The 57,671-nt window shown below is 36.5% G+C and carries 52 protein-coding genes and 1 tRNA gene (2 of these 53 running past the window's edge); 33 read left to right on the plus strand and 20 right to left on the minus strand.

What is annotated here, in order from left to right:
• Positions 1 to 316: the start of a diacylglycerol/lipid kinase family protein gene (locus G9H60_RS00750; RefSeq protein WP_223142218.1), read on the minus strand. It extends 536 nt beyond the left edge of the window; the window shows 316 of its 852 coding nt (coding positions 1–316); it begins with the start codon at positions 314 to 316; the stop codon falls past the left edge of the window.
• A gap of 63 nt (positions 317 to 379) precedes the next feature.
• On the opposite strand from G9H60_RS00750, the gene G9H60_RS00755 reads away from it, so the two are divergent.
• On the plus strand, positions 380 to 784 hold the full coding sequence (locus G9H60_RS00755; protein ID WP_223142219.1) for a MaoC family dehydratase: 405 nt from the start codon (positions 380 to 382) through the stop codon (positions 782 to 784).
• Positions 785 to 840: 56 nt separating this feature from the next.
• On the opposite strand, the gene G9H60_RS00760 is transcribed toward G9H60_RS00755, so the two are convergent.
• Both G9H60_RS00760 and G9H60_RS00765 read right to left on the minus strand, forming a co-directional pair.
• Positions 841 to 1,020 (minus strand): histone H1, encoded by a 180-nt coding sequence (locus G9H60_RS00760; RefSeq protein WP_109322819.1) that lies wholly within the window; start codon positions 1,018 to 1,020, stop codon positions 841 to 843.
• A 156-nt stretch (positions 1,021 to 1,176) separates the two neighbouring features.
• Positions 1,177 to 2,430, minus strand: coding sequence for an aminotransferase class I/II-fold pyridoxal phosphate-dependent enzyme (locus G9H60_RS00765; RefSeq protein WP_223142220.1), 1,254 nt, complete (start codon positions 2,428 to 2,430; stop codon positions 1,177 to 1,179).
• A gap of 123 nt (positions 2,431 to 2,553) precedes the next feature.
• Here G9H60_RS00765 and ggt point away from each other — a divergent pair, with 123 nt between their 5' ends.
• Entirely contained in the window at positions 2,554 to 4,245 is a 1,692-nt protein-coding gene (gene ggt, locus G9H60_RS00770; protein ID WP_223142221.1) for a gamma-glutamyltransferase, read from the plus strand.
• On the opposite strand, the gene G9H60_RS00775 is transcribed toward ggt, so the two are convergent.
• Positions 4,242 to 4,940: a VIT1/CCC1 transporter family protein gene (locus G9H60_RS00775; protein WP_223142222.1), complete on the minus strand. Its 699-nt coding sequence runs from the start codon at positions 4,938 to 4,940 to the stop codon at positions 4,242 to 4,244. The genes ggt and G9H60_RS00775 overlap by 4 nt on opposite strands.
• Before the next feature lie 4 nt (positions 4,941 to 4,944).
• Positions 4,945 to 6,534: a peptide MFS transporter gene (locus G9H60_RS00780; RefSeq protein ID WP_223142223.1), complete on the minus strand. Its 1,590-nt coding sequence runs from the start codon at positions 6,532 to 6,534 to the stop codon at positions 4,945 to 4,947.
• 164 nt (positions 6,535 to 6,698) lie between these two features.
• Here G9H60_RS00780 and G9H60_RS00785 point away from each other — a divergent pair, with 164 nt between their 5' ends.
• From G9H60_RS00785 to lepB, 6 genes are read left to right on the plus strand one after another with little or no spacing between them, the layout of a single operon-like run.
• The gene (locus G9H60_RS00785; protein WP_223142224.1) at positions 6,699 to 7,478 is read left to right on the plus strand and encodes a ParA family protein; all 780 of its coding nucleotides are present in this window, start codon (positions 6,699 to 6,701) and stop codon (positions 7,476 to 7,478) included.
• Between the two features lie 13 nt (positions 7,479 to 7,491).
• Positions 7,492 to 8,412, plus strand: coding sequence for a ParB/RepB/Spo0J family partition protein (locus G9H60_RS00790; RefSeq protein WP_223142225.1), 921 nt, complete (start codon positions 7,492 to 7,494; stop codon positions 8,410 to 8,412).
• Between the two features lie 7 nt (positions 8,413 to 8,419).
• Positions 8,420 to 9,076 (plus strand): DUF5683 domain-containing protein, encoded by a 657-nt coding sequence (locus tag G9H60_RS00795; RefSeq protein ID WP_223142226.1) that lies wholly within the window; start codon positions 8,420 to 8,422, stop codon positions 9,074 to 9,076.
• A 4-nt stretch (positions 9,077 to 9,080) separates the two neighbouring features.
• Entirely contained in the window at positions 9,081 to 9,800 is a 720-nt protein-coding gene (dapB, locus tag G9H60_RS00800) for a 4-hydroxy-tetrahydrodipicolinate reductase (RefSeq protein ID WP_223142227.1), read from the plus strand.
• Between the two features lies 1 nt (position 9,801).
• Complete coding sequence (locus G9H60_RS00805; protein ID WP_223142228.1) at positions 9,802 to 10,584, plus strand: phytanoyl-CoA dioxygenase family protein; 783 nt, start codon at positions 9,802 to 9,804, stop codon at positions 10,582 to 10,584.
• Between the two features lies 1 nt (position 10,585).
• Positions 10,586 to 11,731, plus strand: a complete 1,146-nt coding sequence (gene lepB / locus G9H60_RS00810; RefSeq protein WP_223142229.1) for a signal peptidase I — start codon at positions 10,586 to 10,588, stop codon at positions 11,729 to 11,731.
• 55 nt (positions 11,732 to 11,786) lie between these two features.
• Here lepB and G9H60_RS00815 read toward each other — a convergent pair whose 3' ends face one another.
• Together G9H60_RS00815 and G9H60_RS00820 are read right to left on the minus strand one after the other, a co-directional pair.
• Positions 11,787 to 12,968, minus strand: a complete 1,182-nt coding sequence (locus G9H60_RS00815) for a class I SAM-dependent rRNA methyltransferase (protein WP_262899908.1) — start codon at positions 12,966 to 12,968, stop codon at positions 11,787 to 11,789.
• Positions 12,969 to 12,987: 19 nt separating this feature from the next.
• Positions 12,988 to 13,884 carry a zinc dependent phospholipase C family protein gene (locus tag G9H60_RS00820; RefSeq protein ID WP_223142230.1) on the minus strand — a complete coding sequence of 299 codons (897 nt, stop codon included), beginning with the start codon at positions 13,882 to 13,884 and terminating at the stop codon, positions 12,988 to 12,990.
• A gap of 54 nt (positions 13,885 to 13,938) precedes the next feature.
• On the opposite strand from G9H60_RS00820, the gene rpsT reads away from it, so the two are divergent.
• Positions 13,939 to 14,196, plus strand: coding sequence for a 30S ribosomal protein S20 (rpsT, locus tag G9H60_RS00825; protein ID WP_109322831.1), 258 nt, complete (start codon positions 13,939 to 13,941; stop codon positions 14,194 to 14,196).
• Between the two features lie 35 nt (positions 14,197 to 14,231).
• Complete coding sequence (gene radC, locus G9H60_RS00830; protein ID WP_262899909.1) at positions 14,232 to 14,981, plus strand: RadC family protein; 750 nt, start codon at positions 14,232 to 14,234, stop codon at positions 14,979 to 14,981.
• A gap of 147 nt (positions 14,982 to 15,128) precedes the next feature.
• Here radC and hisB read toward each other — a convergent pair whose 3' ends face one another.
• Positions 15,129 to 16,241 (minus strand): bifunctional histidinol-phosphatase/imidazoleglycerol-phosphate dehydratase HisB, encoded by a 1,113-nt coding sequence (gene hisB / locus G9H60_RS00835; RefSeq protein ID WP_223142231.1) that lies wholly within the window; start codon positions 16,239 to 16,241, stop codon positions 15,129 to 15,131.
• Between the two features lie 120 nt (positions 16,242 to 16,361).
• Between hisB and G9H60_RS00840 the strand changes: the two genes are divergently transcribed.
• Together G9H60_RS00840 and G9H60_RS00845 are read left to right on the plus strand one after the other, a co-directional pair.
• On the plus strand, positions 16,362 to 17,612 hold the full coding sequence (locus G9H60_RS00840) for an OmpA family protein (RefSeq protein WP_223142232.1): 1,251 nt from the start codon (positions 16,362 to 16,364) through the stop codon (positions 17,610 to 17,612).
• Positions 17,613 to 17,783: 171 nt separating this feature from the next.
• Entirely contained in the window at positions 17,784 to 19,580 is a 1,797-nt protein-coding gene (locus G9H60_RS00845; RefSeq protein WP_109325037.1) for a DEAD/DEAH box helicase, read from the plus strand.
• A gap of 50 nt (positions 19,581 to 19,630) precedes the next feature.
• On the opposite strand, the gene G9H60_RS00850 is transcribed toward G9H60_RS00845, so the two are convergent.
• Positions 19,631 to 20,077, minus strand: coding sequence for a hypothetical protein (locus tag G9H60_RS00850; protein WP_223142233.1), 447 nt, complete (start codon positions 20,075 to 20,077; stop codon positions 19,631 to 19,633).
• Positions 20,077 to 20,463 (minus strand): Co2+/Mg2+ efflux protein ApaG, encoded by a 387-nt coding sequence (gene apaG / locus G9H60_RS00855; RefSeq protein WP_223142234.1) that lies wholly within the window; start codon positions 20,461 to 20,463, stop codon positions 20,077 to 20,079. The genes G9H60_RS00850 and apaG overlap by 1 nt, the downstream gene beginning before the upstream one ends.
• A 4-nt stretch (positions 20,464 to 20,467) precedes the next feature.
• Here apaG and G9H60_RS00860 point away from each other — a divergent pair, with 4 nt between their 5' ends.
• Complete coding sequence (locus G9H60_RS00860) at positions 20,468 to 21,172, plus strand: uracil-DNA glycosylase (protein WP_223142235.1); 705 nt, start codon at positions 20,468 to 20,470, stop codon at positions 21,170 to 21,172.
• Here the strand turns inward: G9H60_RS00860 and G9H60_RS00865 are convergent.
• The gene (locus G9H60_RS00865) at positions 21,167 to 21,463 is read right to left on the minus strand and encodes a DUF4286 family protein (RefSeq protein WP_223142236.1); all 297 of its coding nucleotides are present in this window, start codon (positions 21,461 to 21,463) and stop codon (positions 21,167 to 21,169) included. The two genes, G9H60_RS00860 and G9H60_RS00865, sit on opposite strands and share 6 nt — an antisense overlap.
• Positions 21,460 to 24,420: an FAD-binding and (Fe-S)-binding domain-containing protein gene (locus G9H60_RS00870; protein ID WP_223142237.1), complete on the minus strand. Its 2,961-nt coding sequence runs from the start codon at positions 24,418 to 24,420 to the stop codon at positions 21,460 to 21,462. The genes G9H60_RS00865 and G9H60_RS00870 overlap by 4 nt, the downstream gene beginning before the upstream one ends.
• 145 nt (positions 24,421 to 24,565) lie before the next feature.
• Here G9H60_RS00870 and G9H60_RS00875 point away from each other — a divergent pair, with 145 nt between their 5' ends.
• Positions 24,566 to 25,810 (plus strand): ABC transporter permease, encoded by a 1,245-nt coding sequence (locus tag G9H60_RS00875; protein WP_223142238.1) that lies wholly within the window; start codon positions 24,566 to 24,568, stop codon positions 25,808 to 25,810.
• A gap of 48 nt (positions 25,811 to 25,858) precedes the next feature.
• Here the strand turns inward: G9H60_RS00875 and mdh are convergent, their stop codons facing one another.
• A complete protein-coding gene (gene mdh, locus G9H60_RS00880) occupies positions 25,859 to 26,794 on the minus strand; it encodes a malate dehydrogenase (protein WP_223142239.1) in 936 nt (311 codons plus the stop codon).
• A gap of 156 nt (positions 26,795 to 26,950) precedes the next feature.
• Here mdh and G9H60_RS00885 point away from each other — a divergent pair, with 156 nt between their 5' ends.
• The 11 genes from G9H60_RS00885 (at position 26,951) to G9H60_RS00935 (ending at position 41,906) form a co-directional block, all read left to right on the plus strand.
• Positions 26,951 to 27,370, plus strand: coding sequence for a YkvA family protein (locus G9H60_RS00885; RefSeq protein WP_223142240.1), 420 nt, complete (start codon positions 26,951 to 26,953; stop codon positions 27,368 to 27,370).
• A gap of 71 nt (positions 27,371 to 27,441) precedes the next feature.
• The gene (tatA, locus tag G9H60_RS00890; RefSeq protein WP_109322843.1) at positions 27,442 to 27,648 is read left to right on the plus strand and encodes a twin-arginine translocase TatA/TatE family subunit; all 207 of its coding nucleotides are present in this window, start codon (positions 27,442 to 27,444) and stop codon (positions 27,646 to 27,648) included.
• 78 nt (positions 27,649 to 27,726) lie between these two features.
• Positions 27,727 to 29,142, plus strand: coding sequence for an Asp-tRNA(Asn)/Glu-tRNA(Gln) amidotransferase subunit GatA (gatA, locus tag G9H60_RS00895; protein WP_223142241.1), 1,416 nt, complete (start codon positions 27,727 to 27,729; stop codon positions 29,140 to 29,142).
• Between the two features lie 4 nt (positions 29,143 to 29,146).
• Positions 29,147 to 30,577 carry a lytic transglycosylase domain-containing protein gene (locus tag G9H60_RS00900; protein ID WP_223142242.1) on the plus strand — a complete coding sequence of 477 codons (1,431 nt, stop codon included), beginning with the start codon at positions 29,147 to 29,149 and terminating at the stop codon, positions 30,575 to 30,577.
• Positions 30,578 to 30,579: 2 nt separating this feature from the next.
• A complete protein-coding gene (gene ruvA, locus G9H60_RS00905) occupies positions 30,580 to 31,167 on the plus strand; it encodes a Holliday junction branch migration protein RuvA (protein WP_223142243.1) in 588 nt (195 codons plus the stop codon).
• Between the two features lie 77 nt (positions 31,168 to 31,244).
• A complete protein-coding gene (gene sov, locus G9H60_RS00910) occupies positions 31,245 to 38,318 on the plus strand; it encodes a T9SS outer membrane translocon Sov/SprA (protein WP_223142244.1) in 7,074 nt (2,357 codons plus the stop codon).
• A gap of 74 nt (positions 38,319 to 38,392) precedes the next feature.
• Positions 38,393 to 38,773: a glycine cleavage system protein GcvH gene (gene gcvH / locus G9H60_RS00915; RefSeq protein WP_223142245.1), complete on the plus strand. Its 381-nt coding sequence runs from the start codon at positions 38,393 to 38,395 to the stop codon at positions 38,771 to 38,773.
• Positions 38,774 to 38,817: 44 nt separating this feature from the next.
• Positions 38,818 to 40,101: a dihydroorotase gene (locus tag G9H60_RS00920; RefSeq protein ID WP_223142246.1), complete on the plus strand. Its 1,284-nt coding sequence runs from the start codon at positions 38,818 to 38,820 to the stop codon at positions 40,099 to 40,101.
• A 1-nt stretch (position 40,102) separates the two neighbouring features.
• Positions 40,103 to 40,624, plus strand: coding sequence for a hypothetical protein (locus tag G9H60_RS00925; RefSeq protein WP_223142247.1), 522 nt, complete (start codon positions 40,103 to 40,105; stop codon positions 40,622 to 40,624).
• A 4-nt stretch (positions 40,625 to 40,628) separates the two neighbouring features.
• A complete protein-coding gene (locus G9H60_RS00930; protein ID WP_223142248.1) occupies positions 40,629 to 41,174 on the plus strand; it encodes a DUF4199 domain-containing protein in 546 nt (181 codons plus the stop codon).
• A gap of 6 nt (positions 41,175 to 41,180) precedes the next feature.
• A complete protein-coding gene (locus G9H60_RS00935) occupies positions 41,181 to 41,906 on the plus strand; it encodes an ABC transporter permease (protein ID WP_223142249.1) in 726 nt (241 codons plus the stop codon).
• On the opposite strand, the gene G9H60_RS00940 is transcribed toward G9H60_RS00935, so the two are convergent.
• The 6 genes from G9H60_RS00940 to G9H60_RS00965 are packed head-to-tail and all read right to left on the minus strand — an operon-like array spanning position 41,892 to position 47,742.
• Positions 41,892 to 42,509, minus strand: coding sequence for an ABC transporter ATP-binding protein (locus G9H60_RS00940; RefSeq protein WP_223142250.1), 618 nt, complete (start codon positions 42,507 to 42,509; stop codon positions 41,892 to 41,894). The two genes, G9H60_RS00935 and G9H60_RS00940, sit on opposite strands and share 15 nt — an antisense overlap.
• 11 nt (positions 42,510 to 42,520) lie before the next feature.
• Entirely contained in the window at positions 42,521 to 43,291 is a 771-nt protein-coding gene (gene lpxA, locus G9H60_RS00945; protein ID WP_223142251.1) for an acyl-ACP--UDP-N-acetylglucosamine O-acyltransferase, read from the minus strand.
• A gap of 8 nt (positions 43,292 to 43,299) precedes the next feature.
• On the minus strand, positions 43,300 to 44,694 hold the full coding sequence (locus G9H60_RS00950; protein WP_109322855.1) for a bifunctional UDP-3-O-[3-hydroxymyristoyl] N-acetylglucosamine deacetylase/3-hydroxyacyl-ACP dehydratase: 1,395 nt from the start codon (positions 44,692 to 44,694) through the stop codon (positions 43,300 to 43,302).
• Between the two features lie 17 nt (positions 44,695 to 44,711).
• Positions 44,712 to 45,734: a UDP-3-O-(3-hydroxymyristoyl)glucosamine N-acyltransferase gene (gene lpxD / locus G9H60_RS00955; RefSeq protein ID WP_223142252.1), complete on the minus strand. Its 1,023-nt coding sequence runs from the start codon at positions 45,732 to 45,734 to the stop codon at positions 44,712 to 44,714.
• 46 nt (positions 45,735 to 45,780) lie between these two features.
• Complete coding sequence (locus G9H60_RS00960) at positions 45,781 to 47,025, minus strand: HD domain-containing protein (protein ID WP_223142253.1); 1,245 nt, start codon at positions 47,023 to 47,025, stop codon at positions 45,781 to 45,783.
• A gap of 3 nt (positions 47,026 to 47,028) precedes the next feature.
• On the minus strand, positions 47,029 to 47,742 hold the full coding sequence (locus G9H60_RS00965) for a DUF1003 domain-containing protein (RefSeq protein WP_262899910.1): 714 nt from the start codon (positions 47,740 to 47,742) through the stop codon (positions 47,029 to 47,031).
• 116 nt (positions 47,743 to 47,858) lie between these two features.
• Here G9H60_RS00965 and G9H60_RS00970 point away from each other — a divergent pair.
• Together G9H60_RS00970 and G9H60_RS00975 are read left to right on the plus strand one after the other, a co-directional pair.
• Positions 47,859 to 47,932, plus strand: a tRNA-Ile gene (locus tag G9H60_RS00970).
• A 119-nt stretch (positions 47,933 to 48,051) separates the two neighbouring features.
• Positions 48,052 to 49,365 (plus strand): FAD-binding protein, encoded by a 1,314-nt coding sequence (locus G9H60_RS00975; protein WP_223142254.1) that lies wholly within the window; start codon positions 48,052 to 48,054, stop codon positions 49,363 to 49,365.
• 7 nt (positions 49,366 to 49,372) lie between these two features.
• On the opposite strand, the gene G9H60_RS00980 is transcribed toward G9H60_RS00975, so the two are convergent.
• Entirely contained in the window at positions 49,373 to 51,478 is a 2,106-nt protein-coding gene (locus tag G9H60_RS00980) for an outer membrane protein assembly factor BamB family protein (protein ID WP_223142255.1), read from the minus strand.
• 215 nt (positions 51,479 to 51,693) lie between these two features.
• Between G9H60_RS00980 and rhaT the strand changes: the two genes are divergently transcribed.
• From rhaT to leuB, 6 genes are all read left to right on the plus strand, one after another.
• Positions 51,694 to 52,743: an L-rhamnose/proton symporter RhaT gene (rhaT, locus tag G9H60_RS00985; RefSeq protein WP_223142256.1), complete on the plus strand. Its 1,050-nt coding sequence runs from the start codon at positions 51,694 to 51,696 to the stop codon at positions 52,741 to 52,743.
• A complete protein-coding gene (locus G9H60_RS00990; RefSeq protein ID WP_262899911.1) occupies positions 52,744 to 53,775 on the plus strand; it encodes a GntR family transcriptional regulator in 1,032 nt (343 codons plus the stop codon). It abuts the gene before it with no gap.
• A gap of 120 nt (positions 53,776 to 53,895) precedes the next feature.
• Positions 53,896 to 55,299 carry a 3-isopropylmalate dehydratase large subunit gene (leuC, locus tag G9H60_RS00995; protein WP_223142257.1) on the plus strand — a complete coding sequence of 468 codons (1,404 nt, stop codon included), beginning with the start codon at positions 53,896 to 53,898 and terminating at the stop codon, positions 55,297 to 55,299.
• A 20-nt stretch (positions 55,300 to 55,319) separates the two neighbouring features.
• Positions 55,320 to 55,910 carry a 3-isopropylmalate dehydratase small subunit gene (gene leuD, locus G9H60_RS01000; protein ID WP_223142258.1) on the plus strand — a complete coding sequence of 197 codons (591 nt, stop codon included), beginning with the start codon at positions 55,320 to 55,322 and terminating at the stop codon, positions 55,908 to 55,910.
• 25 nt (positions 55,911 to 55,935) lie between these two features.
• Complete coding sequence (locus G9H60_RS01005; RefSeq protein ID WP_223142440.1) at positions 55,936 to 57,429, plus strand: alpha-isopropylmalate synthase regulatory domain-containing protein; 1,494 nt, start codon at positions 55,936 to 55,938, stop codon at positions 57,427 to 57,429.
• An 18-nt stretch (positions 57,430 to 57,447) separates the two neighbouring features.
• Positions 57,448 to 57,671: the beginning of a 3-isopropylmalate dehydrogenase gene (gene leuB, locus G9H60_RS01010; protein WP_130925169.1), read on the plus strand. It continues 850 nt past the right edge of the window; only the first 224 of its 1,074 coding nucleotides appear in the window; it begins with the start codon at positions 57,448 to 57,450; the stop codon falls past the right edge of the window.

The following is a 57,671-nucleotide window of genomic DNA, read 5'->3' on the forward strand; positions in this document are numbered from 1 at the left end:
GCAATGCTTTAGAAAAGTTCAGATGTATACCTAAATGTCTCGCTAAGCCATTTCCTGACCCTATAGGAATTATACCAAGTGCTGTATTTGACCCTACTAATGCACTGGCTATTTCATGAATTGTGCCATCTCCACCAATTGCTATGACTTTTGTAGCGCTACGCTGCATGGCTTGACATGCTAATTCATGGGCATGTCCTGCATATTCAGTAAAATGTAACTCGCTATTTTCAATCTTTTCCAATTTTTGAAGCATTTGCTTTTTACTTGCATTACTTTTGCTTCCAGAGTTGGGATTGTAAATAAAGTGGATCATACCTTTTAATTTCAATTGCAAAGTTAGACTCTATTTTTTATTAACAATTAATATACCTACAATATGTATTCCATTGGAGATAGCTACGAAATTGAATTTAGCTTTAATCAGGAGCAAGTAAACGACTTCTGTAAAATATCAGGAGATTTTAATCCTTTGCATTGGGATGAGGAATTTGCTGCTCAAACAGTATTTAAAAAGCCCATCATTCATGGTGCATTGATAGCCAGTGTATTCTCGCGTGTCATGGGAATGGAATTTCCTGGTCAGGGAAGTGTTTATTTAAGTCAATTATCGGAGTTTAAACGTCCACTTTATGTTGGACAAGTATATCAAGCAAAATTTACTGTAACTCATATTGACTCTATTAAGCATACAGCAGAAATTCAAACTCAGGTATTTGACAAGGAGAGAGGCAAATTGATGGTTGATGGAATGGCCAAAGCTATGAATGCGGAAAAGTTCTAACATAAAAAAGCCCGATACTCAGTATCGGGCTTTTTATAATCAAGAAATTAAACTAATTATTTTCCTGAGTTCTTTTGATTCTGAACTTCAGTACGAATTTCTTGAGCTAAAGTTTTTAGTTGCTGTAAGCCACCTCTAACGCGTGTTCCTGCTGCTTGGTTTCCTTTATCGTAGAATTTTTCGAAATCTGATTCTAATGACAAAACGAGGTCTTTCACTTGTGCAAATCTGCTCATAATAATTTGATTTTGTAGGTTGTAAAAATAGATTGTCTTATTTCGCTGTTTGAAGCGCTTATAAGGCGAAATTTAACAAAAAACTTATTCCATACAAACTATTTCTATGAAAAAACCCAAAAAAAAGTTAAAAAAGTTAAAATTGGCCTTAAAAACTTATTTTGCGGCATTTAAAACCTTATAATAACCGTCTTTTAATCTTTTTTGAACTTCAGCGAAACATTCCGTAGTATATTCAATATCGGCTTGCGTATGTGAAGAGGTTGGAATAATTCTTAGCATAATTTGTCCCTTTGGAACTACTGGATACACCACAATACTGCAGAAAATACCCATATTTTCACGTAAATCTCTTACTAAAGAGGTAACTGCTGCTATATCATATTCACCATGCAAGAAAACGGGAGTAACGGGAGATTGAGTTTCTCCAATATCAAATCCCTTTTCTTTTAAACCTTTTTGTAAAGAGCGTACGTTTTCCCATAAACGTTCTCTTAATTCAGGATGTTTTTTAATTAATTCTAAGCGCTTCATTCCACCTATCACGAATGGCATAGGTAATGCTTTCGCATAAGTTTGTGAACGCATATTGTATTTTAAATACATGATGATGTCCTTAGGAGCAGCAACAAATGCTCCAATAGCCGCCATCGATTTTGCAAAAGTTGAAAAATATAAATCTATACCTTCTGTACAGTTTAAGAATTCACCCACACCTTTACCATTGGCACCCATCGTTCCAAATCCGTGAGCATCATCCACCAATAAACGGAAGTCGAAGTCTTTCTTCATCTCCACGATTTTATCCAATGAACCTACTTTACCTGACATACCAAAAACACCTTCTGTAATCACTAAAATACCTCCGCCAGTCTCTTGTGTTTTTTTAGTAGCTCGTTCTAAATTCTTACGCAATGAATCCATGTCATTGTGATTGAATTTATAATAGTCGCCCATTTTTGCTTTGTGTAAACGAATACCATCAATCAAACAAGCATGTGATTCGGCATCATAAACAATGATATCGCGGTGATCAACCATACATTCAATGATGGACATTACTCCTTGATAACCGTAATTCAAAAGGAAACAATCTTCTTTTCCAACGAATTCAGCTAGTTGTCTTTCAAATTCTTCGTGTTCATCTGTATTTCCAGACATCATTCGAGCTCCCATTGGGTAGGCTAAACCATATTTAGCTGCTGCATCAGCATCAGCTTTTCTTACTTCCGGATGGTTAGCTAGGCCTAAATAATTATTTAAAGACCAGTTGAGCATCTCTTTTCCCATGAATGTCATTCTTGGGCCAAGTTCTCCAGTTAACTTTGGAAATGAAAAATAATGGTGGGAGTAATGCGCATGAGCACCGATTGGCCCCATGTTTTTAACAACTTTCTCGAAAATATCCACTGTAAGTATCTGTTTTAATTAAAAAAACTTAAAATATTCACAAAGTTAAATTATATTTTTGTTATGACAACGCTCATGTAAGAGCTTTTAACGATTGAATGTTTTCAAATTAAATTCTTCATCATGCAACAGACTAAACTTTTTGTACTCATAGCCTTGATTTCGGCTTCTTCTACTTTTGCACAATCCAGTAAGCCGGTTATAGAGTCCTCCAAAGGAATGGTGGTATCAACGCATCCTGCTGCAAGTGAGATAGGTTTGGCTATATTAAAAAAAGGAGGCAATGCCATTGATGCAGCAGTTGCAGTCAATTTCGCTTTAGCCGTTTGTCACCCTGCTGCTGGAAATATCGGAGGTGGAGGTTTTCTAGTTTATCGCGATAATCAAGCTCAAACTTATGCTTTGGATTTTAGGGAAAAAGCACCTTTGAAAGCATTTAGAGATATGTATTTGGATGAAAATGGGGCTATTATTCCAGGTAAAAGTCTTGCTGGGATTTTTTCTGTTGGAGTACCAGGCGCTGTTGCGGGTATGGAAGCTATGCATCAGAAATTTGGAAAATTACCATGGAAAGAACTTGTGCAGCCATCGGTTGATTTAGCTCGGAATGGAGTTGTTCTGACAGAAAAGGAAGCACGCGGTTTAAATGGGCAAAAAGCTGATTTTCAGAAATTTAATTTTGGGAAGGATTATATGATTAAAGCTCAAGATTTAAAATGGGAGAAGGGCGATTTATTAGTTCAAGAAGACTTGGCCCAATCTTTGGAACGTATTGCTAAAAGAAAGTCAAAAGGTTTTTATCGAGGTAAGACGGCTCGGCTATTGGTAAGAGAAATGAAGCGACAAGGTGGAATTATGACAAAGAAGGATTTAAAGTCCTATCAAGCCGCTTGGAGAAATACGGTCAATTTTGACTATAAAGGAATGAAAATTATTAGTATGCCTCCTCCTTCTAGTGGTGGTATTGCACTGAATCAATTGATGAAAATGGTTGAACCTTTTCCTTTATCTACTTGGGGACCCAAATCAGATTCAACTGCACAAGTGATTATTGAAGCCGAAAGAAGGGTCTATGCCGATCGTTCAAAATGGTTAGGAGATCCAGATTTTGTGAAAGTTCCTCAAACTGAGTTAGTGAATCCATCTTACATTTTACAACGGATGAAGGATTTTAGTTTTGATAAAGCGACCTTAAGTTCTTCTATTTCTGCAGGTCAATTTCCTGGATATGAAAGTCCTGAAACGACCCATTATTCCATCGTAGATGAATATGGTAATGCTGTTTCAATTACGACTACCTTAAATAATAGTTACGGTAGCAAGGTTTTTGTTGGTGGAGCAGGATTTCTTCTAAACGATGAAATGGATGATTTTTCAGCTAAAGCTGGTTCACCCAATATGTTTGGTTTAATTGGTTCTAAAGCCAACGAGATACAACCTGGTAAGCGCATGCTTTCTAGTATGACTCCGACTATTGTAGAAGAAAAAGGCAAGTTAAAAATGGTGGTTGGAACTCCCGGTGGTTCAACCATCATTACTTCAGTTTTTCAAGTGATATTAAATACCTTGGAAATGGGAATGAATATGCAGCAGGCGGTAGAATATCCACGATTTCATCATCAATGGTTACCCGATCAAGTGTTATTTGAAAAGAATCGCTTCAGTCCAGAGCAATTAAATCGTTTGACTGAAAAGAAATATAAAATGATACCAATCAATGGAATAGGCTTAGTGGAAGGTATTTTAGTATTACCCAATGGAAAGCTGCAAGGTGGTGCAGATTCCAGAGGGGATGATACTGTTTCGGCCTATTAAAATAGTTTAGCTACCATAAATGCGGCACCAGCTGCGGCTGCCCCAATGGACATGACTTTTAAGGCTCCAATGAATGGTTGCTGACCTGTTATCTTACTTTTAAAATACCCAAAAATAAACAAGGCCAATAAGGTGATAATTGCTGAATAAATTAAGCCATCCTCGGGTTTGTCTAAGTAAAAATAGGGTAGTAATGGAATCAAGCCTCCCAGAGCATATGAAATTCCTATGGTCAAAGCCGAATTTCTGGCGCGGTTTGGATTGGGCTTTTCTAAGCCTAATTCAAAGCGCATCATAAAGTCTACCCATTTATCTTTGTCGCTTGCAATGCAATTAACCACCATTTCTTGAGCTTCAGGACTTAAACCATAATCCTCAAATACTTCTCTAATTTCTTCTTTTTCTCGATCGGGTACTCGTTCAACTTCATCGTATTCTCTAGCTAATTCGGCTTCATAGTGCTCTTTTTCTGTCATACCAGCCAAATAGCCGCCTAATCCCATGGCGATGGATCCAGCTACAATTTCGGCTACTCCTGCAGTAGTTACAATATCATTGCTAGAAACTGCACCTGAAAGTCCGGCTGCAAGAGCAAAAGGAACGGTTAAGCCGTCCGACATCCCAATGACCACATCAGTCAGGAAATCAGAACTTTTTAAATGTTTTTCGTGAAGGTGGTGATCAGGTCCATGCATAATTTTATCGGATGCCGTGCATCATTCGTTTTAAAGGTCCAATAGCCAAGGTATATAGAATAATAGCGGCAATTCCAGTTAATGTGACAAATAACATAAAGAACTCATATAAATTATGAATCTCAAATCCTAAGAAACTAGGAAAGTTGACTTGCCCTACCACTGCTTCAGCAGGAGGTAATAAGGCTCCTAAAGTTCCGGCTAATGCATATCCAGCAGCATTGGCTAAAAACCAAACTCCCATAAGGAGAGACGAAAAGCGTTTCGGGGCTAATTTTGAAACTAAAGACAACCCAATAGGAGATAAGCATAATTCCCCCATAGTATGAAATAAATACATCACTATTAACCAAATAACACCCAGTTTATTATTTCCCAAATCTTTGATTTGAGAAGCAATGATTAAGTATCCAATGGAAAGTAGTAATAATCCAATGGCCTGTTTCGCTGGCGAATTGGGCTCTAAGCCTCTTTTGTTGAGCCATATCCAAAGCCAAGAAAATGGGAACGCTAGCAAAATGATAAAAAATGAATTAGCATTTTGTACTGAGCTAGGAGGAAGCTCAATTCCTAAAAAATGCAAATCGGTTTGTTGGTCTGCTATAAATGTCAAGGAAGAACCTGCTTGTTCAAATGAGGCCCAAAAGAAAATGACAAAAAAGGAAATAATGTACATCACAAGAATTCTATTTCTTTCTACACTGGTGATGGTTTTATCTGTAATAATCAAAAAAGCCAAACTTAAGCCTGAAGAATATATGACAGGATATATCCAATCTTTGATGATATTAGGTTCTTCTGTGATGAATAAGAAATGGAAAGTAAATACCAAAATAAAGAATAATACAACGGCACTAAAAATGGATTTAGAGCTGAATTCTGCTTTTTCAGTTTCACCATCTACAGGAGTATTTTCCTTATTTGAAAATGGTTTTTCTCCGACGGGGAGGCCATCAGGGTCAACTATGAATTTGTTTTTAAGGAAGTAAAAAGAAACTGTTCCAATCAACATGGCTGTTCCAGCAGCAAAAAAGCCCCATTTAAAGGCATCTAATACACGAATGCCATCGACTTTAACATCACCTAAAAAAGGACAAATTAACATACCTAATAAAGCACCAGTGTTAATTCCCATGTAAAATATGGTGAATGCTGCATCCAGACGATTATCTCCCTTGCGGTATAGTTGTCCTACCATAGAAGAAATATTTGGTTTAAAGAAACCATTCCCTATGATCAAAAAGAATAATCCCCCCCACATTAAATTTTGTGCAAGACTGATATCCATTTCAAAACTACTTGCTGAAGAGAACATGAAGATTTGGCCGATAGCCATAATGAAACCTCCTATTAGTATGCAATTGCGATTACCTAGATAACGGTCAGATATATATCCCCCAGCCATCGTGGTCAAATAACTTAAACCTAAAAATCCACCGTAAAGGATGGATGCGTCGGTTTGTTTGAAAGCAAGGGCGTTAACTAAAAAGAGCGAGAGCAATGCTCTCATACCGTAGAAATTGAATCGTTCCCACATTTCAGTGGAATACAAAACATAAAGGCCTTTCGGATGACTGCTTGTGTTTTCGGACATAAAGGTTGATGAATACAAATACCAAGTTACAAGAATGTTACAAAAATTGATACACCAAGAATGATTTAATCTTAAAACTGAACTTAAAAAAATGAACTCAGATGTGAAACATATTTTGTAATATTGTCCTTCATTTGTCCGTATAATTCTTCAGATTTTTAACCATGGGTAAGATCATTGCTATCGCTAATCAAAAGGGTGGAGTTGGTAAAACGACCACAGCTATTAATTTAGCCGCCTCCCTAGCAGCTTTAGAATTTAAGACACTGATTATTGATGCTGACCCACAAGCCAATTCTACTTCTGGATTAGGTTTAAATCCTAAGGAAATCACCCAAAGTATTTATGAATGCATGGTGGGTTTGGCCAAAGTAAAAGAAAGCATCGTTTCCACAGAACTTGATTTTTTAGATATCATTCCTTCACACATTGATTTGGTAGGAGCGGAGATTGAAATGATCAATTTGAATAATCGTGAAGCGCGAATGCGAGAAGCATTAGCTGAAATCAAAGATTTATATGATTTCATCATCATGGATTGTTCTCCATCCTTAGGTTTAATAACCATTAACTGTCTTACAGCAGCTGATTCGGTGATTATACCCGTTCAATGTGAATATTATGCCTTAGAGGGCTTAGGTAAACTATTGAATACCATAAAGATTATCCAATCTCGTTTGAATCCAAATTTGATGATTGAGGGTATTTTATTGACTATGTATGATCTACGTTTACGTTTGTCTAATCAAGTAGTGAATGAAGTGAATAGTCACTTTAAAAACATGGTATTTGAAACGATTATCCCAAGAAATATCCGTTTGTCGGAATCTCCAAGTTTTGGAATACCTGCAATTTTACATGATGCAGAAAGTAAGGGGGCAATAAGTTACCTCAATTTAGCCAAAGAAATTATCACCAAAAACGGTTTATTACAGGCTGTTTAGCAGATTATACGATATGAGTGCAAAGCAAGAATCAAATTCAAAAAAAAGGATAGGTTTGGGTAGAGGTCTAGGCGCTTTGCTTGAAGATTCTGAGAAAGTATCCCAAAATCCTAAGCATTCTTCAGAGTTTGCGGGTAGTTTAGAAGGAGTAAATTTGATGGATGAAATTCCATTGGAATACATAGAAACGAATCCTTATCAACCAAGGGAACATTTTGAACAAGAAGCATTAGCTGATTTAGCTGAATCAATTCGTATTCAAGGTATTATTCAGCCCATCACCGTTCGAAAGATTGCTCCCAAAAAGTTTCAATTAATTTCTGGAGAGCGTCGTTTACAAGCTTCAAAATTGGCGGGATTAACGAGTATACCTGCTTATGTCAGAACAGCCGATGATCAGCAAATGATTGAAATGGCTTTGATTGAGAACATTCAAAGAGAAAACTTAAATGCCATTGAAATTGCTTTATCCTACAAGCGTTTGATGGATGAATGTCAATTAAAACAGGAGGATTTAGGTAATCGGGTAGGGAAGAGTCGTTCCAATGTGACCAATTACATGCGTTTATTGAAATTACCCATTATCATACAGGCTGCCATTCGTGATGCTAAAATTTCGATGGGACATGCCAGATGTTTGGTGTCTGTGGAGAATCCTGAATTACAACATGTTCTTTTTCAAAAAACCATATCCGAAGAGTGGTCAGTTCGTAAATTAGAAGATGCTGTAAGACAATCTGCTCATCCTAGTTTAGGAAAACCAGATGATTCCAAAACCCTTCCATTGGCAGAAATGCAACAAATTCAACAAACCTTTGCGAGTTTCTTTCAATCTCCCGTTTCATTCAAAATGAATGAAGATGGCAAAGGCGAATTGAAAGTTAGTTTTAAGTCGAAAGAAGAGCTATTAAAACTATTGAAAGCAGTACAATAGTCGACCCATGAGGCATGCCACTATCCCCGTTTTTCGGGTTTTAATTTGTTTTTTTCTTTTTTTCCTTTGCTCCTGGGCATGCAAGGCGAATTATGCAGCATTGGATACGGTAGTTAAAATTCAAGAAGCGAAGCCGGATAGTTTACTAAAGAAAAAAGCTCTTCCCTATAAAATTATTCCTCGCCAAGCCACCTTAAAGTCTTTGATGATTCCGGGTTGGGGTCAGTATTATAATCGTCAATATTGGAAATTACCTCTAGTTGCTGGAGCATTTATCACGCTGGGTATTATAGCCAATTACAATAATGTGCGTTATGAAAAATATCGTGCCTATTATTACATTGCTTCACCTCATCCTGATGATCCAACCTATGTGCCCCCAGCGACGGTTGCTGTACCTTATGAAGACGGTTTAGTACGAGATTTGGATGTCAATCAGCTGAAACGATTGAATGACGGATTCCGAAGAAATCGAGATTATACCTATATTGGGATGGTTTTGGCTTGGGCATTTAATGTAGTTGATGCCAATGTAAGCGCACATTTAAAGACTTTTGATGTATCTGATGATATAACCTTAAAAATAAAACCGACTTTTGAATACCAGTCTTTTTCAAATGGTTTAGTTTCTGGTGTATCTTTGTCGTTTAATTTTAAAAAGTAAAGGAATGAAAATAGTTTTGATTGGTTATGGTAAGATGGGTAAGGAAATTGAGCGTATTGCTTTAAGTAGAGGCCATCAAATTGTAGCTAAAATAGATATAGATAATCCTCATGATTTGCAGGGTTTAAGTAATCAAGATGTCGATGTGGCAATAGAATTTTCTAATCCAACATCGGCATATGCCAATATCTTAACTTGCTTAGAAAAGCAAATTCCCATTGTTTGTGGCACTACGGGCTGGTTAGAAAAGAAGGCGGAAGTAGAGGCTTTGGCACTTAAAAATAATTCAACCTTCTTTTATGCTTCCAACTATTCCATTGGCGTGAATTTGTTTTTTGCTTTGAACAAGCATTTGGCCAAATTAATGGCTCCTCACACTCAATATGATATTTATACCAATGAGATACATCATACCGAGAAAAAGGATTCGCCCAGCGGAACGGCTATAACGATCGCTGAAGGGATAATTTCAGCTTTCCCAACGAAAGATACTTGGGTGAATAATGAAATTCCACAAAGTAATGAAGTTGCTATTTGGTCACAAAGAGAATCCACTAAACCGGGAACTCATACAGTAAAATACATTTCTAAAGTAGATCAAATTGAAATTACACACGAAGCATTTAGTCGGGAAGGATTTGCTTTAGGAGCTGTCATTGCCGCAGAATGGGTGAAAGATAAGAAAGGTGTTTTAGGTATGGAAGATATGTTAAAATTAGATTAATATGCACAATATCGAATTCATAAAGAAGGAGTTAGGTGAGCAAGGAGTAGTTGTTATTCCAGGTTTCTTTGATCCCGCATTAATTCAAAAGTTGCAGGCGGCAGCCAAACAAATTTTCCAAATCCAATTTGATCATTTTGGGATTCAAGGAGATTATTTGAGTCAAATGGTTCAATTGTTCGAAAACCATATTGATGAGTTTATCAATTGTGGAAAATTGATTCAAACAGGATTGGTTGAATTGTATCAAATTGCTGTACATCCAGATTTAGTTCAATTGATGCACGAGATTGGTATGAAAGTACCTAATATGTGTACTCGCCCTGTGTTGTTTTTCAACCATCCCTCATTAGCTAAATCAGAGCATTTTTATAAAACACCTTTGCATCAGGATTGGGTATCCATGTTATCTTCAGCCGATTCAGTGGTGGTTTGGATTCCTTTGATGGATGTGGAAGTAGCTCATGGACCAGTTGTGTTTTACCCAGGATCACATAAGTTAGGTCCTTTGACGGATAAAATAGATAATGGTTTTGCCGAAGTGCCTTTTGATCGAAATTCATATCCAAGACTTCAGCCAGAGTTAAAAGCGGGTGATATTGCTGTTTTTTCCACCTTGCTGGTTCATGAATCTGGGGTAATTACGAATAATGAAATACGATGGTCATGTCATTTTCGTTATACGAACATGCTTGATCCAGACTTCATAGAAAGAGGCTTTCCGCATCCGTACATACATAAACCATCCCAAGAGTTGATTGATAAATTTTTGAAAAAGAAATAAAATGAAACAAGAGGAAACTAAACATCCTAAACAAAAGTCGGCTTTTAGAGAATGGCTTGATTCGGTAGCATTTGCTGTGGTAGCGGCTACTTTGATCAGATTCTTTTTATTTGAAGCTTATACCATTCCCACTCCATCCATGGAAAGTTCCTTGATGGTGGGTGATTTCCTCTTTGTAAGTAAAATGCATTATGGGGTTCGAACTCCCAAAACGCCTTTACAGCTTCCATTGACTCATCAGAAAATTTGGTTTACCAATTTGCCATCTTATTTACGTTGGCTTGATTTACCTGTATTTCGACTTCCTGGATTTACGGACGTTAAAAAAGGTGATGCAGTCGTATTTAACGCCCCTAATTGGGAAGAAGATGGAGATGCACCGCTAGATTTGCGGACCTTTTATGTGAAGCGTTGTGTAGCTACTCCTGGTGATATTTTAGAGTTGAGAGATCAACAAGTATTTATCAATGGCAAGGCATTAAATAATCCGGAAAGAATGCAGCATCCCGTTTTCCTAAAAACAAAAGAAGATTTAGATGAAAGCTTTTTTGATCAATATGGAATAAGAAATTCTGCGGATGCTAGTTTTGAGTCTTCGGATTGGTTGCCTTTAGCAGATTCGACAAATCAACTGGTGGGTTATAAGTTGAATACGAGCAAAAAGCATTTGGATGAAATAATGAAATTGCCTTTCAAGAAGGAAATTGATTATAATTCATTTAAGGATCCTAAAGGGGTTACTTATTTAGATATCTTTCCTCATGATACAACTCAGTTTAAATGGAATAGAGATTTTTTTGGTCCATTACAGGTTCCCAAAGAAGGTTGGACGGTTCAGTTAGATTCGAAAACAATTCCTTTGTATCAAGAAGCCATAAGAAGTTATGAGGGGAATAAAGATATCACATTAGAAGGGGGTAAATTAATGAAAGATGGTAAGGTTTTGACTTCTTATACCTTTAAGCAAGATTACTATTTCATGATGGGGGATAATCGCCATAATTCAGCGGATTCTCGTTTTTGGGGATTTGTTCCTGCTGATCATATTGTGGGTAAAGCGGTATTCGTTTGGATGTCTTTGGATCCCAATAAAGGATTATTTTCTGGGAAGATTCGCTGGAATAGAATATTTCGATTTGTCGATTAATTTATCCAGAGAATAAGAAAAAAAGCCATCTGAAATAATCTTCAGATGGCTTTTTTTATATCACTCGTAATACAAATCCTTTGAGGTAATTACTTTCAGGATGAAACAAGTTGATGGGATGATCAGGTGCTTGGGTCATTTGATGAATCACTTGAATTTCTCTTCCAGCCGCTATTCCAGCAGCAACCAACATATTTAGGAATAATTCTCGAGTGATAACTTGAGAACAGGAATATGTGAAAATTAGACCATTTTTCTTGATTTGTTGGATCGCTAACTGGTTGATTTTTTGATAACCTTGAAGAGCCTTGTGTTTGGTGCTAATGGATTTTGCAAAGGCAGGAGGATCCAAGATGATGATATCAAATTCATCTTGATTGTTTTTAAGATAGGGTAGAGTTTCTCCTACAATAGCCTCATGTTTCTTTTTACCAAACTTATTCAAACTAATATTGGCATTGACTAAATCAATGGCCTTAGCTGATGCATCCAAGGAAATGACAGAAGAAGCACCTGCTTTTAAAGCATATAAGGAGAAGCCGCCTGAATAACAAAATGTATTTAAAATGTGTTTATCGGTAGCGTAATGTGCCAATAAGGCACGATTATCTCGTTGATCTAAGAAAAAACCCGTCTTTTGACCTGTAACCCAATTCACAGAAAATTTTACTCCATTTTCTTGAATTTCATAGGGAATTGCCGCCGTACCAAGTACATAATCATTCTGACAATTTGCTGCAAAGTTCGGAGGGAGCGTTTCTTTACTTTTATCATATACCGCCTTCAATAAGTCCCCAAAAACTATTTTAAGTGCTTTTACAATGGCCTCTTTATTGCGGTACATACCAATGGTATGGGCTTGGAAAACAAATACATCATGGTATACATCGATGATCAAACCAGGGCACCCATCACCTTCACCGTGAATCAATCGAAAAGCATTGGTATCTGTAAAATTTAATTGTTGTCTTAGTTCCCATGCCCGGGCTATTTTATGAACCCATAAATCTTGTAAATCCTCAACAGGAGCAAAAGACACGATTTTAACAGCAATACTTCCAGCATGATAATGACCCAAGCCTAGAAACTCATCTTTGTCACTTAGAACATTAACCCAATCCCCATCTTGAAGGTTGGGGCTTTGTTGGTAAATGGCTCCTGAAAATATCCAAGGATGGAACCTTCTTACTGGGGCATCTTTGCCTCTTTTTAAATGTACGCTTTGCTCTGTTATCATGCTGCAAAATTGCACATTTTTATTTGAAATCACTTTGTCCTCCTAGTATCCAAGCTGAAAATAGTAAATCTCCAAGATGTTGAATAGCAGCATTAAATTGCATCTCTATTTGTTTGTTCAAGGATTTATGATAGGCTAAACTAAAAGCCTTACTGTAGTTTTTCACTAAGACGTTTCCTTTTTTGTCAAAACTGTATTTTTTGTTTTCTGGGGTATTTAGCTGCAATTGTTTCTCTTTTATTAATAATTCAGGAAGTAAATGATGGGATTGCAAGACCCATTGCCAGGTTGCGGCTTGTGTATTTTCTATGTATTTGGAAGGCCCAAGCCAATCTTCCATTGTATCCCCAAGCAATTCTGGAATGCGAGATTCCCAAAAGCTATGCAATCCATGCTGCCCTGTTTTTTGTCCATCGTAATTGGAAGTAGTATGCAAGGGTACATGTGCATCGGCCACATAATGACCTAATTCAGCTGATAATTTGATGATTTGAATCGTGTCATTATTTTTAAAAGCCTGTACCAATCGTTGATGTGTTTTGGGAATATGCCAAACGACGATACCGTGTTTTTGAAGACTATCCTCGGAGATTATACCTATCGCTTGTTCCCAGGTAGTAAAATGTATCTTTGGAGGATATTGATCTAAGTCAATGTAATGACGAGCTGCTTCTATATCCAGAATATACCTTCTTTGGTCTGGAAGAACAGCCCATTCTTCTAATTGGCTTATATGTCTTTTGTAAAATTTACTTAAAATAGGAGGTAATGTAAAGATAGCCAGCTTGTTGATTTTTTTATGGGCATAGAATCCCCAAGGATTTGCACGTATTTTAGTAGTATGGATTAAAAAGAGGCTAAAAATCAAGTAAATTATCTGGCATTTTTTGAATAAAACCTTGTGAGTATAAATCATATTGTTTACTTTTGCATTTCAATTTTCAAAAGAATAGAAATTTTTTAGTTAAAAATGGCAAATCATAAATCAGCACTAAAGCGTATTCGGGCAAATGAAGCAAAGCGTTTGCGCAATCGTTATCAGCATAAATCTACTCGTACATTGATCAAGAAATTGAGATTGACTACGGACTCTTCTGTAGTGGTAGATTTGTTCAAACAAGTTTCTTCAGCTTTGGATAAATTGGCGAAGAAGAACATCATCCATAAGAATAAAGCAGCCAACCAGAAGTCTAAATTAGCTAAGTTGGTTAACAAAGTCGCTGCTTAATAGCACGATTATCATATACTTGATAAACCCTGCCTATGGCGGGGTTTTTTCGTTTATACCTCATACATTCGCTAAAAAAAGCCATGAAGTATGAAGGACCCCATCTAGGAATTAAAGAACTGAATGTAGAAGATCGCCCTAGAGAGAAGTTAAATCTAGTGGGAAAGGATTTACTGGGAGTAGATGAACTACTGGCCATTTTAATTCATTCTGGCATTCCCAATAAGTCAGCATTACAAATGGCGAATGAATTACTGAATTCCATTGGAGGGAATTTAAGCACATTAGGTCGGTTTTCATTGAGTGACTTCATGAAGTTTAAGGGCTTAGGTAAATCGAAGGCTACAATGCTTGTTGCGGCCATGGAACTAGGGAGGCGTAGGATGTCCTACGAAGCTTCTCAGGCCATTCAAGTAATTCAGAGCTCCAAAGATGCCTATCGTTTATTTCATCCTCACCTATTTGATTTAAACCACGAAGAATTTTGGGTCATGCATCTCAATCGAGCCTCCAGTGTTTTGAAGTTGCAAAGGTTGAGTATGGGAGGAGTGGCTGGTACATCGGTCGACTTAAAATTATTATTTAAGTCAGCATTAGATACCATTTCTAGCTCATTGATTATTGCTCACAATCATCCATCAGGACAGTTGAAGCCTAGTAAAGCAGACAGGGATTTAACGCAAAGAATTGTGGAAGCAGGTAAAATGTTGGATATCCAAATATTGGACCATGTGATAATTACTGCTCAGGGCTATTTCAGCTTTGCCGATGAAGGCTGTTTATAAAGAAAGAGGCTTATTTACCTCTTTCTTTATAAATTTTTTGAAGTTTTGAACCAATAACAATTGAAATTGCGAACAAAATAATGAAAAATGCTGCTCCTGAATAACCCATAGTTGTATGTTTAATGACGTGCAAAAATACTAAAAAAATTAAAGCAGGCCTTTAGTACTTGGTAAAGAATTTAAATTATTTACGTCTCTTTGGACTGCCAAACGAATAGCTTTGGCAAAAGCTTTAAAAATAGCCTCTATTTTGTGGTGTTCATTTTCCCCCTCTGCTTTAATGTTCAGATTGGATTTAGAAGCATCAGAAAAGGATTTGAAAAAATGAGAGAACATTTCCGTTGGCATTTCTCCAATTTTATCGCGTTTAAATTGTGCTTCCCAAACCAACCAATTTCTTCCGGAGAAGTCAATAGCCACTTGTGCTAGGCAATCATCCATAGGCAACAAGAAGCCATATCGGTTGATTCCTCGCTTATTACCTAGTGCAATAGCAAAAGCTTCACCTAATGCAATACCCGTATCTTCAATGGTGTGGTGTTCATCAATGTGCAAATCGCCTTGTACACTAACTGTTAAATCCATGTTAGCATGTTTGGCAATTTGATCTAGCATGTGATCAAAAAAACCAAGACCAGTTTGGTTATTAGCCTTTCCACTTCCATCCAAATTTAGTTCAATATGGATTTTAGTTTCATGTGTATTTCTATCGTGGATAACCTTTCTTTCAGGCAATTGAAAAAACTGAAATATTTGATTCCAATGATCACATTGTAGAGCTAATGAATCTGCTAATTCATTTGGTACTTCCATATTACCAAGTAGAATTCCTTGGCAACCAAGATTTTTGGCTAATTGTAAATCAGTTAAACGATCACCAATAACAAATGAGTTGGCTAAATCGTAAGCAGGACTAAAGTATTCTCCTAATAAACCGATGCCAGGTTTTCTCGTGGCTAAATTTTCATGCGGAAAACTTTTGTCGATATGTATTTGTGCAAAAAGTATTCCCTCAGAGGCTAATATTTCCAGCATTTTATTTTGAGCAGGCCAAAATGTTTCTTCTGGAAAAGAGGCTGTGCCTAAACCATCTTGATTAGTCACCATCACTAATTCAAACTCAGTGATTTCGGTGATTTTTTTTAAATTGGAAATGACTTGTGGCAAAAAGGCTAGTTTTTCATAACTATCTACTTGCTGGTCAGTGATGGGTTCAATGATAAGTGTTCCATCACGGTCAATGAATAATACTTTCTTCATTTGACAAAGTTAATGATACATTTTCATGGAAGTAAGAAATATGAAAAAAATACGAATCAATATATGCTAAAAGTGATGATACTAATGTAATTTAGAGGATAATTATACCCAAAGAGGCAGATGTTTACAATTTTGGAAGCTGGCGAGAGAGAGATTTTTATTCAACGTGTAGCACAATTAACCAACGAGAGTGTCGATAAAATACAGGAATTATTACCTGTTTGGGAATCCATCATTTTAGGTTCATCCTTAAAGCTGATTCGAAATCAAATTCGTTTCAATGCATTGTATAATTTCATTCATCAAAAACCCGTTCCCACAAAAGAGATTGAAGCTATTTTTTCAAGTTCTTCAGCCAGTGTAAACTGGGATAAGGTTATTTCATATGGTGAAGGCTTATTTGGTATTTTAATGCCAGATAAAAAAAGTGCCATTGCTTTATTAGTTTCTAGGGAGTTAAAATGTAAAAGTTCTTTAGTTGTTAAGGGTTTGGGCATTTGTTTTGCCATGTATGGGAATCGACTGAAGGTTGTCGATAATGCTTATATTCAAGATTGGAACTCATTTGGAGAGCATTTTTTTGCTCAAAAGCTTGATTTTACAGCACTTTGTCCGCCGAAATTACAAAGTCCAATTTCAGAAATTTTACTCTTATCCGACGTATTTAAGCATGAATCGGGCACTTTTCAAAGTAATCTAGAGGAGATTGATTTGAATTCTGATCAGGAAGGTGGTTCCTCTACCAATTGGAAAGTAATAGGTCTTATTTTGGGATCATTGATGATAGCTTCAGTTATTGCTTGGTTTGTTTACACCAATATGAGTAAAGAAGAAGAAGTGATTAGTGCTGATACAGAGGAAATTATCCCTATTGATAGTTTAGCTAAGCTTCGCGATAGTTTAACCAAATTAAGTGCTGATTCTGCAAGAATTGCCTCGGATTCATTAACGCATTTAAGCTGGCCTGACGGAAAAGCTTATGATGTTCCCAAAACTTCAGTTTTAGTACCCATGTTTGAGTATTTAACAGATACTACAAATAATGAATCTACCGAATTGCGCGTAAGTGAAATTTCTTTTGATACAGAAACCAATCAATTGGTATCACCGTTTGATGCCTTTTTTAAGAAGATGTCAGAAGGCTTAAGCAAGTACAAGGATGTACAAATTCGAATCTTTGCATTTGCTGAAAATGATGCTAAATCAGCATTGAAACGAGGTTTTGTTGTTAAAAATCGCTTAGTAGGCGAGGGGATTTCACCCAATAGGATTGAGGTAAAATCGGCTGGAAACAACATAAGTCCTGAAGCAGCAGTCCCAATCAATTCACAAGTACTTTTAGTGCTAACCAAGAAGTCTGTATTAAAATAATACAATTTATTTGCTTCTCATTATTTAATAAAGTACTTTTGTGCTTTAGAAATACAAATACATCCTCACAACTCTTTTTTACATTAATTGTAAAATTCTTTTCCCTGGTAAAGGGCTATCGGCAAGAGTTAATTACGGATGTGTTCGGGCAACGTAATTAAAAAACAACAAATGAGTAATCAAATTCGCTTTGATTCGCTTCCGTTTTCGGAAGGAATCCTGGCTGCTGTTAACGAAATGGGCTTTGAATTCGCTTCTCCCATTCAATCAGAAGCTATTCCATTTATTTTAGAAGGTCGTGATGTGATCGGCCAAGCACAAACAGGTACAGGTAAAACTGCCGCGTTTGGTATTCCAATGATTGAGCATGTCGCTCCATTCGAAAAATATGTGCAGGCCATTGTGTTATGTCCCACACGTGAATTAGCTCTTCAGGTAACTGAAGAATTAAAGAAATTATCCAAATTCACTAAAGGAGTTTGGGTGACTACGGTCTATGGTGGAGATTCCATCGAACGTCAAATCAAGTCTTTAAAGGCTGGTGCCAACATTGTTGTAGGTACACCTGGACGTGTGATTGACTTAATTGAACGTCGTGCATTGAAATTAGGACAAGCATCCATGATTGTATTGGATGAGGCTGATGAAATGTTGGATATGGGTTTCAGAGAAGATATTGAAAGTATCTTACAAGAAATTCCAGAAGAGCGTCAAGTGGTATTATTTTCTGCTACGATGTCTAAGCCTATCATGGCTTTAACTAATCGTTATTTAACCAATCCTAAATTAGTGAAGGTTGTTAAAAACGAAATTACGAATGTGAATATTGAGCAATTGTACTTTGATGTCAAAGGACGTGCGAAAATGGAAGTAACAACTCGTTTGATTGATTTTTATAACCTGAAATTGGTACTTATTTTCTGTAATCAGAAGAAACGTGTTGATGAAGTTGTTGAAGAATTGGTGATGCGTGGCTATGCTGCTGAAGGTTTACATGGTGATTTACGTCAATCTCAACGTACCCAAGTGATGAATCGTTTCCGTAATGGAAATGTAGGTTTCTTGGTAGCTACAGACGTAGCCGCACGTGGATTGGACGTAGAAAATGTGGATGCAGTTATCAATTATGATATCCCATTGGATGAAGAATATTATGTACACCGTATCGGTCGTACAGGTAGAGCTGGAAAATTTGGTAAAGCTTTCACTTTGGTAGTAGGTTCAGAAAGAAATCGTTTGCGCGAGATCATGAATTATACAAAAGTAAAGATTGAAAAAGGTGTTATTCCTACCTTTACTGATGTAGTGGGTGTTAAGAAAGGCATGTTCATTGAACGTGTGGCTGCTACCATTCAAGAAGGAGATTTAGATGTATTTAATGATGCATTAACTAACCTCCATCATGCTGGATTTACTACTGAGCAAATTGTTGCTGCTTTAGTGAAAATTAGCATGGGTGTTCAAAAGAACGAATTTGGTGATGAAAATCTAGAAGGAGAATTTGAGCGTCAATCTCGTAAATATGGTCGTGATGACCGTGGTGGAGATCGCGGAGATCGCGGTGGATATCGTGGTGATCGTGGCGGTGACCGTGATGGTCGTCGTGGCGCTGGTCGCTTTGAAAGAGACTCTCGTTACGGTGGACGTGATGATCGTGGTGGCGACAGAGATCGTGGACCACGTGGGCCAAGAAATGACAAAGAAGGCAAGCCTTATCGTTCTGATGAGAATATGGTGCGTATGTTTGTTAATATCGGTTTCAATGAGAAAATTTCTCCTTCGAACATTGTAGGTGCTTTTGCTGGAGAATCTGGAATTCCTGGTAATGTGTTAGGACAAATTCAAATTGAGAATAAGCATACCTATGTAGATGTGCCTAAGGAATATGCGAATGTTGTATTAGAGAAAATGGCAGGTGCTCAAATTAAAGGAAAACGTGTATTAGTAGAAATTGCTAAGCCAGTTTAATATTTTTCAAAATACATGAAAAAGGCGACTTCGGTCGCCTTTTTTTATGCCTACGATTTTTTCAACATAAAATGCTGTTTATTCGCTAATGGATTAAATCGTAAAATACCCAAATCAAATAAATCAATGCTATGAATTACTCTGGGGTCATCTACCAAAGTGTCCCAAATATCTTGACTGAGTGTAGATTCATAAGGATTCAGAATAAAAAGAATGGAGTTCGTTTGGGCTTTGGGTAATAAATCTTGATCAATTTGTTGATAAATTTCAGGATTTAAATGTGGAATAACCAAAGGGAAAACTTCACCTAAATCGATTTCACGGGAATAAAATAGACTTATACCTTGAATTAATTCATCTGTTTTTGATTTTCTAGAAATACTCTTGTTCATTATTGGATTAATGACCTCTGTATATAATCTAAATACAGATGGTGAATGTAATCCATGACTTGTTTGTGCTTGTAATAAAAAGAATAATTTTTGAAATAAACGCATTAATTTAAAATATAAACAGGTGCTAATTCAAATGGAGGAATTTTAACAGAAAAAGTAGATTGGTTTTCCAAATTCAGAAAAGTATAATGCCCACTCATCTTACCCAAATTTCCAATGATAGGGCATCCTGAAGTATATGTAAAGGATTGATTCGGTTCTATGATAGGTTGTTGACCAACAACTCCCAAACCGTTCACATGCTCAGTTTTTCCAGATCCATCTTGTATTTTCCAGAATCTACTGACTAATTGAGCAGGTTGTTTACTGAGGTTTTTGATTGTAATTTGGTAGGAGAAAAAATGTTGATATGGTTTTTGAATTTCATATTCCGACATATGTTGTGTCTCTACAGCAATATAAAAACCATTCGTGATAGATTCGGTCATAAGTATGGATCAATTCAAGAGTAAAATAGTTCGAAAATTACCTGATTTACTAACGAATGATTGGAAAAATATTTTCCTTTCTGAATTGGGAGAGTCATATTTTCATTTTATACAGGATAATTTGTCTAATATCAAGCAAAATGAGGAGGTATATCCATCTCAGGAAGCCATTTTTCAAGCATTCAATTTATGCTCATTTGCTGACGTTCAAGTAGTTATCATAGGTCAAGATCCTTATCATGGAAAAGGACAAGCTCATGGACTATGTTTTTCAGTTCCATCAGGTATAGCACTACCTCCATCTTTGCGAAATATTAAAAAAGAATTGCAAATGGATTTTGATGTGTTTTTGACGAATCAAGACGGAGATTTAAGTCAGTGGGCTAAACAAGGAGTATTGATGCTGAATTCCATCTTAACAGTTTCAGATTCTAAACCTGGTTCACATGCAGATTTGGGTTGGCAAAAATTAACTTCCTTAGCTATTGAAAAAATTAGTCAAGAAAAGGAGCATGTGGTATTTTTATTGTGGGGAAGTTATGCTCAGAAATTGGCTAAAAATGTCGATCCTCAAAAGCACCTTCTTTTGTGCTCTTCGCATCCATCTCCTTTGTCGGCCAATAGGGGAGGATGGTTTGGGAATAAAGTGTTTTCAAAAACCAATGATTACCTAGAAGCACATCAAAAGAAAGCAATCAACTGGTTATAACTTTTTAAGTTGACTAGGAAAATAAACATGTTGATTTGGGAATTCTTCCAATAGGAAACCTGAAACTATAGCCTCAATGATGGCCAGTTGTTTTTCAAATTCGGGTTCTACCCAACACTGTAAGCTAAAACCTTTAGAATCTGGTTCCTGATGTGAGGTGATTTCAAATAAGTATACTCGAGAAATGAAGGTTTGCTTTTCAATTTCAGGGACGATAACTTTTTGTAAGGCAATTATGGCTTTTTCTTCCGCTTTATTCTCAAAAAAGAGCGACAAATTGTATTGAATCATATTTTTATCTGTGGATTAGACAAGGATTGATAAAGGATTTCAACTGTGTGGTAAGCGTTTTTATCGATTCCGTCTTTGATTTGATGCCTACATGATGTACCATTACTTGCTACGATTGTAGAACTTGGTTTTGCCAGAATTGTCGGGAAAAGAACTAGGTTGGCTATTTGTTTAGAAATCTTAATGTGCTTTTTTTCGTAGCCAAAAGAGCCTGCCATTCCGCAACAGCCTGAAGGAATCAATTCCACTTCGTGACCGTCTGGGAAAGCTAAAACTTGTCTAGTAGAACTTAAACCAGCAATGGATTTTTGATGGCAATGTCCGTGTAATATTATTTTTCGACTTTTCGTTCCAAAAGATGATTTACTGATTCTTTTTGCCTTGATTTCCTGAGCTAAAAATTCATCTATTAACAAACAATTAGCTTTTAATTGAAGTGCATCTTGTCTAAGTTCAGGATTTACTAAGTCAGGAATCTCGTCACGGAAACTCAAAATAGCACTAGGTTCCAATCCAATAAATGGTGTTTTAGAAGTAATGATTTCTTTTAGAATTTCAACATTGTGATTGGCCAGTCTTTTAGCTTCTATAAGCATGCCTTTTGACAAATAACTTCTTCCGCTGATGATTCCACTGGGTATTGATACTCCATAACCAAGTTCATTTAATAGGAGAATGGCTTTTTTGCCAATTTCTACATCATTGTAATTGGTAAATTCATCTGCAAAAAAGTAAAGCATACCCAAAGGCATTTCCTTTTGGTTAATTTTCTTTTTGTAAGAATTGAACCATTCCTCCAGGCTTGTGAACGAGACTTTAGGAATACTTCTTTCCCACGAAAAGCCCATGAAACTTTTGATCATGATGCTACTCAATGGAAATTCAATTGCAAAATTATAAAGAGGGGATATTTTTCTGACCCAGTTTTGAATACGTGGAAAATGGCCAATCAATTGGGTCCGCCAAGGTGTACCTTGGTCTATATAACTCTGTTGAAGTGTTTCGGCTTTTAATTTGCTCATATCTACCCCAGATGGACATTCGGTCTGACATCCTTTGCAAGAAAGGCACAAATCCAAAATGTCTTTCAATTGTGGATCAGAAAAAGGTTTTTCAACTTCTGAGCTTAGAATTTGCCTCAACATATTTGCTCTGGCCCTAGTGCTATCCTTTTCTTGTTGGGTAGCCATGAAACTCGGACACATGGTTCCACCTGTCAAAGCCGTTTTTTTACAATCGCCGGAACCTGAACATTTTTCTGCTAAGGTTAATGGATCATGTAGAGCTCCATAATGGAAGAAGTATTGCTTTTTTTGAGGAATTTTGGCTTGAATTCTAAACGCCTCATCCATGGGAGGGGTATGAACTATTTTTCCAGGATTTAAGGTATTGTAAGGGTCAAAAATGTGCTTTATTTCTTGAAATAAAGCATAAATTTCTGTCCCCATGATTTCTGGAATAAACTCCCCACGTAGCCTTCCATCCCCATGTTCACCGCTTAATGATCCTTGGTATTTTTTAAGAATTTGAACTGTTTCTTGTAATAGTAGGCGAAAAAGCTTTTTCCCTTCGGCCGACTTTAAATCAAGAAATGGTTCAATGTGTAATTCCCCAGCACCAGCATGTGCATAATATGCTGCTTCTACCTGATGTTTTTGAAGAAGCTCTTGAATATCTGCGACATAATTAGGCAAGTCTTTAGGATCTACAGCACAATCTTCAATTAGATTGACAGCTTGTTTATCCCCTAGAATATTACGAATTAAACCTAAACCAGCTTTTCTAATATCCCATCCTTTGGAAATTTCTTCTCCAACTAGGGTAGGACAAGCATATCCAATATTTTCGGCGTTTAATTTTTCTATAAATCGATTGGCTTTATTTTCACTACTGGAAGCTTCATCTCCACGAAATTCGACCATTAAAATAGCCTCAGGTTTTCCCTCAATAAAATCTCGATCTTTTTGAAATTGTGGGTGGCCTTCGGTAAAAGATAGAATGAAATCATCTACTAATTCGGAAGCAGTCGGCTGGCAAGATAAAGCGACTAAATTGGCTTGCAGGGATTCTTGAATCGAATGACAATGCACGCAAACTAAACAAACATCAGTTGATGGGAGGTCCAATAATTGAAGACGGAGAGAATGGACCACAGCCAATGTTCCTTCTGATCCAGCAATGAGTGCAGATAAATTGAAAGGTTTACCTGTTGGATTGAATGGTTGCATGTCAACCAAAGCATCTAAAGCATAACCTGTATTTCTGCGCTTGACACTTGGTTTAGGGAATTTTGTTCTAATAAGTTCTTGCAAAGCAGGATTATTCAAAATTCTATGCAATTCTCGGTAAATGTTTCCCTCTAAATTTTGAAGAGTCGTTTTTTTATAAAATTCCTCATTGCTTAGAGGATGCGTATAAATATCGGTACCATCGGCTAAAATCGCTTTTGTTTCTAGTAAGTGGTCTCGAACATTTCCCCAAACAATGGAATGTAAACCACAGGAATTATTGCCTACCATTCCCCCTAAAAGGGCACGATTTGCCGTAGAAGTTTCAGGACCAAAGAATAAGCCTGTTTTTTTGATGGATGTATTTAAATCATCTCGAACAATGCCTGGTTCAACCCAGACGGTCTTTTCTTTTTTATTAAGAGAAATGATTTTACTCATGGACGAAGAAACTTCCATGACAATGCCTTCTCCTACTACTTGACCCGCTAAGGATGTTCCAGCTCCACGAGGAATAATACCTAACTTATTATTTTTAGCAAATTGAATTAAGCGTTTAATGTCTTTATGTGAAGCAGGTATGGCAACAGCTTTGGGCTGTACTTGATAAACCGATGCATCGGTGGCATAAATTTTTCTAGCAATTTGGGAAGACTGTGAAGTATCAAAATACAATTTACCCTCAAAATGAGCAGATAATAGGTGATATTCTCGTTGACTCCAAGCCATGGGTATGAATTATGATTCAAAATTACAAAAATCCAGTCTTACCATCATATTGCCATTCAAAGTTTATACCATCTATTCATACAATTAGGAGAATATTAATCGAATTAGCTTAGTAACTTTAAGATTATTGCGCAAATTGATAGCTATGAAATTTCTAAGACAAGTATTTGAAAGTTTAGTTTTCGCCTACCAGGCACTTCGATCTAATATCATGCGTACCACCTTGTCTTTGTTAGGAGTCAGTGTCGGTATTTTTGCCATTGTAGCTGTATTTACGGCTGTCGATTCATTAAATGGTAAAATTCGTTCCGAAATTGATTCATTTGCAGGTTCAGGGGTATTGTATGTTGGCAAATGGCCTTGGTTGATGCAAAACAATTATCCTTGGTGGAAATATTTGAATCGACCTGAGATGAAATATTCTGAGTTTAAATATTTAAAAGAAAATCTTAAGTCGGCCCAAGCAGTGGCTATTATAGATGGCGGTAGAACGGCCTCTGTGAACCGTGGGAGCAGCAGTATGGATATCAATATTACTGGCGCAAGTTATGATTATAATCAAGTAACAAGTTGTCCAATAAGTGAAGGAAGGTATTTTTTGCCGATTGAATCGGATAATGGTTTAAATGTAGCTATTATAGGTTCCAAAGTAGCAGAAAATTTATCCAATGGGGAGTCCATGATAGGCCAAATAATCAAATTGAATGGTATCAAGTTTTCAGTTATTGGAATAATTGAAAAGAAAGGTAATGATATGTTGGGTTTTGGAGGGACACCGGATGAGAAAGTGATTATCCCATATATTACTTATGCGACGATATTTCAAAAAGATAGGCCTCAACCAGACATTTCTGTCAAAGCATTTGAGGATGATGTCAATCAGCAAAACTTAGAAGGGGATATTTCGGGTATGATGCGTAGTTTACGCTCCATTAAACCTAAACAAGAGGATTCTTTTTCCATCAACCGAATGGATGGATTGAATCAATTTTTTGATGGTATTTTTTCAGTTCTGAACGTAGCGGGGGCATTGATAGCTGGATTCTCTTTATTAGTTGGGGGCTTTGGTATTGCCAATATCATGTTTGTATCGGTGAAGGAAAGGACGAATATTATTGGAATACAAAAATCATTGGGGGCTAAAAACTATTTCATTATGTTTCAATTTTTATTTGAAGCGGTATTTTTAAGTCTTATTGGTGGGATTGTGGGTATTGGACTGGTCGTCTTAATAACACTTATTCCACAAGAAGCATTGCCCTTGAGTTTAAGTTTTAAAAACATACTAAGCGGTTTAATGATTTCTAGCTTTATTGGAATTTTATCAGGTATTATTCCGGCTTGGGTAGCCGCCAAAATGGACCCTGTAATTGCAATCCGCTCTAAATAGAAAAAGGCCATCATATGATGGCCTTTTTAAATGTATAAAAATTGGGAATTATAAACTCAAGGTACTTAAAACTGAGTTCATATTACGAACAGCATCAGCTGATTTATTGAAAGCAGCTTGCTCATCTTCTGTTAATTGATAATCAACTATTTTCTCCCATCCGTTTTTACCTAATACAACTGGAACACCTAAGCAGATGTCTGATTGACCATATTCTCCGTCAAGAGATACGCAGCATGCCATGATTTTTTTCTCATCACGAACAATGGCTTCAACCAAAGCAGCTCCTGCAGCACCAGGTGCATACCAAGCAGAAGTTCCTAATAAACCAGTCAATGTAGCTCCACCCACCATGGTATCGGCAGCTACCTTATCCAAAGTTTCAGCAGAAAGGAATTGACTAACTGGAACACCATTGTAAGTCGCTAAACGCTTTAATGGAATCATAGTTGTATCTCCATGGCCACCAATTACAGTTCCATGGATATCATTGATTGAAACATCCATAGCCTTGGCTAAATAACATTTGAAACGAGCTGAATCTAAAGTACCGCCCATTCCAATAATACGGTGTTTGTCTAAACCTGCTACCGACTTAGCTAAATAAGTCATGGTATCCATTGGATTAGAAATAATCACAATGATTGGGTTTTTAGAAAATTTCAAAATATTCTCGACAACACTTTTAACAATACCAGCATTAACCCCGATTAATTCTTCACGAGTCATACCTGGTTTTCTTGGTAAACCTGAAGTAATTACAACGACATCTGAATTAGCTGTTTTAGCATAATCATTGGTAGAACCTACTAATTTGGTGTCAAAACCTAATAAAGAGGCGGTTTGGAACATATCCAAGGTTTTGCCTTCTGCAATACCTTCTTTGATGTCCAATAAAACTAATTCATCAGCTAATTCTTTTCTAGCGATGTTGTCAGCACATGTAGCACCTACAGCACCAGCTCCAACTACGGTAATTTTCATTGTTGTGTGATTTTAATGATTCTTATGAGCAAAAAACTCCCCTAAATTACGATAAAACCATTAAATATTTGTAAAACTATTGGGATTATATAAATAAGGACAATGCCTGCTAGATTTTGGTATTCAATTTGTATATTTATGGATAATTCAATGTTTATGACTAGAAAAATCACTTTTATTGATCGTATTTTAAGTTCCCAATTTTTCAAAGAAGCTTTGGACAAAGGGGAGGACTTAATGGCAAACAATAAATATGGTTTATTAAACTTGGTGAAAAGAGCTTTACAAAAAGTGAATGAAACAGCCTCACAAAGTAATATTTCTGTGGTTCGTTTATTAAATCATTACATTGTATTGTTTAGTCAGATGATTAAAGCGTATGTACAAGGATCTTATCGTAAACTTCCTGCGATAACTCTAGCAAAAATTGCTGCAGTTTTAATTTACTTTATTTCACCTTTTGATTTTATACCTGACTTATTGCCAATTGTCGGATTTACAGATGATTTGGCATTGGTATTATGGGTAGGTAAATCGATCAAACAAGAACTGGATGAATTTGAAAAACAAATGTAATCTTTGGCCTTTAAAGAAGGATTTTTAATTAGTATTGAATATATTTACAAAATTTTTAAATACAGAAAATGATGAGCATAGCAAGTATATTGTTGTTTTTGAACGGTTTAGGTGGTGGAGAACTTTTATTAATCGGTTTAGCCATACTATTGTTCTTTGGTGGAAAGAAGTTACCTGAGTTAATGCGTGGACTAGGTAAAGGTATCCGTGAATTTCAGGATGCTAAAAATGAAGTGAAAGATCAAATCAATAAAGAACTAGACGAAACTAAGAAGTAATTCTTTGTTTGACTTATTAATCTGCATAGTTGGACTTGTCCAACTATGCTTTTGTGTTTTATTGAATACCCCATTTGGATGAATATATCCCAGTTAAAATACAGTGATTTAAGAAAATTGTTGGACCAAGGTCAGCTGACCTGTGTGGACATAGTTAAGTATTATCTGTCTCAAATTGAGGCACATAATGCGACTCTACATGCATTTTTAGAAGTATATGACACCGAAGCTTTAGACAAAGCAGCTCTTGTTGATCAAAAAATTAAATCTGGAACGGCCGGTGAATTGGCTGGTTTGGTTATCGGTATCAAAGATTTACTTTGTTATGAAGATCATCATTCCTATGCAGGTAGTAAAATATTGCAATCATTTAAATCAACTTTTTCTGCCACCGCTATTCAGCGATTGATAGATCAGGATGCCATTGTCATCGGTAGGCAAAATTGTGATGAATTTGGAATGGGTTCTACCAATGAAAATTCAGCATTTGGACCTGCTTTGAATTTTAAAAATACCGCTCATGTTGCTGGAGGAAGTTCTGGTGGTTCTGCTGTAGCTGTTCAGGCCAATATGTGTCATGTATCTTTGGGAACCGATACAGGTGGTTCAATTCGAATGCCTGCAGCATTTTGTGGGGTTAGTGGTTTAAAACCCACTTACGGTCGTGTTTCACGTTGGGGATTAATTGCCTATGCTTCTTCCTTTGATTCGATTGGGCCTATGGCGCGTCATCTAGAAGATTTAGCTTTGGTTTTAAGCCATATTTCTGGAGCGGATGGACAAGATAGTACGGTAGTTTCTTCAAATGAGTTTTTGGCAAAAAAGCCCATTCAAGGAAAGAGAATTGCCTACATCAAAGAAATGGCAGAGCATCCTAGTTTACAAGCGGATATTAAAAAAGCCTTTTTTGAGAAGTTGGAGCTATTGAAAAGCAAAGGCTATCAAGTGAATGCTGTTGATTTCCCTTATGTAGATGCTTTATTACCCACGTATTATGTATTGACCACTGCGGAAGCTAGCTCTAATTTATCTCGTTTTGATGGAGTCAAATTTGGTCACCGAACCAAAGTGGCTAGCAAGGATTTAGTGGATATGTATAAAAAGACACGTGATGAAGCATTTGGTGAAGAAGTCAAACGAAGAATTATGCTTGGGACCTTTGTTTTAAGTGCTGATTATTATGATGCTTATTACACGAAGGCTCAAAAGGTTCGTCGCTTGATTAAAGATTTTACGCAAGGATTACTTCAAGATCATGATTTTTTAGTTTCTCCTACAACATCTTCTACGGCCTACCGTTTGGGAGAGAAAACAATGGACCCATTGCAAATGTATTTGGGAGATTTGTTTACAGTACAGGCCAATGTGGCAGGCTTGCCTGCTATTTCCATTCCTATGGGTGAAGATAGCCAATCTTTACCGATGGGATTTCAAATTATGGCCGATGTTTTTCAAGAAGAAGCCATGCTAGAATTAGCCACGGAATTAGTTTAAGACCTTGAATAAGAAAAGCTTACATATTGTATTTTTTTTATTACTTATTGTTAGTTCAATAGGGAAGGCGCAAGTATGGAATTCTTTCAAACCCATTCTTGACGAAAGGGTCATTGATTCTTTAGCTCAATATGAGCAAGGTTCTCCGACAGCTTGGATGATTGATCCTGCTTTGATAGAAGGACGTTTGAAACAAATGAAGAACCAAATTCCGCTGCCTTATAATTTTTATGTTCATCAGTTTGTAGAATACTTTGCTTTTAGGAAGTCGGACTTTACCCAACGTATGTTGGAAAAACGTGATTTGTATTTTCCAATTTATGAGAAATACCTTAAGCAATACAATCTTCCTGATGAGCTTAAATATTTATCCTTGATTGAATCTGGCTTGGATCCTAAGGCTTTGTCCAATAAAGGAGCTGGTGGTTTATGGCAATTTATGCCCTATACAGCTCGAGGAGATTTTGGTTTACGAGTTGACTCATTTATTGATGAGCGTTTCGATCCTGAACGAGCTTCTGAAGCGGCAAGTAAGTATTTAAGACAATTGTACCGCATTTTTGGAGATTGGCATTTGGCTTTAGCTGCGTATAATACCGGGCCGGGAAATGTGAAAAGAGCCATTCGGAATTGCAAAGGTTCAGATGATTTTTGGGGGATTTATCCATGTTTGCCAAAACAAACGCGGGCATATGTTCCTCAGTTTATTGCTATGGCCTACATGATGAATTATCACTGGGATCATGCTATTCATCCTGAAACTTGGGCTAGCCATGTTCCTTCGGATACTCTACAAATTAATGGATATTTAAACTTAAGTGTTTTTGCTTCTTTGGCCAAAATATCCATGGATACGTTAAAGAAGTTAAATCCACATGTTTTAACACATTATTTGCCTAAAGATTCTAAATCCTTTGTTTTAAAAATACCTAAAAATAGAGCGGACTTTTTTCAGTTAAATCGTAAGCAAATCATGGATTCTGCTGGTTTAGCTTCGATTGCTCTTCAGCCATTAATGGCGACCGATACAAGTGCCAGCATGAAAATGCGCATGGTCAAAGTACGTTACAAAGTTAAAAAGGGTGAAACCATTTATGAGGTAGCTCGTAAATTTGAAATTTCTGTTTTTGAACTGAAAAGGATTAACCGTTTACGGAGAAATAGATTGAAAAAAGGACAAAATTTGTTTGTTTTGGAAAAGCAATGGTTTCCTGTAAAATCTGTAGCTCAATTAACTGATACTGGTTCAGTTAAAATGACGAGTAAACAATTAGTATCGAAAAAGAAGAAAGTAAAATTTTATTTAGTTCGATCTGGAGATACTTTATCCGACATAGCTGAAAAGCATGACGGTTTGACTGTGGCTAAAATTAAAAAATTAAATCGATTGCGTTCTGCGGTATTACGTCCAGGAATGCGACTTAGAATATCCTAAAGATGATTGCATATTTGCAAGGTAAATTAGCTCATAAAGATCGTACGCACGTCATCATTGACGTGAATGGAGTAGGATATGAAGTTAAGATTTCACTTCAAACCTATGATAGTTTGGCAAATGGGCATGAATCCATTAAGCTTTTTACTCATTTACAAATAAAGGAAGATTCCCATACTTTAGTAGGTTTTCATAGTATGGATGAAAAGCTATTGTTTTTAGATTTAATCAGTGTTTCTGGTATAGGTTTAAGTACAGCATTGGTGATGTTATCCTCTTTTTCTTCTGGAGAAATTCGGGCTGCAATCATGAATGAAAACATAGGTTTGATTCAATCGATTAAAGGTATTGGTTCTAAAACAGCGCAACGAGTTATTTTAGAATTAAAAGACAAATGCAAAAAAGATGCCTTGTTTGTTGAGGCTGGTTTAGCTTCTCATGATCACTCCTATGGGGTTAAGCAAGAGGCCTTAGCCGCACTTGTTACCTTAGGTATTGCTAGGGGAGTTGCTGAGAAAAGTCTAGATAGTTTAATTAAAAGCAATCCAGATGCTTCTATTGAGCAATTAATTAAGTTGGCTCTTCGTTAAATTGGTTTAAAATTGTTTCCCGAATAATTGTGCATAAACATTTTGCATCTCGTGTTCTGATTACAACATTAGCTTTTTTGCTACTTAATGGAGTAGTGGAAGGGGCTCCTGCCTATAAGAATGCATTTATTGAGGAAGACACCACTTTAGAAAAAAGTGGAAAAAGACCTAGGTTCAATTTAAAGTCCAACAATCCCTACAGCCTTTTTCCAATCCAATCAAAATCCCCTTTTTCAATTTATTCCATCCGAGGCGCTAAGTCGGCCTTATCTTTTCAAGATCAAAATCAATTAATTCAATCCCAGCAACTAGGGAATATTGCGGTTCAACCTGTTAGACCATTTTCATTTCAGGAATATGCAAGAGAACAAGACCGACAGGTTAATCGAAGTTTTTGGAATGCCTATTCTAAAAGTTTAGATGGAAGTAGTTCTTTGCAATCAAGAGGTTTATTCCCTAAAATAGAATTACCGCCAGCCATCGACCGTATTTTTGGTGGAAATGAGGTCTATTTTAAACCCAATGGTAGTTTATTATTGGACATTGGTTACATGGGCCAGTTTGTGGACAATCCTGCTATTCCTGTTCAGTTGCGTTATGTAGGTAATTTATTTTTCAATGAACAAGCTCAAATTAACTTTCAAGGTAAGATTGGTGAGAAACTTAATTTAAATACCAATTTTGATACGAAAGCTAGTTTTAACTTTCAAAATCAGCTTAAATTAAACTGGAAGACACAAGAGGAGGACATTTTACAAAATATTGAATTAGGTAATACCTCTTGGACCTTGAATTCCCAATTGATTCCTGGTGTACAGAATTTGTTTGGTTTAAAGACCCTAATGAGGTTTGGTAATTTAGACGTAACTGTAGTTGCTGCACAGCAACGTTCCAAGCAGGATTGTATCACATTAAAAGGTGGAGCCCAAGGGAAATCCTTTGAAATACGAGCTGACCAATATGATGAAAATCGACATTTTTTCTTGTCTAGCTATTTCAGAAATCAATACGAACAAGCACTGAAAAATGTGCCTATGTTATCTTCTGGAATTACCATTACTCGGGTAGAAGTGTACGTAACTAATAGAACGCAGAGTACGGAAACTCTTCGAAATCTAATTTCACTTTCTGATTTAGGGGAATCAGCGCCATACAGTGCCAATAACCCAACTTTAAGTCCCATTCTTCCCAATCAGCCTGTAGATAATAAAAACAACGGATTGTATGATAAGTTGGTCAATGATACAGAAATCAGAAAATCAGATCAAGCTTCTTATCGATTAGAATCTGCCTATAATTTACAGAGGGGAACAGATTTTGATATGTTAAAAGGGGCTAAGCGATTGAATGAAAGGGAATTTAAATTTCATCCGACCCTAGGTTATTTATCCTTGGTTTCTCCACTTAGAAACGATGAAGTACTTGCAGTGGCTTACGAATATACCTTGAATGGTAGAAAGTATAAAGTAGGTGAGTTGACCGAGGATTATCAAGCCAGGAGAGATGATGAGGTATTGGTTTTAAAAATGTTAAAATCATCAACCATCCGTAATAATTTGTACCACCCTATGTGGGATTTGATGATGAAGAATATCTATTCATTGAATACCAATGGCTTAGCCAAACAAAATTTTCAATTACGAATTGTTTACAAGGATGATGCAACAGGAATTGATAACTCCAACCTGATTGAAGGGGAAAAATTGAAAGATATCCCTTTGGTAAAAGTCTTGGGTTTGGACAAATTGAATTTTGCTGGAGATCCTCAACCAGATGGTAATTTTGATTTTGTGGAAGAATTAACCGTTGATGCTAAAAATGGCCGTATCATTTTTCCTGTATTAGAGCCATTTGGTCGAAATTTAAAATCAAATTTTGGGCCAACTGAATCAAGTTTGGAAAGTAAATATGTTTTTGATGAGTTGTATCGTAAAACTCAATCGGATGCTTTACAATTAGCTGGTAAAAATAAATTCTTTTTGAAAGGTTCTTTCCAATCGGGTATGGGTAGCGATATCATGTTACCTTTTGGTGTGGAAGCTAAATCAGTTACCGTTTCTGCTGGTGGTCAATTACTTACATCGGGTACTGACTTTATTGTTGAGGGGATGTCTGGAAGGGTAAAAATCATTAATGAAAGTATTTTTTCTTCTGGTAGAGAACTAAAGATTTGTTATGAGAAACCAGATTTGTTTTCTAATCAGGTACGTACCTTATTAGGTACACGTTTGGATTATAATTTAGGTTCTGATTTCCATTTAGGTGCTACATTCCAAAACATGAGTGAAAGTCCACCTGCCTTTTTTCGTCGGGTGGCTATTGGAAACGAACCGGTAAATAATACCTTGATAGGGTTTGATGCTAGTTTATTTCGTAAATCCATGGCACTTACTCGTGCCTTAGATGCACTACCTATCGTTTCTACCAAGGAAGCTTCCGTAATAGATTTTCAAGGTGAAGTTGCTAAACTCATACCTAACGTTAATGATCGTGTTCAAGGAAATGCCTTCATCGATGATTTTGAGGCAGCTCGTGTGGTATATAATTTTTCCTCACAGCCAACACTTTGGAAACCAGCATCTACACCTAAAGAATTTATACAAGGTAATCCGCGTGATTTATCCTCGAATTACAAACGAGCTAAAATTTCAGCCTATAATGTGGATGCCAGTATATATGGTCAAGGTGGTTTCGGATTAGATATTCCAGGTATTGATCCCAATAAAGTCAATGCCTATGCCTATGAAAGGGTAGTTACCCCCAAAGGATTATTTCCCAATAAAGACTTCGCTAACAATATTACCAATTTGCCCCTAGGTATATTGGATGTGGCTTATTTTCCACAGGAAAGAGGTATTTATAATTTTAATACCAATCTGACTTCTAAAGGTCTTTTGGCTGGAGATCCAAAAGGGAATTTTGGAGCTATCACTCGTGCAATCAACTCAGATACAGATTTTGATAATGCCAATGTAGAGCAAATTGAATTTTGGTTGATGAATCCTTTTGTGGCAGGAGAACAAGGAAAGGTACGTGACGGGATTGTTAATAAGAATAATGAGACAGGAGGAAAACTCGTGTTTCATTTGGGAGATATTTCTGAAGATTTCATTCCTGATGGTTTTTCTAACTTTGAAAATGGTATTCCTGCTGGTGAAAAAATTACTTCTGGGCCTTCCCAAAATGTAGAGGTTACTCAATGGGGTATAGCTCCCAAACGACAGTTTGTAATCAATGCATTTGATAATCAAGCTGGTAGGTCCACGCAAGACGTTGGATTAGATGGCTTGTCCAATCAAATTTCAGAAGGTACAAGTGTTTCAGAAGAAACCTATTTTAAAGAGTATTTAAATCAAATTCGTAGCAAGGTTACAGATCCAGTTGCACTTACCAACATTGTTAAAGACCCTGCAGGAGATGATTTTGACTACTACTTAAATGAGAAGTTTAACGGAACAGAAAGTTTGATTGAGCGCTATAAGAACTTTATGGGGCTTGAAAATAATTCTCCAACAACTGCTAATCCTAGTAATACCAATTTTACGGAAGCCAATAGTATGGTTCCTGATCGAGAAGACTTAAATACCGACAATACAGTGAATGAAGTAGAATCTTACTTCAAATACGAAGTTGATTTGAAACCAGGTCAATTGGAAGTGGGTAAAGGATATATTGTGGATCGTGTTACGGAGAATGGAGTCGATTGGTATTTATTTCGAATTCCAATTAAAGATAAGCCTTCGGCAGTGGGAGGGATGAATAGTTTCAAATCCATCCGTTTTTTCCGAATGTTGTTGACCCAATTTCAAGAGCCAGTTGTATTACGTTTTGCTCAACTACAACTTTCTGGATATTCTTATCGTAAGTTTTTGGGCGATTTGGATAAGAAAAATGGGGTAGATATTCCTGAGGCTTATGATGCCAAATTTAAAGTGTCTTCAGTTAATATAGAGGAAAATGGCCCTGCTTCTAAAGGTAGTAACACCATTCCTTATGTAGTACCACCTGGTTTTGTTCGTGATCAAGATATTACTACCATTAATAATGCTCGTTTAAATGAGCAATCGATGAGTTTATGTGTGGACAATTTACGTCCGGGGGATGCTCGTGCAGTATTTAAAAACACCAGTTTTGACTTCATCAATTATAAGCGACTTCGCATGTTTGTTTCCATGCAAAGTCAAGAACAAATCAATGGTAAAGTAGCTGCTTTTATCCGTATAGGTACAGATTTGACAGATAATTACTATGAAGTTCAATCCGTAGGTTTAACACAAACTCAAAAAGGTCAAAGTTTGGATTTAGAGATTTGGCCTATGGAAAATGAATTTGATATCGAGTTCGATTTGTTAAAACGTGCCAAAATGGAACGTGATAAACAGGGGAAATCCTTGAATGAGCGATTCTCCATTCTCATGACTAGCTCTTCAGGAAAGCAATATAAAGTAACGGTCATGGGCCGCCCAGATCAAAGTGCTAGTATGACCATGATGATTGGAATGCGTAATATCAGCACGGATGGACCTAAAAGTTTTTGTATTTGGGTGAATGAGTTAAGAGCCTCTGATTTTGATCAAACATCAGGAGAAGCTGCAGTAGGTAAATTAGGTTTGAAATTAGCCGATTTAGGAACTGTCATGATGAATGGAAGTTTCAAAAATTATGGTTTTGGAGGGGTTCAATCCAAAATTTCAGATCGTTCACGTGAGAATTATGTGGAATATGGTATTACAGCTAATCTAAATTTAGAGAAGTTTCTACCTGCAAGTTGGGGTTTCCGAATTCCATTTTTTATAACCTATGATAAACGCAATATTTCACCCCAATTTGATCCTCTAGATCCTGATATTTTCTTATCAAATGCGTTGGAAACGAAGGGAGCGGCTTATGCCAAATTAGTAGAAGATAATACGGAAAGGAGAGGTTTCAACTTCACCAACGTGCGTAAAGTCAAAAGTAATTTATCCAAAAGAGCTTATTTGTGGGATTTTTCAAATTTCACTTTTTCCTATGCCTATTCGGAAATGTTAAGGTCCAGTACCATGATTCATTCCTATCAGCAGTATAGTCAGCGGGCAAGTATTTTGTATTCCTTCACGACGAATAGTGCTTTCTGGGAGCCATTTAACAAATGGAATACGAGCTCAGCTTGGTTGGATATAATCAAAGATTTTAACTTTAATTGGAAGCCAAGTTCCTTTACTGTTAGGGCAGAAATGGACCGCAGTTTTGTCAAAACCCAATTAAGAAATCAAGATTTAAATATCGTGGGTGTGGCGCCCCAATTTGAGAAATATTGGTTTTTTAATCGTCAATATGCACTCAATTGGAATTTGACTAAAAGTGTGATTCTGAATTACAACACCATGGTTAATGCCATTATAGATGAACCTTTTGGCGACATTGATACTCAAGCTAAGAGAGATTCTGTGATGAATAACATAAAGTCTTTGGGTCGAGCCAAGAATTTTGATCAGCAAGCGGGTATCGTTTGGAGATTACCACTACAAAAGCTGCCATTAACAGATTGGATGAATGCTGATTATACTCACCGAATCGGTTATAATTATTATGCCAATTCATTTAATATTCGAGATTCTTTGAATTTGCCATTTGGTAATATTATTAAAAACACAAGAGAAAGAGCTATTAGTGGAAAAGTAGATTTTGTATCCCTTTACAATCGAATTAGAGCTTTGCGCTGGGCTAATACCCCTGTTGCTACAGGCAAAAATGTGGCTCGAAATCCAGGTGATGAGGAGGAAATCGCCATTCCTAGTAAATCGGTTTTAAAAACCTTTGCGCGACTGTTTTTAACCTTGAGGGGTATTCAAGTGAATTATTCAGTTAACGAATCTACTACCTTACCAGGTTTCTTACAACAGCCGGGTTTGTTTGGATTAAACGGAAATACCTCTGCTCCAGGTTTGGATTTTGTCAGTGGTGGACAGGATGATGGTATTCGATTTAAAGCAGCTCAAGAAGGTTGGTTAACCAAAAGTACTGTACAAAATGTACCTTTTACCCAATTGAGAAACACAAAATTTAGCTACATAACGCAGTTAGAACCTAATAAAGATTTACGTATTCAGCTTGAAGGAAATTACAACCGAGGTGATAATTACCAAGAGTTCTTTAGGCCAACTTCGGTAGGAGGAAAATTTGTTAGCCAGAATCCCTTGCGCTCAGGTAATTATTCCATGTCATTCTTATCATTCTTGACAGCATTTAAAGATCCTCAATTGGTTTTTGATGAATTTAAGAGTAATCGTGAAGTTCTATTAGCTCGATTGAATCGTGCCAAAGCAGCGGATGGCAGTTATAATATCAATTCCCAAGACGTATTAATCCCATCCTTTTTTGCAGCATATTCAGGTGTTTCTGCTCAATCTGTTAAGTATTCGCCATTTTATGATATCCCACTTCCCAATTGGAAAGTTGATTATAATGGGATTAATTTGATGCCTTGGTTGAAGAAGAAATTCAGTTCTTTCACAATTACACACATGTATTCAAGTACCTATAATGTGGGTAATTTTATTTCATCTCTGGAATATGGGCAGTTTGAAAATGATTACGTTAACCTTACTTTGAATAGTTTATTGTATCCATTATCATCTCGCTTTGATCCTAAAACCAATACCTTAATTCCAGTATATGTGATGAGTACCATTTCATTCTCTGAAAGATTCTCTCCATTAATTGGTTTTAATGCCATAACTAAAAGTCGAGTTTCATTGCGTTTGGAATACAATCAAGATCGAAATGTAGGTTTGAATTTATCAAATTCTCAAGTAGCTGAATTGTCTAATAAGGATTTTACTGTGTCCATTGGCTTTACGAGAGCGAATATGTTAATTCCATTTAAGATCAATGGAGCATTCGTTCGATTACCAAATGATTTAAGGTTTAACATGAATTTAACCATACGGGATACGAGAACCCTACAGAGGAAATTGGATGCTGAAACGATTGTAACGCAAGGATTTATCAATTTTCAATTCAGGCCTCAGATCACTTATTCCATCAATAATAAATTATCGGTTACCGCTTATTTTGATAAGATGATGAATAATCCCTTGGTTTCTAATTCATTTTACCGCTCTACAGTGGCAGGAGGATTCCAGATACGATATAGTTTATCAGAATAGCAAAATGGATGTAAATTCGATTTGCAAAAAATGATAACTTTAATGACCTTTGCATAACATATTAAACAACAGACATGAATTTTCCAGAACAATTAAAATATACCCAAGAACACGAGTGGATTCGATTAGAAGGAGATGTAGCCATCGTAGGAATTACAGATTTTGCACAAGGTGAATTGGGAGATATCGTATTTGTTGAAGTGGAAACAGTAGGTAAGAATATCGCAAAAGATGCTGTATTCGGAACAGTAGAAGCTGTTAAAACCGTTTCTGATTTATTTTTACCAGTAGCAGGAGAGGTTATCGAATTTAATACAGCTTTAAATAATAGTCCAGAACTTATCAATTCCGATCCTTATGGTGAAGGTTGGATTGTGAAATTAAAACCAAGTAATTTGGGTGATTTATCCGAATTAATGGATGTAGCCACCTATAAATCATTTGTTGCACATTGATTTTAAAACCCTGATTTTCAGGGTTTTTTTTTAGACCAAAAACCATGCGCATTTTATTTAAGTCCGTTTTAATTTTAGATAGTACTTCCACATATTTTCAACAAAAAGTTGATTTATTGGCAGAAAATGGAATTTGGAAGGAATTAGCTCCTTCAATTACTAGTTCTGTTGATACCCAAGTTGATTGTGAAAATTTGAGTTGGTATCCGTCTGTAATTGATCTTCGAGTGCATCATACTTTACCAGGAGGGGAATTTAAGGAAGATTGGAATTCCCTAAAATCAGCGGCAATTCGTGGTGGGGTTCTGGATATGGCGCTTTTACCAACAGGTAATCCAGTGCCGCAACAAGCCGAAGCAATTCAATTTATTGCCAATCAAACAACCGAAGTTTCTTTTTATCCAATTGCCCCATTAACATTGGATAACAAAGGAGAGAACTTTACCGATTTATACGATTTACATCAGGCAGGGGCGGAGTGGTTTAGTCACGGTGCTGGGTCATTACAGAATACGGATTTGATGGTCAAATGTTTGCAATATCTTCAAACTTTACCTGTTACTTTAGTCACTAGACCCAATACGGAAGGTTTATCTCTGTATGGACAAATTCATGAAGGACTTCAAAGTACCCTAATGGGTTTAAAGGGTATACCCGTTTTAGCTGAAACTTTATCCATCAAGCGAGACTTAGATTTATTGAGATATGTACAAAGCAACAGTTTTGGCAATGGAAATAAAGAATTTAAGCTTCATATTTCCTGCCTTTCTTGTCAGGAATCGGTAGATTTAATCCGTCAAGCAAAAAAAGAAGGTCTGCCCGTTTCAGCTGATGTGGCAATTCACCAATTGATATTCACAGAGTCAGATGTTTCAGACTTTGATACAAATAAGAAAGTGAATCCTCCGTTTAGAACTCAAGAAGATCAGGATGCACTTTGGAAGGGTCTTGTGGATGGAACCATTGATGCTATTGTATCAGATCACCATCCAGTAGAAGTGGAAATGAAGGAAATCGAATTTGACCAGGCAAGTTTTGGCGTAGTTGGTTTAGAAACTTTGTTGCCAGCCCTTTTACAAGCTGCCAAACTAAGAAATATTCAGTCAGTGGATACTTGGATTCATCATGGTCCAGCCAAATTGTTGGGTATAGATTCAGCCCAATTGGCTGTAGGAAACCCTTCTAAAGGTGTTTTGGTCGCCCTTAAGAATCAAGAATATGAGGCATCTCAAATTGTAAGTAAATCTAAAAATTCTGCATTTTTAAATCACACATTTGATCATCAGATAGTGGGCGTGTTAAACGGTACTTTTTATACCTCTTTTTAATATGTTTTTACACCTAAAACGACTACCCGAATTACTTGTAGTGGCTTTACTTGCTTTGGGATTGATCCTCGTTTATTGCTATATTTTAGATCAAAACGGTATTATTCCAATTGGAGGTAAAAAGGCTCCTAGCTATGTGATTGTCTTATTTTTTCAATGGTTTTTAGTTCAAAAAGGTGTGAAACATAGGGGGAATCAATCCATACATTTTTTGCATTTATTTGTATATCAATATGCCTTTGTCATCATCGTTGGTATATTAAGTTTTAGTTTTTTTCATTGGTTTTTTCAATCAAGTGCTGGTTTAGATTTATTAAATGAATATATTCGATTAAACTTGTTGGAACTATCTCAATATCAAAAGGTTATAGTTCAGCAGGAAGGTCAAAATTATTACTTAGAATTGAAAAATAGTATTTCTCAGATTAATGCTTTTAGCATTGCCAAAGATGACTTTTTTCAAAAAATAGCTTTATCTTTTTTACCCAATCTACTTATTTCATTATACTACAAACGTTCTTAAATCTATGGAAAATCAATCCGAATCTACCCCTTCATCGTCCCTAATAGCTTTAAAATGGGGATTAATTGGAGGGACACTAAGCTTTTTATTTACTTTATTAACCAAGTACACTGGATTAGAAGATCAATTTTCTGAGTCACTTGGGTGGATTACTTTTTTAGCCACTTTAGTTATTGATACATCTATTCTATTTCTTACTCTGAAAGAATTTAGAGAGCAAAATGGTGGTTTTTTAGGATATAGCCAAGGTTTAGGTGTTTCTAGTTTATTGGGTGCAATTTGGGGCTTGGTTTCTGGCGCCTACAATTATATTTATTTGAATTTCATTGACCCAACCGTCCTTCAAAAACAATTGGATATTGCACGTGAAAAGATGGAGGAGCAAGGCTTAAGTGAAAGTCAAATCTCAGAAGCCATGAAAGTTTCCTCCATGATGATGGGGCCTGGTGTACAATTTGTTTTGATCGTTTTGATGTCGACCTTATTCTTATTTTTATTAGGCTTAATTGTTTCAGCTATTTTAAAGAAGGAAAAACCATTTTTTGAGTAAAAATTTATGTGGGCAATAGTTCAAAAAGAATACCATTCATTTTTCAGTTCCTTTATAGGCCTTGGGCTCATGTTAGCTTTTTATATGCTAACTGGTCTGTATACTTGGGTATTTGAAGGAAATGTCTTGGATTTTGGATTTGCTGAATTGAGTGTTTTTTTTGAATTAGCCCCCTGGTTTTTCTTATTCTTTATTCCAGCTTTGAGTATGCGTTTGTTTTCCGAAGAATATGCATTGAAAACTTATGACTTACTTCGTTCATTGCCTGTTTCTGATTGGGATATCTTGATGGGGAAAGTAATTGGCACCTTTGCAGTGGTTCTTACTTCATTAGTGCCAACTCTCTTTTTTGTGTATTCTTTGAGTAGTTTAGGAAGTCCTGTGGCAAACTATGATTCAACGTTGATTCTGGGAGGCTATATTTCCATTTGCTTACTCGGATTAGCCTTTGTGTGTTTAAGTGCTTTAGCTTCTTCTTTAACCAATAAACAGGCCTTAGCTTTTGTTTTAGGTGTTGCTTTCAATTTTGTTTTTTGGCAAGGTCCTCAAGAATTAGCTTTAATTCCTTTCTTTGCTAGTCTTGATGTTGACTTATATAGCCTCAATTTTCATTACAGGAATATTTCGAAAGGAGTGCTTGGATTAGCTGATATAGCCTATTTTGCTGGTTTTAATTTAGTGGTATTAGGTCTTTTATTATTTCGTTTAAAACGAAATTTATTTAAAATCTAATATCGATATACGATGTTGACATAAATCAATTTCAGCAGCTTCGTTTGAAGCAATGATGATCAATCGATTACTTTGTTCCTTGATTTTTTGATAAAACCAATTCTTAGCTTTTTCATCTAAATTAGTCGTAGGCTCGTCTAAGAATAGACAAGGTTTTTCAGACAAAAGCGCTAAGCCCAATTTTATTTTTTGTCGCATGCCTGAAGAGTAGTTCTTGATGAACTTTGATTTATCAGGTTGTAATTCGATGTATTCCTGAAAATTTTGCAGGTTTAATTGATTCGGTAAAGCTTTTAATTGAATCAGAAAGTTCAGAAGTTCGGATAAGGTAAATTCCTCAATTAATTCCACGTATGGAGCTGCATAAGCAACTAAGGAATGACATTGATCGGATTCAATGCGAGTCGATTCACCTTGAAGAAATTGTACTTGTCCTTTGGTGGGTAGCGAGTATTGCGCTAAAATACGAAGCAGAGTGGATTTTCCTGAACCATTGGGGCCAGTTAAAGCATAGGATTGTCCAGATTCAAATAGATAAGAGAAGGAGCGAACCACCCATTCTTGACGGAATTTTTTTTCAACATGTTCGGCAAGAATTTTCATGAATTGATGGCTTATCCTTTCATGATTCCGCGTTCTGAGCTGCGAATAAAAGAAAGTATCTCATCTCTTTCTGAAGATGGGCTTATTTGTTCCTCTATTTCACTTAAGGCTGTTTGAATATTCAAGCCTTTTTGATACACATATCGATATATTTCTTGAATATCAGCGATTTGTTCATCAGAAAAATTTCTTCTGCGTAAACCAACGGAATTAATACCAGCGTAAGTCAGCGGTTCTCTACCAGATTTGGTGTAAGGAGGTACATCTTTACGCACGAGTGAACCACCCGAAATCATGACGTGCTTTCCGATACTTGCAAATTGATGTATGGCTGTTGATCCGCCAATAATGGCATATTCTCCAACAGTTACGTGTCCTGCCATTTGTACAGAATTGGCCAAAATACAATTATCAGCAATTTGGCAATCATGCGCTATGTGTACATATGCCATGATTAGGCAATTTTTACCAACTACAGTACGGTCTTTATCTACCGTTCCACGGTTTATGGTGACACATTCACGGATAGTGGTATTATCTCCTATTTCTGCTGTGGTTTTTTCACCACCAAATTTTAAATCTTGGGGGATGGCAGAAATTACAGCTCCAGGAAAAATACGTACATTTTTTCCAATTCGAGCACCAGGAAAAATAGTAACATTGGACCCAATCCATGTTCCATCACCGATTTCCACATCTCCGTGTATCATGGTAAATGGATCAATTGTCACATTTTGGCCAATTTTTGCGGATGGATCTATATGTGTAAGCGGATATGTCATGGGTACAATTATGATTTTCTAACTAAACTAGCGGTCATTTCAGCTTCGCAAACAACTTGTCCAGCTACATAAGCCTTTCCTGTCATTTTAGCTATTCCTCTTCTAATCGGAGATATTAATTCACATCGAAAGATAACAGTATCTCCAGGAATTACACTTTTTCTGAAGCGACAATTTTCAATACCAACTAAATAAGGCCAATAGTTTTCTGGATCAGGTACTGAGCTTAGTACCAAAATTCCACCTGTTTGAGCCATAGCTTCTACTTGCATAACACCAGGCATAACCGGGTTGTTAGGAAAATGGCCCATAAAATAGCTTTCATTCATGGTAACATTTTTGATACCCACTACACTATTCTCATCCAAATAAGTGATTTTATCAATCATTTGGAATGGATAACGGTGAGGTAATAACTCATAAATACGTTCGTGAGAACAAATTGGAGGTTGCTTAGGGTCGTAAACAGGAACTTTGTTTTTCTCTGTTTCTAACATCAACTTCTTGATCTTTTTGGCCAATTCTACATTGGAAGCATGTCCTGGTCTAGAAGCTAAAATTTGCGCTTTTATAGGTCTGCCTACTAAGGCTAAATCTCCCATGACATCCAATAATTTATGGCGAGCCATTTCATTATTGTAATGTAAGTTGGTATTGTTTAAAATACCTACTTCCTTGGATATACTTACTTTAGGTTTACCCAACACTTCGGATAAATGAGATAATTCTTTTTCAGAATAATCGCGGTCTGCAATCACGATTGCATTACTTAAATCTCCTCCTTGAATTAAACCAGCTTTATAAAGAACTTCTAACTCATGCACAAAACAAAATGTTCTGCACATGGCAAATTGCTCTTTAAATTGAGATACGTGAGTTAAATTGGCATGTTGGCTGGATAGGAATTTGGAATTATAATCCACCATAACAGCTATTCGGTAATCATTTAATGGGAGGGCTGCTAATTCAATACCTTTATCTAAATCTTTGAATCTGATTTCTTCAGGAAGTTCAAAGAATTTGCGATGAGCCTCTTGTTCCAGAGGAATAGCTTCTTCTAATGCCTCTACAAATTTGATGGAACTACCATCCATGATAGGAGGTTCTGGACCATCTAGTTGAATTAAGATATTATCTATCTCCATACCCACCATCGCAGCTAACACGTGCTCGACAGTGTTGATACGAGCACCATTATGCTCTATGGTAGTGCCTCTAGAAGTATCTACAACATAATCAACATCAGCATCTGCAATGGGTTGATCAGGTAAATCAGTACGTTGAAACTTGATCCCGTGATTGGCTGGTGCTGGTAAAAAAGTCATAGTGGCTGTTACGCCAGTATGAAGACCCACTCCGCTTAGAGTGACTGATTTACTAATGGTGTGTTGCTTATTGTTCATACGAATCTAATGTCCATTTACTCAACTTTCATTGTTTGATTGATTTTTTCAAACAAGTCAGGTAATTGACGAATAAGTGCATTTCTTTTTAAATAATCTACATTAGGGGACGCTGGTGTGCCTCCAAGTGTTTGTCCAGGTGTTTTAACTGTTTTCGTAACTCCTGATTGAGCTGTAACAATGGTGTGGGAGGCAATACTAATATGTCCTGCTACGCCAACTTGACCACCAATTAAACAATGATCTCCAATTTTAGTGGATCCTGAAACACCCACTTGGGCGGCTATGGCCGTATTTTGGCCTACCTCAACATTGTGAGCGATTTGTACTAAATTGTCTATTTTAGAGCCTTTCCCAATCTTGGTGGATCCCATGGTGGCACGATCAATGGTGGTATTGGCGCCAATACTTACGTGGTCTTCAATTACTACATTTCCTAATTGAGGAATACTAGTAAATGTGCCATCTGGCTGAGGAGCAAAGCCAAAGCCATCTGATCCAATTACCGCATTGGCGTGTATGATGCAGTTGTTTCCGATTTTGGTGTCAGCATAAAGAATTACACCCGGATAAATGAGACAGTTTTCGCCGATTTCGACGTTTACGCCAATACTTACATTATTCATAATTCGGCTTCCCGAACCAATTTTGGCATTGCGATTGATGCTAGTAAAAGTGCCAATAAATAGATTTTCACCTAAGGTAGCACTTGAATCAATGAAAGAAGGTTGTTGTATTCCTGTTTCGTTGGATGCCATCATTTCCTGGTATTTTTGTAATAATACAGTAAATGATAGATAGGGGTTAGCCACACGAATTAAGGTAGCTAATGGTTTCTTTTTGAGTATTTGATCTTTTGAAATGATAATGGCTGTGGCCTTAGAATCATACAAAAATGCCTCGTATTTGGGATTGGCTAAAAATGATATGGTACCTGCTTTGCCTTCTTCTATTTTACTGAAATCTGAAATAATATCAGCTCCATTCCCATCTACTGTTCCATGAATTAGTCCGGCAATTTGATCAACAGTAAATTTCATGCAGGGATGAATTGATTTTCAGGTAATAATGGAATTAGGTACGCAATCAACGTAATTCGCCTTGCAAATATACGCTCTTTGGGCAACAAAAATAGTATTTTTTTACAATCTTACTCAATGCTTGGATGGTCGGTAAGTCAGATGCTTCAAGTAACTCGACAACCTGACCTTGTTTATCGACCATTTTGATGGTATTGTCTCCTTGAATGTAGGCTGCATTACTCGTGGAGCCATCCACCACAAAATATCCGACTTCGTCTGCACTGATGCCTAATGTTTTTTGAATCATTTGTTCAATTTCCAATTTTTTAGTTCTTGGAATAGGTTGACTTCCTAGTTTACAAGTAAATAATTTTCTAGTTAAGAATTGCTGACAAAGGTTTTTTAAGATAATGTCTTCTGCTGATTTCCAGCTTTTTATAGCTGCCCATACATCATGGTCATCCAAATCAGTAAAGGCCACTAGGAGAGATTCTCTCATTGAAAATTCTTCCCAAGTATAGATTTTACTTAAAAAGGTAAATAAGGGTGTAGAGCAATCTAATTGTACTCCAGAATTAATCAAATATTTAGCTCGTCGTAATATTTGTATCAACATGCTTTCTGCTGCAATGGCCGTTTTGTGTAAATAAACTTGCCAATACATGAGTCTTCTAGCCATTAAGAAGTTCTCTATTGAATATATTCCCTTTTCTTCCAAAACGAGCCTTTCATTGACTAAATCCAGCATGGATAATAATCTTTCTGAACCGATGAAGCCTTCTCTTACTCCTGTATAAAAGGAATCACGACTTAAATAATCCAAGCGATCGACATCCAATTGACTCGAAATCAATTGATGAAAGAAGGGACGGTGATATTTATCAGAAAACATTTGAATAGCTAAATCGAGCTTACCATCGAAATGTTTATTTAGGGTAGCCATTAATAATTGAGAAATAGCCTCATGATGGACATTTTCTAATAAGGTATATTCCAAGACATGCGAAAATGGTCCATGGCCGATGTCGTGCAATAAAATAGCTATTTCAGCAGCTTCTCTTTCTTCATCTGAAATAGGATAACCTTTAGCTTGTAAATTATTTAAAGCTTGGTCCATTAAATGCATGGCTCCCAAAGCATGATGAAATCGTGTATGATGTGCTCCAGGATAAACAAATTCGGCTAATCCTAATTGTTTAATGCGTTTTAATCGCTGGAAATATGGATGATCAATGAGTTTTAAAATGAATGGATTATTGATTTTGATGAATCCATAAATCGGGTCATTGATAATTTTAGTAGGGTACATAGTTTAGCGGACTTTCTTATCTTTTACCAAATTGGTTATTTCATTGAGCATCTCAACTTGGATATTTTGTATTTCTAGTAATTCTTGTTGTTGGTGGGTCATTAAATGATCTATTTTTTCATTCAATAACCTGATTTCCAATTCAGACTTTAAATTGATTAAATAATCTTTTTTTGATCTTTCTCTGTCTCTTTCTTCTTGTCTATTTTGGCTCATCATAATCACAGGTGCTTGCAAAGAGGCTATGCAGGATAAGATAAGATTTAATAGAATAAAAGGGTAGGGATCAAAACCTTTGTTGAGAAACCAATATACATTGGCCAAGATCCAAAGGGCTAAAAATACAAAGAAGGAAATGATAAAACGCCAACTTCCACCAAATGAAGCTACTTTATCTGCAATTTTTTGACCCATGGTTAAATCACCAAAGTCCTCCATATCCACCGCTTGAGTAATCAATCGATGATCTGCTTCATTTTTTAATACTACTTGTTCTAATGCTGTTAAATCTCCTGTTTCTTTTTTTAGAAAATCAGACAAATAAATTTGTCGAAATATATTTAATTCTGTTAAAGCTAAATTACTCTCAGATTTAAAATTCGGATAATCCCTTTGTATTAATTGCAAGATTCCCTCTTGAATATTACTCCCATTGACCATCTCAGCGATGGGGTAAATTTTCATGGATAAGTCGCTAATGAAAGTTTTCGTTTTCATTTTTTTGATTTGGAAGTCAAAAGCTAGATTAAACCTTAAATTATAAATTTATAAAGGAAATTAGTTAAAAAGCTCTTGATTATTTAATTTTGCAGCTCGTTGAAGCAATTCAATGCGGACTTGTAGCTCAGTTGGTTAGAGCATCTGACTCATAATCAGGGGGTCCATGGTTCGAGCCCATGCTGGTCCACCCCATGTAAAAAGCAATATCTTGGAAAAGAGGTATTGCTTTTTTTTGTTGATTAAAAGGTTTTATGCGATATTTATTTGTAATATACCGTGAAATTATAGAACAATAAATATTTACAAATGAACCGTCAAGAATTTATAAAGCAATCCAGCATCCTTTTTATGGCCAGTCAGCTTCACATTCCCAATACTTCCGAAACCAATTGGGCTGGTAATTTGACTTATTCAGCAAAAAAAATAGTATACCCTACAAGCATTGAAGAATTAAGAAAAGAAGTGTTAGCAGCTAAGCAACCCAAAGCTTTAGGCTCTAAACATTCATTTAATACCATTGCTAATTCAACAGATACACTGATTTCTACTTCAAAATTGGATAAACTATTATCCATTGACCGTCAAAAGATGTGGGTTTGGGTTGAATCAGGAATTAAGTATGGAACGTTGGGATTGCTTTTGGATAAAGAGGGCTTTGCATTACATAATTTGGCATCTTTGCCCCATATTTCAGTAGCTGGAGCTTGTGCGACAGCCACTCATGGATCAGGCGACAAGAATGGTAACCTTTCTTCGGCGGTTCGTGGAATAGAATTGATGAAGTCCGATGGAACAATAGAAAGATGGGAGCAAGGACACCCTGATTTTAATGGCGTCGTTGTGAATCTGGGTGCTTTAGGAATTGTTACTAAAATGGCTTTAGCCATTCAACCCAAATTTGAGGTAAGTCAGTTTGTGTTTGAAAATTTGTCGATGAATCAATTGAAGGATCATTTTAATGAAATTTATCAAGAAGGATATTCCGTAAGTATGTTTACACATTGGGAAAATAAGAACATCAACCAATTGTGGATTAAGAAACGGTCCGATGCGAAAAACATTCACCCAGTGAAAGAATATTTTGGAGCTACCGCTGCTACCTCTCATTTGCATCCTATAAAAATTAATTCCCCCATAAATTGTACTGACCAAATGGGGATATCGGGTCCATGGTATGAACGCTTACCTCATTTTAAAATGGGTTTTACTCCGAGTAATGGTGCTGAATTACAAGCGGAATATTTTGTACCTAGGAAGTTTGCTTATCAGGCCATTATGGCCGTGGAAGCGATACATTCTATTTTTGTTCCTTATTTATTTGTAACTGAAATTAGAAGTATTGCCGCTGACGAATTATGGTTAAGTCCTGCTTATCAACAAGATATGATAGCAATTCATTTTACATGGAAGCCTGATACCAAAAATGTCTTAGCCGTTTTACCAAAAATTGAAGCGGCATTAGAACCCTTCGAGGTGAAGCCTCATTGGGGAAAACTATTCACCATGAGTCCTAAAAAATTACAAGCTAGATATCCCAAATTCAAAGATTTTCAAGCCTTAGCCAAACGCTTAGATCCTCAAGGGCGTTGCCGCAATGAGTTTTTGAATCGAAATTTATAGGTTTACACTACGGAAGAGCAAAGGCCACATACTGGTTGTTTTTAGGTGTTCCTAATTTTGTTCCTCCACAAGCAATTACAATGAATTGCTTTCCTTGAACCATGTAAGTAGAAGGTGTAGCAAATCCAGCAGCAGGTAAATTGGTTTCCCATACCAGTTTACCTGTTTTTGATTCAAATGCCCTGAATTTTCCGTCTTTAGTAGCTCCAATAAAAAGTAATCCATTGGAAGTTAAAAGTGGCCCTCCGTAATTTTCTGTTCCTGTATTTTTTATACCTTTTTTAGCTAATTCTATATCTTCACCTAATGGAATTTTCCATAAATATTCCCCTGTATTCAGATCAATGGCATTTAATGTACCCCAGGGCGGTTTAATCCCTGGCCTTCCATTAACATCCAAAAATTTATTATATCCTGTCATTCGATATGGAATTTTAACTTTCTGACTGGAATTTTGACTACTGACTTCTTGCTTATCCTCATGTCCTAAGTAAGTTAAAATAGATTCGATCTCATTGTTTTTTAATTGAGTAAATCCTGGCATCATGCCTTTTCCTTGTTGAATGATTTGTTTAACAAATACTTTATCCCTTCTTTTAAAAATATCCATTAAAGAAGGATAACCACTTAGGCTATTTCCTTTCAATTCTGGTCCATGACAACTTTGACAATAATTCTGATAAAGTCTTTTGGCATTACTTATTTTTAGTTTTTCCTTTTCTGATTGATTTTCCATTTTTTGAACCCAAGGCATTTCATTGCTATTGATGTATATAATCCCATTTTCTGGATCTGCCGCCGCACCACCCCATTCTCCACCTCCGTCAAATCCTGGAAGTATGAGTGTCCCGACTTCACTAGGTGGGGCATAGAAGTCTTTTTTAAATTTCTTAAGTTGTTGAATTAATTCATCTTTGTTTTCAGCATATGGACTAACATCTAAATGGCTAATTTCATATGACTGTCGAGCATAAGGAGCTGGTTTACTAGGAAATGGTTGGGTGCCCCAAGGCTTTTCTCCTGGCAAACCTTGAGTGGATACTTTCTTTTCCGTAATAGGAAATAAAGGTTTCCCAGTGCTTCTATTGAATAAGAATACAAAACCTTGTTTTGAGATTTGAGCTACAGCATCGATGTATTTCCCTTGATGCTTTACTCGAATTAAATTGGGAGGTGCAGGTAAATCCCGATCCCATAAATCGTGGTGAGTGGTTTGAAAATGCCATAATCGTTTTCCAGTTTTAGCATCCAAAGCAATTAAACAATTAGCAAATAGGTTACTTCCTGGTCTATTTCCTCCCCAAAAATCATATCCTGCTGAGCCCGTTGGAACAAAAATAATGCCTCTTTTTTCATCAACGGCCATTCCTGCCCAATTGTTCGCAGCACCTACATAAGTGTTTTTATATGCATCTTTGGGGAATGTTTTATATCCAAATTCTCCAGGATATGGAATCGTATGGAAGGTCCAAACTAATTTTCCTGTTTTTACATTAAAGGCTCGTATGTCACCAGGAGCCGCATCTTCTCCTTCAGATAGTCGGAGTGGCATGATGATTAAATCTTGGTAAATACTACCCGGAGTATTAGAAACTATAAATTTATTTTGGGCAATTTCAGGAAGACCAGTATGTAAATCGATTTTACCTCCTTGTCCAAAGGATAAAACAGGTTTACCTGTTTTGGCATCCAATGCCCACAAATTGGGCCCTGCCGTATATAATATTCTAGAATCTTTTCCATCTGTCCAATAGGAAACTCCACGACTCGTACTTGCCCAGTTTTTTAAAGGATCTCCAAATCGCCAAATTTCTTTACCAGAAGCAGCATCCAATGCAAAGGCTTGAACGGAGGCATTCACACTATAGAGTATTCCTTGGATGATGATAGGATTCGCTTGAATATGAGCAGAATCACCACTCGCGTATGTCCATGCTATTTTTAGTTCGTTTACATTTTCTAATGTTATCTGATTCAATGTGGAATAATGATTCCGATCTGAGCCACCTAAATAGGAGGGCCAGTCTTCGTTTGATGGTACTGTTAAAAATGAACTGCCTATGAATACAAGCAAACAAGCTATGGCTGATAGAAGGAGAATTTTACTTTTCATAGGCTTAATTTAATAATAAATAGTACTTTCATTAGCCTGCCTTGAATTGTTTTTATCAATTCTTCTGCTACATTAGCAAGCCAATTTTAGGGTAATATTCCTTAGATGGTTGATTTAGTGGTTTAATATGACACTCGTTGATTGTTTTTTAGATTAGAAAAGTATCATATTCTGCTTTGGAAGTTATTATTCAAATTAAAAAATTAAAATATCAAATGGGTTCATTATTAGGATTGTTGTTTCACAGTTTGGGGGGCTTTGCTTCAGGTAGTTTTTATATTCCTTATCGCAAGATAGAGGTATGGTCATGGGAAAGTGCTTGGATAGTAGGAGGGGTATTTTCATGGATATTGGTGCCTTTTGTGGCGGCATATTTAACTATCCCTGATTTCATGCAGATTATCCAACAAGCAAACTCAAGTACCTTATTCTGGACATATGCATTTGGTGTATTGTGGGGAATTGGAGGATTAACCTTTGGTTTGGCCATGCGATATTTAGGGATGTCCCTTGGGATGTCTATTGCTTTAAGTTTATGCAGTATTTTTGGCGCTTTGGTTCCTCCTATTTATCGTGAATTTTCAGGTATGGAGGGTATCACTTTTTCTCAAATTGCGGGTAGTACTGGAGGTAGATTGGTTCTATTGGGCATTGTGGTGTGCATCTTTGGTATTTACCTATGTGGTAAAGCTGGTATGATGAAGGAAAATGAACTATCCGATGAGCAGAAGAAAGAAAGTATTAAAGAGTTTAATTTGGTTAAAGGCTTAATTGTAGCCACTATTTCTGGCTTATTAAGTGCATGTTTTAATTTTGGTATTGAAGCAGGAAAATTAATGGCTAATGAAGCTATTATAAAGGGATGCGATCCTCTTTTTCAGAACAATGTCATTTTTATTGTGGTATTGTGGGGAGGATTTACTACTAATTTTATTTGGTGTATGTATTTAAATTATACCAATAAATCCTTTGGAGATTATTTGAATACCGAATCTCCTTTACGTAGAAATTATACTTTTGCTGCCGTAGCAGGAACTACCTGGTTTCTTCAATTCTTTTTTTACGGGATGGGTGAAAGTAAATTGGGCAATGGGGCTAGTTCATGGATCCTACACATGGCGACCATTATTTTAACTTCTAACTTTTGGGGATTGTATTTCAAAGAATGGAAAGGAGTTTCAAAGCAGACATTAAGGACAGTAATGGCTGGAATTGTTGTAATTTTGGTATCTGTTATCATTGTTGGTATCGGTAATTCTTTATAAATGAGTCATTCAAATATTCTTGATGTCATCCATATCGATGAGTTTTCATCGACTCCTAAATACCAGCAGTTGGCCAATTCCATCATCGAAGGAATTAGAAATAAGCGGATTAAGAAAGGAGAAAGTTTACCATCGATTAATGAAGTTAGTTTTGAATATTATATCTCCAGAATTACTGTTGAGAAGGGGTATAACTATTTGAAATCCAAAGGAGTAATAGATTCGGTTCGCGGTAAAGGCTTTTTTATAAAAATCGATAAGCTACCCGTAGATTTCCGCATTTTCCTTTTATTCAATAAGTTAAGTGGTCACAAGAAATTGGTCTATGATTCCTTTGTAGAAGCGATGGGGGAAAATGCCACCATTGATTTTTACATCTACAATAACGACTTCAATTTATTTAAAAAGATAATTCAGTCCAGAGATCGAGATTACTCCCACATTGTGATTATTCCCCATTTTATGGAAGGAGAACAAAGTGCTAGGGAATTGATAAATCAGTTGCCTAAAGAGAAATTGATTTTATTGGATAAGTTGTTACCGGGTATACAAGGGAATTTTGGGGCAGTGTATGAAAATTTTGAAAAAGATATTTATTCAGCCTTGATTCAAGCCAAGGATGATTTGAGTAAATACCATGTATTAAAAATGATCTTCCCTAATACGTCCTATTATCCTCAGGAAATTGTGACAGGCTTTACGAATTTTTGTCGTGATTTTGCCTTTGATATGGAGATTGTATCTTCTGCTAGTGCCATAACTCCTGCCGTTGGTGAAGCTTATATTAATGTCATGGAGGATGATTTGATTATGTTGTTGGAAAAAATATTAGAAAAGGAATTAATTCTTGGAGAGGATGTAGGATTGATTTCCTATAATGAAACACCATTAAAAAGGTTGTTGTTTAAAGGGATTAGTACCATATCAACTGATTTTGCACAATTGGGGCGGACTGCTGCTGAATTAATCAAAACGAATTCCAAGGTACATATTGAAAATCCCTTCTGCCTGATTTCGAGAGCATCTTTATAGGACCCCTCTTGCCAAATTTTATATGGCAAAACTCGGTTTTTGAGCAATTAAACCTTTGAACTTCCTGAAAAAAGTAGCATTTTTGTAGCTTGATTTCGGTAATTATTTAATTCTATTATAATGAGCAATACTCCCAATACCCTTTTTGATAAAGTTTGGGACTCTCATGTCGTTCGTAAGATCGAAGATGGTCCAGATGTTTTTTTTATTGATCGTCACTTCATTCATGAGGTAACTAGTCCAGTAGCATTTTTAGGTTTAGAGACACGTGGTATCGGTGTGTTATTTCCAGAAAAAACATTTGCTACTGCGGATCATAATACTCCTACCATTAACCAGCATTTGCCCGTTGAGGATCCTTTATCGGCAAATCAGTTATTGCAATTGGAAAAAAATACTGCCAAATATGGTATTTCACACTGGGGCTTAGGGAATCCTAAAAACGGTATTGTTCACGTAGTAGGACCAGAAAACGGAATTACCTTACCAGGCATGACCATTGTTTGTGGTGATTCACATACTTCGACTCACGGAGCTTTTGGTGCTATCGCTTTTGGAATTGGGACATCAGAGGTAGAAATGGTGCTTTCTTCGCAATGCATCATGCAACCTAAACCAAAGAAAATGATCATTAATGTCAATGGGACATTAGGAAAAGGAGTTACACCAAAAGATGTGGCTTTGTATATTATTTCTAAACTATCTACTTCGGGTGCCACTGGATATTTTGTAGAGTATGCAGGAGATGTATTTAGAAACATGTCCATGGAAGGTCGAATGACGGTTTGTAACCTTTCGATCGAAATGGGTGCTCGTGGTGGTATGATTGCTCCTGACCAAACGACTTTTGATTATATTGAAGGACGTGAATTAGCTCCTAAAGGTGCGGATTGGGATAAGCAATTAGCTTATTGGAAGACATTAAAAACCGATGAAGGTGCTGTATTTGATCAAGTGATTAATTTTAATGCAGCGGATATTGAGCCGATGATTACTTATGGTACCAATCCAGGAATGGGTATGGGTATCTCTAAGCATATTCCTAAAGCAACAGATGTGGAGGGTGGTGTGGCTACCTATGAAAAATCGCTTGATTACATGGGATTTGCTGAAGATGATGCCATGATTGGTAAGAAAGTAGACTATGTGTTTATTGGTTCTTGCACGAATGGTCGTATCGAAGATTTCAGAGCTTTCGCTTCTATTGTAAAAGGTCGTAAAAAGGCAGATCATGTGACGGCTTGGGTAGTACCTGGTTCTCACATTGTTGAAAAACAAATTAAGGATGAAGGTATTTTTGATATTCTGACAGAAGCAGGATTTGAATTACGTCAACCGGGTTGTTCAGCTTGTTTAGCTATGAATGACGATAAAATTCCTGCTGGAAAGTACGCAGTGAGTACTTCTAACCGAAATTTTGAAGGACGTCAAGGACCAGGTTCTCGTACTTTATTAGCTAGTCCATTAGTAGCTGCTGCAGCAGCAGTAACCGGAGTGGTTACAGACCCAAGAGAGTTTTTATAAGTTGTTTAAATTAGACCATTATGGCTTACGATAGTTTTAGTGTATTAAGAAGTTCTGCCGTTCCATTACCAATTGAGAACGTAGATACAGATCAAATCATCCCTGCTCGTTTTTTAAAGGCAACAGAGCGTAAAGGATTTGGAGATAATTTATTTAGAGATTGGCGATACGATAAAAATGATCAACCTAAGGCTGATTTCGTATTGAATAATCCTACTTACCAAGGAAAGATTTTAGTAGGGGGTAAGAATTTCGGTTCTGGTAGTAGCCGTGAGCACGCAGCTTGGGCGATTTATGATTATGGCTTTAGATGTGTTGTATCTTCTTTCTTTGCTGATATTTTCCGTGGAAACGCCATTAACGTAGGTATCTTACCAGTACAAGTAAGTCCAGAGTTTTTGCATCAAATTTTTGAAGCCATTGAAAAAGACCCTAAGGCTGAATTAGAAGTGAATTTACAAGAACAACGCATCAGCATTGTGTCTACAGGAGCTTCAGAAAGTTTTGATATTAATGGGTATAAAAAACATAATTTATTGAATGGTTTTGACGACATAGATTATTTACAAGCTATGAAAGACGAAATCGTTTCTTTTGCTTCCAATCGATAATTCCTTGAAACGTCATATTGAAATCATGGATACCACCCTTCGCGATGGTGAACAAACCAGTGGGGTATCCTTTTCTGCTAGTGAAAAATTAACTATAGCTCAATTGCTATTGACTGAATTAAAAGTCGATCGTATTGAGATTGCCTCGGCACGTGTGTCGGAAGGTGAATTTCAGGCTGTGAAAAAAATCACGGAATGGGCCGACAAAAATGGTCTTTTGGATAAAGTAGAGGTTTTGACTTTCGTCGATGGCGGAACTTCGGTGAATTGGATGTTAGATGCAGGTGCCAAAGTGATGAACTTATTAACAAAGGGTTCTTTAAATCATTTGACATTTCAATTAAAAAAGACTCCAGAGCAGCATTTTAGTGAAGTAGAAGCTACCATCCGATTAGCTATTTCCAAAGGGTTAAAGGTAAATGTATATTTAGAAGATTGGTCAAATGGTATGCGAAATTCAAAAGAATACGTCATTTCTTATTTGGACTTTCTAAGCAAATTACCAGTAGATCGTATTTTGTTGCCAGATACGTTAGGTATTTTAATTCCATCTGAAGTGGCAGCATTTATTTCTGAACTAGTTGCGCGGTATCCTACGGTACATTTCGACTTTCACGCACACAATGATTATGATTTAGGCACAGCCAATGCTTTGGAAGCAGTAAGAAATGGAGTTCATGGACTTCACTTAACTGTTAATGGTATGGGTGAAAGAGCAGGCAATGCTCCTTTGGCTAGTGTCATTGCTGTGATAAATGATTATCAAAAAGATGTAGAGGTGTCTGTTGAAGAGAAATCTTTATACTCTGTAAGTAAATTGGTGGAAACTTTTTCTGGTTTCAGAATACCTGCCAATAAGCCAGTGGTAGGTGAAAACGTTTTCACCCAAACAGCGGGAATTCATGCAGATGGTGATAAAAAGAATAATTTATACCACAATGATTTAATGCCAGAGCGTTTTGGTCGTGAACGTAAATATGCTTTAGGTAAAACTAGTGGTAAAGCGAATATTGAAAATAATTTATTGCAATTGGGCATACAGCTTTCAGATGAAGATTTGAAAAAAGTAACCCAGCGAATTATTGAATTGGGTGATCGCAAAGAGGTCGTAACTCCCAATGATTTGCCCTATATCATTTCAGATGTATTGGATAGTTCCACGATTGAGGAACGTGTTCAAGTGTTAAATTATGTACTAACACACAGCAAAGAATTACGTCCTTCCGTGACCTTGAAAATCTCCATTGACGGAAAAGTATATGAAGAGCATGCTCAAGGGGATGGTCAATACGATGCTTTTGTCAATGCATTAGAAATTATATTCCAAAAGAATGGTAAGAAATTGGCGCAATTGAAAGATTATGCTGTTCGTATTCCACCTGGAGGAGATTCTGATGCGCTTTGTGAAACCATTATTACATGGTCGCATCAAGGAAAGGAATTAATTACCCGTGGATTGGATTGTGATCAAACGGTTTCCGCCATTAAGGCAACTCAAAAAATGTTGAATTTGATTTAGTAACATACAATAATACAAATGGCGAAGAAGCATATTTTAATCGTTCCTGGTGATGGAATTGGACAAGAAGTTACCGCAGTAGGTAAAAAAGTATTAGACAAAATTGCAGCAAGATTCAATCATGAGTTTACTTATGATGAGGCTTTAATTGGTCACGTAGCCATCGAGGCTACCGGAGATCCACTTCCTGCTGAATCTTTGGAGAAAATGAAAAATTCGGATGCTGTATTGTTTGGTGCAGT

Origin of the sequence: Aquirufa aurantiipilula (assembly GCF_019923745.1) — a bacterium.
GTDB classification, from domain to species: domain Bacteria; phylum Bacteroidota; class Bacteroidia; order Cytophagales; family Spirosomataceae; genus Aquirufa; species Aquirufa aurantiipilula.

Coding starts and splice junctions, on each gene's coding strand:
- G9H60_RS00755 (WP_223142219.1), top strand. CDS start 380: ATGTATTCCATTGGAGATAGCTACGAAATTGAATTTAGCTTTAATCAG.
- G9H60_RS00760 (WP_109322819.1), bottom strand. CDS start 1,020: ATGAGCAGATTTGCACAAGTGAAAGACCTCGTTTTGTCATTAGAATCA.
- ggt (WP_223142221.1), top strand. CDS start 2,554: ATGCAACAGACTAAACTTTTTGTACTCATAGCCTTGATTTCGGCTTCT.
- G9H60_RS00775 (WP_223142222.1), bottom strand. CDS start 4,940: ATGCATGGACCTGATCACCACCTTCACGAAAAACATTTAAAAAGTTCT.
- G9H60_RS00780 (WP_223142223.1), bottom strand. CDS start 6,534: ATGTCCGAAAACACAAGCAGTCATCCGAAAGGCCTTTATGTTTTGTAT.
- G9H60_RS00785 (WP_223142224.1), top strand. CDS start 6,699: ATGGGTAAGATCATTGCTATCGCTAATCAAAAGGGTGGAGTTGGTAAA.
- G9H60_RS00790 (WP_223142225.1), top strand. CDS start 7,492: ATGAGTGCAAAGCAAGAATCAAATTCAAAAAAAAGGATAGGTTTGGGT.
- G9H60_RS00795 (WP_223142226.1), top strand. CDS start 8,420: ATGAGGCATGCCACTATCCCCGTTTTTCGGGTTTTAATTTGTTTTTTT.
- dapB (WP_223142227.1), top strand. CDS start 9,081: ATGAAAATAGTTTTGATTGGTTATGGTAAGATGGGTAAGGAAATTGAG.
- G9H60_RS00805 (WP_223142228.1), top strand. CDS start 9,802: ATGCACAATATCGAATTCATAAAGAAGGAGTTAGGTGAGCAAGGAGTA.
- lepB (WP_223142229.1), top strand. CDS start 10,586: ATGAAACAAGAGGAAACTAAACATCCTAAACAAAAGTCGGCTTTTAGA.
- G9H60_RS00815 (WP_262899908.1), bottom strand. CDS start 12,968: ATGATAACAGAGCAAAGCGTACATTTAAAAAGAGGCAAAGATGCCCCA.
- G9H60_RS00820 (WP_223142230.1), bottom strand. CDS start 13,884: ATGATTTATACTCACAAGGTTTTATTCAAAAAATGCCAGATAATTTAC.
- rpsT (WP_109322831.1), top strand. CDS start 13,939: ATGGCAAATCATAAATCAGCACTAAAGCGTATTCGGGCAAATGAAGCA.
- radC (WP_262899909.1), top strand. CDS start 14,232: ATGGCGGGGTTTTTTCGTTTATACCTCATACATTCGCTAAAAAAAGCC.
- hisB (WP_223142231.1), bottom strand. CDS start 16,241: ATGAAGAAAGTATTATTCATTGACCGTGATGGAACACTTATCATTGAA.
- G9H60_RS00840 (WP_223142232.1), top strand. CDS start 16,362: ATGTTTACAATTTTGGAAGCTGGCGAGAGAGAGATTTTTATTCAACGT.
- G9H60_RS00845 (WP_109325037.1), top strand. CDS start 17,784: ATGAGTAATCAAATTCGCTTTGATTCGCTTCCGTTTTCGGAAGGAATC.
- G9H60_RS00850 (WP_223142233.1), bottom strand. CDS start 20,077: ATGCGTTTATTTCAAAAATTATTCTTTTTATTACAAGCACAAACAAGT.
- apaG (WP_223142234.1), bottom strand. CDS start 20,463: ATGACCGAATCTATCACGAATGGTTTTTATATTGCTGTAGAGACACAA.
- G9H60_RS00860 (WP_223142235.1), top strand. CDS start 20,468: ATGGATCAATTCAAGAGTAAAATAGTTCGAAAATTACCTGATTTACTA.
- G9H60_RS00865 (WP_223142236.1), bottom strand. CDS start 21,463: ATGATTCAATACAATTTGTCGCTCTTTTTTGAGAATAAAGCGGAAGAA.
- G9H60_RS00870 (WP_223142237.1), bottom strand. CDS start 24,420: ATGGCTTGGAGTCAACGAGAATATCACCTATTATCTGCTCATTTTGAG.
- G9H60_RS00875 (WP_223142238.1), top strand. CDS start 24,566: ATGAAATTTCTAAGACAAGTATTTGAAAGTTTAGTTTTCGCCTACCAG.
- mdh (WP_223142239.1), bottom strand. CDS start 26,794: ATGAAAATTACCGTAGTTGGAGCTGGTGCTGTAGGTGCTACATGTGCT.
- G9H60_RS00885 (WP_223142240.1), top strand. CDS start 26,951: ATGACTAGAAAAATCACTTTTATTGATCGTATTTTAAGTTCCCAATTT.
- tatA (WP_109322843.1), top strand. CDS start 27,442: ATGAGCATAGCAAGTATATTGTTGTTTTTGAACGGTTTAGGTGGTGGA.
- gatA (WP_223142241.1), top strand. CDS start 27,727: ATGAATATATCCCAGTTAAAATACAGTGATTTAAGAAAATTGTTGGAC.
- ruvA (WP_223142243.1), top strand. CDS start 30,580: ATGATTGCATATTTGCAAGGTAAATTAGCTCATAAAGATCGTACGCAC.
- gcvH (WP_223142245.1), top strand. CDS start 38,393: ATGAATTTTCCAGAACAATTAAAATATACCCAAGAACACGAGTGGATT.
- G9H60_RS00920 (WP_223142246.1), top strand. CDS start 38,818: ATGCGCATTTTATTTAAGTCCGTTTTAATTTTAGATAGTACTTCCACA.
- G9H60_RS00925 (WP_223142247.1), top strand. CDS start 40,103: ATGTTTTTACACCTAAAACGACTACCCGAATTACTTGTAGTGGCTTTA.
- G9H60_RS00930 (WP_223142248.1), top strand. CDS start 40,629: ATGGAAAATCAATCCGAATCTACCCCTTCATCGTCCCTAATAGCTTTA.
- G9H60_RS00935 (WP_223142249.1), top strand. CDS start 41,181: ATGTGGGCAATAGTTCAAAAAGAATACCATTCATTTTTCAGTTCCTTT.
- G9H60_RS00940 (WP_223142250.1), bottom strand. CDS start 42,509: ATGAAAATTCTTGCCGAACATGTTGAAAAAAAATTCCGTCAAGAATGG.
- lpxA (WP_223142251.1), bottom strand. CDS start 43,291: ATGACATATCCGCTTACACATATAGATCCATCCGCAAAAATTGGCCAA.
- G9H60_RS00950 (WP_109322855.1), bottom strand. CDS start 44,694: ATGAACAATAAGCAACACACCATTAGTAAATCAGTCACTCTAAGCGGA.
- lpxD (WP_223142252.1), bottom strand. CDS start 45,734: ATGAAATTTACTGTTGATCAAATTGCCGGACTAATTCATGGAACAGTA.
- G9H60_RS00960 (WP_223142253.1), bottom strand. CDS start 47,025: ATGTACCCTACTAAAATTATCAATGACCCGATTTATGGATTCATCAAA.
- G9H60_RS00965 (WP_262899910.1), bottom strand. CDS start 47,742: ATGAAAACGAAAACTTTCATTAGCGACTTATCCATGAAAATTTACCCC.
- G9H60_RS00975 (WP_223142254.1), top strand. CDS start 48,052: ATGAACCGTCAAGAATTTATAAAGCAATCCAGCATCCTTTTTATGGCC.
- G9H60_RS00980 (WP_223142255.1), bottom strand. CDS start 51,478: ATGAAAAGTAAAATTCTCCTTCTATCAGCCATAGCTTGTTTGCTTGTA.
- rhaT (WP_223142256.1), top strand. CDS start 51,694: ATGGGTTCATTATTAGGATTGTTGTTTCACAGTTTGGGGGGCTTTGCT.
- G9H60_RS00990 (WP_262899911.1), top strand. CDS start 52,744: ATGAGTCATTCAAATATTCTTGATGTCATCCATATCGATGAGTTTTCA.
- leuC (WP_223142257.1), top strand. CDS start 53,896: ATGAGCAATACTCCCAATACCCTTTTTGATAAAGTTTGGGACTCTCAT.
- leuD (WP_223142258.1), top strand. CDS start 55,320: ATGGCTTACGATAGTTTTAGTGTATTAAGAAGTTCTGCCGTTCCATTA.
- G9H60_RS01005 (WP_223142440.1), top strand. CDS start 55,936: ATGGATACCACCCTTCGCGATGGTGAACAAACCAGTGGGGTATCCTTT.